Below are 55,866 nucleotides of genomic sequence, written 5' to 3' on the forward strand. Positions count from 1 at the left end.
CCGGCGCTGGTTTCGCCGCTGATGCTGGCGTTGACCACGCGCCAGTCCGGATGACCGTCCGCCATGCGCTCGGCCAGTAGCGCCACCCAGCCCTGTTCCGCGCGCAGGCCGTAGGCGGCCGACAGCGAATCGCCCATGACCAGCACGGTGCGTGGCGCAGCGTCCCCGGGTGCCACCTCGGACGATGGCTGCGCATGCGCGGCGGTGGCCAGGAACAGCAGGCACAAACCCATGGCACATTGCAGCCGGCGCCGCAGCCCCCAATATCCAGTCTTCATCCCGCGACTCCCGCTCCTGTCCGTCGTGCTGCCCGGTTACACCGTGGCGGCGAAGCGGACATCATGCCCCGATGAAGGACACCATGGCTGACTCCTCCCGAACCCCTGCCGCCACCACCCCGGCGCTCGTCGCCAGCGACCTCGGCAAGCGCGTGCAGCTGCCCGGTGGCGAGCTCGTGATCCTCGAGGGCGTCGGCTTCAGCATCCGTCCGGGCGAGAGCGTGGCGGTGGTTGGTCCCTCGGGCTCGGGCAAGAGCACGCTGCTGTCGCTGCTGGCCGGCCTGGACGCGCCGAGCTCCGGCGCGGTGACGATCGACGGCGCCCCGCTGTCCACGCTCGACGAGGACGGCCGCGCGCGGGTGCGTGCGCAGAAGGTCGGCTTCGTGTTCCAGAACTTCCAGCTGCTGCCCTCGCTGACCGCGCTCGAGAACGTGATGCTGCCGCTGGAGCTGCGCGGCGATGCGGACGCGGAAGGGCCGGCGCGCGCGATCCTTGGCCGGGTCGGCCTGGGTGAGCGCCTGGCCCACTATCCGCGCCAGCTGTCGGGCGGCGAACAGCAGCGGGTGGCCGTCGCGCGCGCCTTCGTTACCGGGCCGTCGCTGATGTTCGCCGACGAGCCCACCGGGAATCTCGACACCGCTACCGGCCAGGCGATCATCGAGCTGCTGTTCGCGCTCAACCAGGACGCTGGCACGACCCTGGTGCTGGTGACCCACGACGAGCACCTGGCCGAACGCTGCCGGCGCACGCTGCGCATCGAGGGCGGGCGACTGGTCGCCGACAGCGGGCAGGCGGCATGAAGATCGCCGGGCTTGCCTGGCGCCAGCTGCGGCGCGACCTGGCGTCGGGCGACGTGCGCATCCTGCTGGCGGCGCTGGTGCTCGCGGTGGTGGCCGTCACCGCGGTGGGCTTCGTGACCGATCGCGCCGCGCGTGCGTTGGCGATCGAGGCCAACCGCCTGCTTGGTGGCGACGCGGTGCTGCGCTCCGATGCCCCGATCGAAGGCCGGGCGCGCGATGCGGCGGAGAGCGCCGGCCTGCGCATCGCCGACACGGTGGAACTCGACACGATGGTGCGCGTCGGCCGCGGCGCCGACGTCCAGCTGAAGCTCGGCGAGCTGCGTGCGATCGGCGAGGGCTTTCCGCTGCGTGGCGAGTACCGCATCGCCGGCGCCGACGGCGTCGAGCGCGCGGCCCCGGGCGTGCCCGCGCCCGGCACCTTGTGGATGAGCCGCGGAGGCGCCGACACGTTGGGCGCCCGCATCGGCGACAGCGTCGGCATCGGCGAGCTCGAACTCCGGCTCGGCGCGCTCGTGGTGCAGGAGCCCGATGCCGCGCTCGACTACTTCAACGTCGCGCCCAAGGTGTTCATCCATCCCGACGACCTCGCCGCGACCGGCCTGGTGCAGGAGGGCAGCCGCATCCGCTATCGGCTGGTGGTTGCCGGGGACGATGCCGGCGCCGTCGAGCGCTTTACCACCGTCGCGCGCGACAACCTCGCGCGTGGACAGCGCCTGGAGACCGCGGCGGATGCGCGCCCCGAAGTGCGTTCCGCGCTTGATCGCGCCGGTCGTTTCCTGGGCCTGGCCGCGCTGGTGTCGGTGGTGCTGGCCGCGGTGGCGGTGGCGATGGCCGCGCGCCGGCACAGCGCGCGCCACCTGCAGGGCGCGGCGGTGATGCGCTGCCTGGGCGCGAGCCAGGGGACGCTTGCCGGCATCCACATCGGCGAACTGCTGATGCTCGGCCTGCTTGCCTGCACCGTGGGCGTGGCCATCGCGTGGGCGCTGCAGTGGGTGATCGGTGGCTGGCTGGCGGGCATGCTCGGCATTGCGATTCCGCCGGCCGGCGTGATGCCGGCGCTGGGCGGCTATGGCGTCGGCATGGTGGTGCTGCTTGCCTTCGCCGCGCCGCCGGTGCTGGCGCTGCGCCGCGTGCCGGCGCTGAGCGTGCTGCGCCGCGACCTCGATCCCACCGAGCCGGCGGCGCTGCTCGTGCTCGCTGCGGGCGTGGCCGGCATCGGCGCGCTGCTGTGGTGGCAGGCAGGGTCGGCGACGCTTGCGATCGCGATGCTCGTCGGCATCGCGGCCACGCTGGGCGTGCTCGCTCTGCTGGCCTGGTTGATGATCCTCGCGGTGCGCCGTCTGCGCACCCGGCTGCGCGGGAGCGCGCGCTACGGCCTGGCCAACGTCAGCCGCCGCGCCGGCACCAGCATCGCCCAGGTGTCGGCGCTGGGCCTGGGCCTGATGGCGCTGCTGCTGCTGACGTTCGTGCGCACCGACCTGGTCGCGCGCTGGCAGCTGGCGCTGTCAGAGGAGGCGCCGAACCGCTTCATCGTCAACGTGCAGCAGGACCAGGTCGCCGGCGTGGCCGAAGTCGCCGCCGCGCAGGGGCTGGCGGAGCCGGTGCTGTACCCGATGGTGCGCGGGCGCCTGGCCACGCACAACGGTGAGGTGGTAAGCGGTGCCGACTACGCGGATGAAGAAGGCGAGGACGCGCAGCGTGCGCAGCGGCGCGCCGACCGCGAGTTCAACCTGTCGACCGCCGACGCCCTGCGCGATGACAACCGGGTGACCGCAGGCGCGTTCTGGGGTCCGGAAGGCGGCAGTGGCGTGGAGCTGTCGGTCGAGACCGGGTTCGCCGAATCGCTGGGATGGGCGCTGGGCGACCGCGTGGCGTTCGACATCGCCGGGCGCCGCATCGAGGGCACGGTCACCAGCCTGCGCGAGGTCGATTGGGAAAGCTTCCGGCCCAACTTCTTCGTGCTGTTCTCGCCTGGCGCGCTGGAAGGCTATCCGGCAAGCTGGATCACCGCGGTCAGCGTGCCGCAGGGCGACACCGCGTTCACCCGCGCGCTGGTCGAGCGCTATCCGAACGTTTCGGTGATCGACGTCGACGCCGTGCTGGAGCAGGTGAGGAACACCGCCGACCAGGTCTCGACCGTGGTCGAAGTGGTGTTCTGGTTCGCGCTGGCCGCCGGCCTGCTGGTGCTGCTCGCGGCCATCAGCGCCAGCCAGGATGAGCGCCTGCTGGAAGGTGGGGTGATGCGCGTGCTCGGTGCCAGCCGGCGACAGCTGCGCCTGGCGCAGGCTTCGGAGTTCGCGGCCATCGGCCTGCTGTCGGGACTGGTGGCGGCAGTCGCGGCGTCAGTGCTCGCCGGCGTGGTGGCCACGCAGGTGTTCGACCTGCCGTGGGAGCCGGACATCGGGATGGCGGCCCTGGGCGGTCTGGCCGGCATGGCCGCGGCCCTGGTCGCGGGCCTCTGGGCCACACGGCGCGTACTCGACGCGCCGCCGGCAGTGACCCTGAGGGAACTGCAGGGCTGAGGACGCGGCGCGCTCAGGCCCGGGCCTGCTCCGGCTGGGCCTCGAAACGCCGCGCGTAGTCGCGCTCTTCCGCGATCGCGATCACTTCCTCGTCGGCACTGTCGGGCGCGCCGTAGACCGCGTAGACCACCGCCCCATCCTTGCGACCGACCTGGTGCAGGCGGTAGCGCGACTGCCCGCTGCCGGTATCGGGCGGGTAGTGCGTGGGCGGGGTGGTGGCATCGATGTCGAGTTCGCTGTTGTCGACGGGGCCGCCGACGAAAAGTGCGCGCATGGCGTTTCCTCTGCTTGCATAGGTTGGGGTCGATGCTGGCAAAAGCGGCATTCGCGCCCGATGAAGCGCGCGTTGTTGCCGCGTGCACGGCGGCCGCCGCACTACAATCCCCGGTCCTTCCGATGAACCCGAGCCCCTGATGTCCAGCCAAGGCGATCCCGCCCTCGACGCGCTGCTGCTTCCCTTCGCCGACGGCACGCTGGCGCGCGAGCCCGGTGCGCTGTTCATGCACGCCCGGGCCGGCGCGGCACTGGCTGCGCCCGACTGGCCGGACCTGGTGTGCGAAACCGCGTTCAAGCCCGATGCCGACGGGCTGCAGAGGCTTGGCTTCACTGTCGCCGGTGGTGAAGGCGATGCGGCCAAGGCCGGTGCCGACCATCGGGACGTTTCGGCAACGGGTCCGGATTCAGGGGCCCACGCAGCGGCCGGTGTAGACCCTGGTGGCGACGGCAGTGCCGCTGCCGCCTCCGGCCAGAGGCCGCTGGTCCTGCTCCTGCCACCGCGGCAGCGGGAGGAAGCGCGGGCGCTGTTCGCCGAGGCGCTGGCGCGCGCGGCGCCCGGTGCCTTCGTGGTCGCCAGCGTGGCCAACGATGCCGGCGCGAAGTCCGCCGAGGCCGATTTCGCCCGCATCGCCGGCCCGGTGACCAGCCGCAGCAAGCACAAGTGCCGCGTGTTCTGGGCGCGTGCCGGCCAGCCCGGCGGTGACCCCGCGCTGGCGGCGCAGTGGCGCGGGCTCGACGCACCTCGGCCGGTGGCTGGCGGGCGCTTCCTCAGCCGTCCGGGCGTGTTCGCATGGGACCGCATCGACTTCGCCTCGGCGCTCCTGGCGCGGCACCTGCCGGCGGATCTCGCGGGGCGCGCGGCCGACCTCGGCGCCGGCTATGGCTACCTCGCCGCCGAGCTGCTCGAACGCAGCCCGGGCATCACCGCGCTGGACGCCTTCGAGGCCGACGCCCGCGCGCTGGCGCTGGCCCGCCACAACCTCGCCGGCTTCGCGCTGCGCGTGGCGCTTGGCTTCCACTGGCACGACGTGGTGGCGGGCGTTCCGGGCACGTACGACGTGATCGTCACCAATCCGCCCTTCCACTCGCCCAACGGCCGCGAGCGCCCGGACATCGGCCGCGCCTTCATCGCAGCCGCGGCGCAGGCGCTTCGACCCGGCGGACGCCTGTGGCTGGTCGCCAACCGCCACCTGCCCTACGAGCAGGCGCTCGGCGCGGGCTTCGGCGAAGCGCGGCTCGTGGCGCAGGAAGGCGGCTTCAAGGTGGTGGAGGCGGTGAAGGCCGCGGCGGCGCGTCCGGTGCCGGTGCGTACACGGCGATGAAGCTGGTCAAGACGCTGGCCAACCTGGGTTTCGGCAGCCGCAAGCAGGTCGCGATGATGTTCCGCGAAGGCCGGGTCACCGACGCCGCGGGGGAGGTGCTGTACGCGGACGACGAGCCGGGCTGGGACGACGTGCGCGTGGACGGCGAGCCGCTGGATCCGCCGCCGGGCCTGCTGCTGATGCTGCACAAGCCCGCGGGCTACACCTGCTCGACCAAGGACCGCGGTCGCCTGGTGTACGACCTGCTGCCGCCGCGCTTCGCGCTCCGTTCGCCCACGCTGTCGACGGTGGGACGGCTGGACCGCGAGACCAGCGGCCTGCTGCTGTTCACCGATGACGGCCAGCTGCTGCACCGGATCATTTCGCCGAAGTCGAAGCTGCCCAAGGTGTACGAGGCGACGCTGGCCGAGCCGTTGCGGGGCGACGAGGCCGCGACCTTCGCCAGCGGGACGCTGATGCTGGAATCGGAGAAGACGCCGCTGCTGCCCGCGGAGCTGGAGATGGTGTCGTCGACGCAGGCGCGGCTGACGCTGCATGAGGGCCGTTACCACCAGGTGCGGCGGATGTTTGCGGCGGTGGGGAACCATGTCGAAACCCTGCACCGCAGCGCAGTCGGTGGGTTGTCCCTGGGCGGGCTTGCGGAAGGGCAGTGGCGGATGCTCGACGCGGTGGAGCGCGACGGGCTTTTTTTGGGTTCTTCTCCCAACTGAGGAGAGGCGCGCCATTGATGCTCTCGGGCGCCGGGTACCAAGGCCCTTGAGTGCTCATGTCCCCCGGCGATGGCCTGCGGCCAGCGCCTCCTCCTTTACTTCGCTCTCAAGGGCCTTGGCACCCGGTGCGCAACAGTACGCAGTGGCCCGAGAGCGAAGCCCGGACCTTGCGCATCTGCAGCCGAAGCCGAGCCTCGTCGCGGCCGGCAGGCCTTCGCGGGGAAGTAAAGGAGGAGGCATCCGCCGCCGGCGGATGCCGGGGGACATGAGCCGCGAAGGCCTGCCGGCCGCGGCGGGGGCCCTCCAGGTCACGCTCTCTCACGTAGCCTGGAAACAGGCTGGCTTCAATGCCTAGGAATCGTCCCGCAAAAGCTCCCGCCACCCCGCATGCCCCAGATTCTCCAGCGTCGCGATATTGCGCTCGACGATGCTGTCCGGATCCGGGAACGCCTCGACGGCGCGGCTGACGCTGTCCTCGCGCAACAGGTGCAGGGTTGGCCAGGGCGAGCGGTTGGTGCTGTTGGCGATGTCGTCCGGATGGCTGTCGGCGAACTGGTACTGCGGATGGAAGCTCGCGACCTGGAGCACGCCCTCGAGTTCGAGTTCCCCGACGAGGGCGTCGGCGGACTCGAGGAAATCGTTGTAGTCGAGGAAGTCGCCCAGCACCTGCGGGTGCACGATCAGCGTGGTGTCGATGACGTCGGCCGGGGTGTCGCGCAGGCGCAGCAGCTCTTCGCCCAGCTGTTCCAGCAGCGCCGCCTCGTCGCGGGCCTCGCTCAGCACCATGCGCAGCTGGCCCTTGGTGACCACGGCCTTGGCGAACGGGCACAGGTTGAGGCCGATGACCGCGCGCTGCAGCCAGCGTTCGGTGTCAACGATCGGATCGTGGGTCGCGTGCATCGCCGGGGTCAGTCGCGGAAGTTGTCGAACTGCAGCGGCAGCTCGAATTCCTTGCTGCGCAGCAGGGCCATCGCGGCCTGCAGGTCGTCGCGCTTCTTGCCGGTGACGCGCAGCTTGTCGCCATTGATCTGCGTGTCGACCTTCAGCTTGGCGGCCTTGATCTCGTTGCCGATCTTCTTCGCAAGCTCGCGCTCGATGCCCTGCTTGACGGTGACCTTCTGCCGCGCGCCGGCGAGGTTGCTTTCGACGTCGCCGAACTCCAGGCAGCGGGTGTCGATCTTCCGGGCTGCCAGGCGGGCACGCAGGATGTCGGTCATCTGCTGCAGCTGGAAGTCGCTGGGCGCGCGCTGGGTGATCACGGCGTCCTCGCGCTCGTAGGCGGCGTCGACGCCCTTGAAATCGAAGCGCGTGGCCAACTCGCGGTTGGCTTGGTCGACGGCATTGGTCAGCTCGTGGGTGTCGACTTCCGAGACGATGTCGAAGGACGGCATGGCGCGTTCCATCTTGAAAAAACGGGGCTTCAGGGTACCGCAACCCGTCCGCCACGGGCCTCGTGCATCATGGGCGTCCCACCGCCCCCACCGGCCGCCCCCGGAGCCCTTCGATGCACAAGACCGCCGCCTATGCCGCCACGTCCGCCACCGCGCCGCTGGCCCCCTGGAGTCTGGAACGCCGCGACCCGCGCGCAGGCGAAGTCCTGATCGACATCCGCTATTGCGGCATCTGCCACTCCGACCTGCACACCGTGCGCGGCGAGTGGGGTCCGGTCGCATACCCGCTGGTGCCGGGCCACGAGATCGTCGGTCACGTGGCCGCGGTCGGCGAGGGCGTGGACCGCTACAAGGTGGGCGATGCGGTCGGCGTCGGCTGCTTCGTCGATTCCTGCCGCAGCTGCGCGCAGTGCGCGGCCGGCGAGGAGCAGTACTGCGAGAAGGGCATGGTCGGCACCTACGCCAGCGTCGATCCGTCCACTGGCGAAACCACGCAGGGCGGCTACTCCACGCGCATCACCGTCCACCAGGACTACGTGCTGCGCATTCCCGAGGGCCTGCCGCTGGACCGCGCCGCGCCGCTGCTGTGCGCGGGCATCACCACCTTCTCGCCGCTGCGCCAGTTCGGGCTCAAGGCCGGCGACGAGCTCGGCGTGGTGGGGCTGGGCGGGCTGGGCCACATGGCGGTCAAGCTGGGCGTGGCGATGGGTGCGCGCGTGACCGTGCTCAGCACCTCGGAGCGCAAGCGCGAGGACGCGATGAAGCTGGGCGCGCACGCCTTCGAGGTTGCAGGCGATGACAAGACGGCCGTGCGGCGCCTGGCGAAGCGCTTCGACATGATCCTCGACACGGCGTCCGCCGCGCACGACTACAACCTCTACCTGGGCATGCTGAAGATCGACGGCACCATGGTGCTGCTCGGTATCCCGGAGCCGACGCCGGTGGCGGCATCGTCGCTGGTGATGGGCCGCCGCCGCCTGGCGGGGTCGCTGATCGGCGGCATCCGCGAGACCCAGGAAATGCTCGACTTCTGCGCCGCCAACGGCGTGGCCAGCGACATCGAGCTGATCGACGCGGCGAACATCAACGATGCCTACGAACGCATGCTGGCCGGCGACGTGCGCTACCGCTTCGTGATCGACGCCGCCACCTTCGGCGCCTGACGACAGCATGGATCCGGTTACCCCCGGTGTCGCCGGTGACGGCGCGGCGGACGCCGTCGCCGCGCGCGACCACAGCCGTGCGTTGCTGGCGATGCTGTTCGCGGTGGCGGTGCTGTGCGTGATGGACGCCTGCATGAAGCAGCTCGCCGGCCACTACCCGCCGATGCAGGTGGCCGCGCTGCGCGGCATGGTCGGGCTGCCGCTGGTGGTGGCCTGGGCGGCGGCGACCACGGGCCTCAGGCCGCTGTTCCGCGTGCATTGGCCGCTGCACCTGTTGCGCGGCGTGCTCGGCGTGCTGTTCCTGTCGTGTTTCGTCGCCGGGCTGCGCGACCTGCCGATGTCGACCGCCTACGCCATCACCTTCGTCGGCCCGCTGCTGGTGACCGCGATGGCGGTGCCGCTGCTGCGCGAGCACGTCGGCCCGCGGCGCTGGACCGCGATCGCGGTCGGCATCATCGGCGTGCTGGTGGTGCTGCGGCCCGGTGGCGAAGGCATGCTCACCAGCGCCGGACTGCTGGTGCTGTTCGCCACCGTCTGCTACGCGGCGTCCGTGGTCACGGTGCGCATGCTGGCGCAGCGCGACAGTGCGCAGGCGCTGGTGTTCTGGTTCCTGGGCATGGTCGCCGTCGGCGCGGGGCTGCTGGCCTGGCCGGGGTGGGTACCGCTGCGCGCAGCGGATGCCTGGCTGCTGGGCGGGATCGCGGTGTCGGGGACCCTGGGGCAGATCGCGCTCACGCACGCGTTCCGCCTGGGCGAGGCCTCGCTGATCGCGCCGCTGGAATACACCGCGCTGGTCTGGGTGGTGCTGCTCGACCTGGTGCTGTGGCAGGCCTTGCCCGACGGCATGACCTGGCTGGGCGCGGGAATCGTCGTGGTCAGTGGCCTGTACTTGATGCGACGCGAGCGCGTGGTGCGCGCACAGCCGGCGCCCGCTCCCGCGCAGGACACCTGAGTCAGCCCGTGAGCTGGAGGGCCCCGCCGCGGCCGGGAGGCCTTCGCGGCTCATGTCCCCCGGCATCCGCCTGGCGGCGGATGCCTCCTCCTTTACTTCCCCGCGAAGGCCTCCCGGCCACGACGGGGCTCGGCGTTGCTGCAGGTGCGCGGGATACCGGCTTTGCTCGAGGGGCCGCCCCGTACTGCTGCCCAGCGGGGGCCTTGGCCCCCGCCGCCCGTTGAATCACTGGCGCCCCATTCCCTCGAATTGGAAATGAGAGAGCCAAAAAAAACGGGCCCCGAAGGGCCCGTTTACTTGCGTGGTGTCGCGACAAGTTCGCGGCTGGATCAGAAGCGGGCGCCAACGCCCACGCCCAGCACGACCGGGTCGAGCTTGGCATCGCCGGCCTTCACGCCGTTGATCTCCACGTCCGAGTCCGCCTGGAAATAGCGTGCGTCGGCACGGGCGAACCAGGTCGGGGTGATGTTGACGTCCAAGCCGACCGTGGCCACCGCGCCCGTGGCGGTCTCCATGCCGAGGCGGTCGCCGCTCGCGAGGCTTTCGCTGTCGTAGTTGGTCTCGTGGTAGCCGAGGCCCACGAACGGACGCAGCGTGCTGTCGGGCGTGCCGAAGCGGTACTGGCCGCTCAGCGAGTAGGGCTGCGCCTTGGCGCTGCCGACCTTGCCGCCGCCAGCGTTGATGCGCTGGCCGTAGCTGTCGGCGGCCCAGGCTTCGACGCCCCAGTTGTCGGTGATGTGGTAGGTCACGCCAAGGGTCGGGGTGCCCTCGCCGTCGAATTCGGTGCGCGTGCCGGCGATCTCGGGATTGCGGGTCGGCTCGACCATCGAATAACCGGCGACCACGGACACGCGCTTGTCGGCGGCGCTGTCCTGGGCGAATGCCGACGGCGCGATGGCGATGGCCAGGGCCGCGGGAACCAGGATGCTGGCGATGGGGGAAATGCGGGACATGGGGGAGTCTCCTCGTTAAAAACCTGTAGGCCCCGGGGAGTGGGGCGCCGCCACCCTATCGATGCGTGCATGAATCGCGCTTGTCGCGGGCCGTTTCGCGATGGAACTTCTGCACGGCCGGTTCATCCGCCCCACGCCGCCTTGACGCGGGTGAACCGCTCGTGACCATGGTCATTGCCCCCAACGGCACGTCCATGGGTGCGGACGCGGCCCACATACTGGTGTCCGCATCCACCATCGAGGGAACCGCCATGCGCAAGTCCACGGGCACGCTGTTGCTTCCGCTGCTGCTGTTCGCCGCTGGTGACGCCGTGGCCCAGGTGCACGTCGATGACTGCAGCGTCGACAGTGACTACGACTTCCATCTCACCGGGCGCAGCGTGGTGCTGCTGGACCAGGACGGCTCCCCGCACACGGTGCTGATGCGCCAGGGGCAGCTGTTCATCGACGACCGCTGGGTCGCGGTGTCGCCGGCCGATGCCGGGCGCCTGGCCGACTATGAGCGCCAGGCGCGCGCGGCCATGCCGCTGGCGGCGGACATCGCGCGCGAAGCGACCGCGATCGCCTTCGACGCCCTGGCGGAAGTGGCCGCGGGCTTCGGCAGCGACCCCGAGGCCAGCCGCAAGCGGCTGGAAGAGGCACGCGTGGTGCTCGACGCCGAGCTGGCGAAGGCCGTGGGTCCCACCCGTTTCGACCGCGACAACCTGGGCGACGCCATCGGCGAGGCCGTTGCCAAGGTGGTCCCGCACCTGATCGGCGACATCGTCGGCGGCGCGATGCGGGCGGCCTTCAGCGGCGATGCCGCCCGGTTCCAGCGCCTCGAGAACCTCGACGCGCAGATCGAAGCCCTGGTCGAACCCCGCGCCCGCGCCCTGGAAGCCGACGCCCAGGCCCTGTGCCGCCGCATGGAGGCGCTGGACGCGATCGACGAGGCGCTGGAATTCCGCCTGCCCGATGGCAGCCGGCTGGATCTGCTCGAGGTCCGCGCCCCGAAGGGCACGCGCTAGTTCCCCCACGGCCCTGCGGCGACGTCGTGGCGTCGCGGGGCCTCCTTCCCCGGTCGAGGTTGGCGGGTGCATCCCGCAGGGCCACAATAGCGGTCCGATCAGATCGCCCGTGGAGACCCCGATGGCCAGCCCCCAGGAAGCACGCGTACCGGACATCGGTGGCTTCGACGACGTCCCGGTGATCGAGGTGCTGGTTGCGCCCGGCGATGTCGTGGAGAAGGACCAGAGCCTGATCACGCTGGAGTCCGACAAGGCGACGATGGAAGTCCCGGCACCGTTCGCGGGCACGGTGCGCGAGGTCAAGGTCAAGGTGGGCGACTCCCTGTCCGAAGGTGGCCTGGTCGCGCTGATCGAACCGGCCGGTGACGACGCGGGCGCCGAGGATACCGGCGCCGGCAAGGCCGCCGCCGCTGGCAGCGCGGACGCTCGCGGAGCATCGACGGACGCAGCTGCAACGCAGCGCGCCCAGCCCGAGGCGCCCTCGAAGGCCGCGCCCGCCGCCGAGACCGGCACGCAGGTCGAGCCCGTGGCCGTCCCGGCCGCCGCCGACAACATCGCCCAGGCATCGATCGACCGCCAGGCCTCCGTGACCCCGGCCGAAGACACGGCGCCACCGCGTCGTTTCGACGCCGACGCACTGCTGCCGGGCAAGGTCCCCTACGCCAGCCCGGCCGTCCGCCTGTTCGCGCGCGAGCTCGGCGTCGACCTGGCGCGGGTGAAGGGCAGCGCGCGCGGCGGGCGCATCACCCGCGAGGACGTGCAGCAGTTCGTCAAGGCGACGCTGGCCGGCGGCGCTGCCGCGGGTGGCGGCGCGGTGGCCGCGGGCGGCGGGCTCAACCTGCTGCCCTGGCCGAAGGTCGACTTCTCGAAGTTCGGCGAAATCGAAGAGCAGCCGCTGTCGCGGATCCGCAAGATCAGCGGTGCCAACCTGGCGCGCAACTGGGCGATGATCCCGCACGTCACCCAGCACGACGATGCCGATGTCACCGACCTCGAAGCGCTGCGCGTCGCGCTGAACAAGGAAAGCGCGGCCGACAGGAGCGGGGAGGGCATCAAGCTCACCATGCTCGCCTTCATCATGAAGGCGGTGGTGTCCGCGCTGCAGAAGTATCCGGAGTTCAATGCTTCGCTCGATGCTTCGGGCGAGACGCTGACGCTGAAGAAATATTTCCACGTCGGCTTCGCGGCCGACACGCCCAACGGGCTGGTGGTGCCGGTGGTGCGCGACTGCGACCGCAAGGGCGTGATGCAGATCGCGCAGGAGACCTCGGCGCTGGCGAAGAAGGCGCGCGACGGCAAGCTCGGGCCCGCCGACATGTCCGGCGGCTGCTTCTCGATCAGCTCGCTGGGCGGCATCGGCGGCACCAGTTTCACGCCGATCGTCAACGCGCCCGAGGTGGCGATCCTGGGCGTGTCCAAGACCGCGATGAAGCCGGTCTGGAATGGCGAGAAGTTCAAGCCGCGGCTCATCCTGCCGCTGTCGCTCAGTTACGACCACCGGGTGATCGACGGTGCCTCGGCGGCGCGCTTCACCGCCTATCTCGCACAGCTGCTCGGCGACATGCGCCGGGCGATGCTCTGAGGGCGCGGCGATGGCGAACACGATCGAAGTGAAGGTTCCCGACATTGGCGGCCTCGACGGCGTGCCGGTGATCGAAGTGCTGGTGGCGGTGGGCGACACCGTCGCCGTCGACCAGGGCCTGGCGACGCTGGAGTCGGACAAGGCCACGATGGAAGTGCCGTCCTCGGCCGCGGGCGTGGTCCGCGAGGTCAAGGTCAAGGTCGGCGACACGGTGGCCGAAGGCAGCGTGGTGGTGGTGCTTGAAGCGGAAGGCGACGACGCGGCGACCGCGGACAAAGCACCCGCGAACGACAAGGCTCCCGCCGCAGACAAGAAGCCCCCGGGCGACAAGGCGGAGGCTGCTGCCACGGGCGCGGCGCCTGCCGCGGCCGACGCCGGCCCGGGCAAGCCGCCGGTGGCGCGCTCGCACCGCGCACCTGCAGAGCCCGAAGCCCCCACGCCCGCCGCGGCCAGCGGACGCAAGGCCGACATCGAGTGCGCGCTGGTGGTGCTGGGCGCCGGGCCCGGTGGCTACACCGCCGCCTTCCGCGCCGCGGACCTCGGCATGGACGTGGTGCTGGTGGAACGCTACGAACAGCTCGGCGGCGTCTGCCTCAACGTCGGCTGCATCCCGTCGAAGGCCCTGCTGCATGCCGCCGGCGTGATCGAGGAAGCCGCGCACGCCGCCGACTACGGCATCAGCTTCGGCAAGCCGAAGATCGACATCGATGCCCTGCGCGGCCACAAGGATCGCGTGGTCGGCCAGTTCAACAAGGGCCTGGCCGGCATGGCCAAGCAGCGCAAGGTGCGCGTGGTGTCCGGCGGCGCGACCTTTGTCTCGGCCAACGAGCTTGAAGTCGCGGGCGCCGACGGCAAGACGCAGCTGCTGCGCTTCGGGCAGTGCATCATCGCCGCCGGCTCGCAGGCGCTGCAGTTGCCGGGCTTCCCCTGGGACGACCCGCGGGTGATGGACTCCACCGACGCGCTGGAGCTGGCCGGCGTGCCGAAGAAGCTCCTGGTGGTGGGCGGCGGCATCATCGGCCTGGAAATGGCCACCGTGTACCGCGCGCTGGGCAGCGAGATCACCGTGGTCGAGCTGGCCGACCAGCTGATGCCCGGCGCCGACAAGGACCTGGTGAAGCCGCTGGCCGACCGCCTGAAGAAGCAGGGCGTGGCCATCCACCTGAAGACGAAGGTGGTCGACGCCAAGGCGCAGAAGAACGGCATCAGCTGCAGCTTCGAGGGCGACAGCATTCCGGACGGCAAACTGTTTGATCGCGTGCTGGTGGCCGTGGGCCGCGTGCCCAACGGCGGCAAGCTGGATGCCGAGAAGGCCGGCGTGCGCGTGGGCGAGCGCGGCTTCATCGATGTCGACGCGCAGATGCGCAGCAACGTGCCGCACATCTTCGCCATCGGCGACATCGTCGGGCAGCCGATGCTGGCCCACAAGGCGACGCACGAAGGCAAGCTCGCGGCCGAAGTCGCCGCCGGCGAGAAGCGTGAATGGGTGGCAAGGGTGATCCCGTCGGTGGCCTATACCGATCCCGAGATCGCCTGGGTCGGCCTGACCGAAACCGAGGCCAAGGCCAAGGGCATCAAGCCCGGCGTGGCGAAGTTCCCATGGGCGGCAAGCGCGCGCGCGGTCGGCATCGGCCGCGGCGAGGGCTTCACCAAGCTGCTGTTCGACGAAGAGACGAAGCGGGTCATCGGCGGCGCCATCGTCGGTCCGCACGCAGGCGAGCTGATCGCCGAGGTCGCGCTGGCGGTCGAGATGGGTGCCGAGGCCGCCGACATCGGCCACACCATCCACCCGCATCCGACGCTGTCGGAATCGGTGGCAATGGCTGCCGAGATCTTCGAAGGCACCATCACCGACCTCTACATGCCCAAGCGCAAGAAGTAGGGCCGGACGCCCCCGGTGCGGGGCACGCGCCAGGCGGGGCCGGGATAAAGCGTGACCCGGTTCCGCCGCACCGCTGACGCCCGTCGCCGTTCCGTGCGCTCTAGGGCGCACCCTATCTGTCACCTGCATCGCAGCCGGCGCCAACTCCGGGGGCGGGTCCGTGCCCGCTCCAGGCGAGGGACCTGGATCACGCGCGCAAGCGCAACCAGGAGAGGTGACATGGAAGCTGCGAACAGGCAGTTCTTGGCAGTGGCCGCGCTGTGCGTCGGCGTGGCCGGCATGGGCGCGGCGAACGCAGCCGGGGTGGAGGTGGGGAACCGGCTGGATCCGGAAGCGATGGAGCTGAAGCTGCAGGAGCGCGCCATGGATGAGCGCCTGCGCCTGGAGGAGACCCGGCTGCGCATCGAGCGCGCCGCGTATCCCGCCTACTTCAAGCGCGCCTATGCCGCGTACCCGCAGATACCGCGCGGCACGCTCGAGGCCATCGCCTACGTGCAGAGCCGCTGGCACAACGTGCGCGCCGACCAGGCGGGCGACATGGGCGACCATCACCACATGCCCGCCGCCCACGGCGTGATGGGCCTGTACGCCGGCGACGGGTTCGCCGACCAGGTGGGCGAGGCCGCGGCCCTGCTCGGGGTGCCGGCCGAACGCGTGAAGCACGACGCCGCGACCAACATCATGGCCGCCGCCGCGCTGCTGGGCCGCCAGCTGCGCGGCAAGGACATGAAGGATCTCGAGGCGCTGGCGCCGGAGCTTGCGCGCTACGCCGGCTTCTCCGCCTCACCCGCCGAGGGCGCGATCGCCGACTACGCCCGCGCCAGCTTCGCCTTCGACGTGCTGCTGGCCCAGGACCGCGGCGTCGACGAGAAGGGCATGGTGGTGCCGCAGGTGGCGGTGGCGTGGGAACGCGCCTTCGATGCCGACACCCTGGTCAAGCTGCAGGCGCCGTTCGTGCGCCTCGACGTCGAGGGCGACCGCATCGAGGTCGACGGATTCGCCATCGACCCGGTGAGCGAGCAGCTGGTGCGCGCGGCTTCGAAGAAGGATGGCGACGGTGGCGTGCGCGCGCAGAGCACCGACTACGGCCCGGCGATCTGGAATCCCGCGCATTCGAGCAACTACAACGCATCCCGCAGCGCCGCGGTCAGCGCGGTCACCCTGCACACCGCGCAGGGCAGCTATGCCGGCACCATCAGCTGGTTCAAGAACTCGACGTCCAACGTCAGCGCGCACTATGTGATCCGCAGCTCGGACGGGCAGGTCACGCAGATGGTCCGCAACGCGCACACGGCCTGGCACGTGCGCAACCAGAACAGCTACACGCTTGGCATCGAGCACGAGGGCTACGTCAACAACAGCGCCTGGTACACCTCGGCGATGTACAACGCGTCGGCGGCGCTGGCGCGCAACTTCTGCTCGAAGTACAGCGCCATTCCCTGTTCCAGCGCCTACAAGGGCGCGCCGAGCAGCGGCATCAACGTCCTGCCGACTTCGGTCAAGATCAAGGGCCACCAGCACTTCAGCGGCCAGACCCATACCGACCCCGGCATCAACTGGAACTGGGCCAGCTACTACACCCTGCTCAACCCCGGCAGCGGCGGCAGCACGCAGTACCTGGACCGCTTCGAGAGCAACGTCGGCCACTTCAATACCGCGCCGGCGTATTCCGGAAGCACGGTCGGCATCTCCACCGCGTCCACCGCCACGCGCGACTGCGGCACGCGCCGCAACGGCAGCTGCTCGCTGCGGGTGCTGCTGAAGGACAACCCCAACACCACGGCAAGCTGGGCGGTACGCCTGCTGTCCGGTGGCGGCACGCCGGGCAGCAACGTCGCCCTCACTCGCGCCAACGGCAGCGTCGGCTTCTGGGTGTTTGCCGGCGGCAGCGGCATGAGCGTGGGCCTGGGCATCGATGACAGCGACGGCACCGAGCGCTCCGTATCGCGGTCGATCCCGGCCAACAGCTGGACCTACGTGTCCTGGTCGCTGACCGATGCCAACCAGTGGAACGCCTGGGTGGGCGGCAACGGCGCGATCACCGCCGGCACCGTGCGGCTGGACGCGATCTGGCTGTACCACGCCAACACCAGCTACGACGTCAACGTCTACATCGACGACGTGCAGGTCAGGAACTGAGCGCAGGCCGCGGGGCGGGGATGCTGTCCCCGCCCCGCGGCAAGCGTTCGTGCCGCGCGGCTCAGAAGCGGATGGTCAGGCCCGCCAGCGGACCGTGCACCTTGAGTTCGCTGCTCACGTCCGCCGCATAGTCGACCGGCCCGATGCCGGCTTCCGGCGGAAGCGTGAAATCGCCGGTGAAACGGTCGCGCAGCTCCAGGCGGAACCAGTCGTAGCCGACATGCACGCCGATGCGCTCGGTGACCAGGTATTCGACGACGACGCCGGCGCGTTCGAAGTGGCCATCCTCGTCGATGAAGTTGCCCCAGCCCGCGTCGAGGTACTGGCCCTCGAAGTCGACGCGCCAGCGATCCACCGGCCGCCAGGTCAGGCGTGTGTGCAGGGCCGGGCTCCAGCCGCTGATCTCTTCGCCGAACCGCGCAGTGCCGGCATCGATCTCGTCGGTCGCGCTCCAGGCGACGTCGGCCACGGTCTCGAGGTCGACGTGCGTCGCACCCAGGCCCACGCCCCACTCCAGCGCGGGCGTCGCGACCACGGCGTACTCGTAGTGCACGGACGCCATCGCGAACTTGATGCGACCCGTGGCATCGGCCGCGGGCAGCTGCACGGGGTCGCCGGGGATGCCCGGAACGTCCGGATCCAGCACGCCACCGCCGAAGCTCCAGCTGTCGTCGTTCTCGTAATCGTAGTAGCTGGCACCGACCGACTGCCGGTCGCTGATGCGGAAGTTCAGCGCGCCGCGCGGACGCCAGTCGTCGCCGGTGTCGAGGGTGGCGGCGTCGGAGAACAGGACGGTGTCGGTCCCGTCGGTGGCTTCGCCATCGACGCCCAGCCGCAGGTCCGCGCCGGGATTGAAGGCGCTCAGGCGCAGGGTGAAGCGGTCATCGCGGTCGTTGCCTTCCTGGGCCAGCGCCGGCTGTGCGGCAAGCAGCGCGGTGGTGGCAAGGGCCAGCGCAATGGGGCGCAGGGATGCTTGGTTACGGGTATCCATCATGGGGGACTCTCGTTGTGGGGTGCCCAAGTGTCGTGTGCACGCGGGTGGCCGATGCGTGAACACGATCGGCGTTGACCGTGCGAATGCGTCATTCCGCAGGCCATGTCATCGGCCTATGCTGTTCCGGCATCGGCCACGCAAGGGGAGTCCCGCCATGGTGTTCCGCATCTCGCTGCTGCTGGTCGTGCTGCTGGCCATCGTCGCCGGCCTGGCGCCGGTCCAGTTCGGGCAGGTGACGGGTGACGCGCTCGCGGCCGTCATCGCGCACGCAGGCTGGCTCTACCTGCTGATCGTGTTCCTGACCCTCGTCTTCCTCGGCTACCTCGCCTTCGGCCCGCTGGCCCGGCTGCGCATCGGAGGACGCGATGCCGAGCCCGAGTTCTCCGGGCCCACGTGGCTCGCGATGCTGTTCGCCGCCGGCATGGGCATCGGCCTGGTGTTCTGGGGCGCGGCCGAGCCGGTGTCGCACCTGCTCAACCCGCCCGAGGGCCTGGAGCCGGGCACGCCGGCTGCGGCGCGCGCGGCCATGCGCTACACCTTCTTCCACTGGGGCCTGCATCCATGGGCGATCTATGCGCTGATGGGCCTGGCCATCGCATGGTTCCAGTACAACCGCAACGGCCGCGGCCTGATCAGCGACCTGCTGCAGCCGCTGATCGGCGACCGCCACCTGGGCTGGATCGGCAAGCTCGTCAACATCGTCGCCGTGGTTGCCACCGCGATCGGCGTGGCCACCACGCTGGGCTTCGGCACCATCCAGATCAGCGCCGGCATGTCACGCGTGTTCGGGCTGCCCGGCGGCGCCACGATGCAGCTGTCGGTGATCGCCGTGTGCTTCGTGCTGTACATGGCGTCGAGCGCCAGCGGCGTGAACCGCGGCATCAAGTGGCTGTCGACCTTCAACCTCGTCCTTGCAGGCGTACTGCTGGTGGCCGTGGCGCTGCTTGGGCCCACCGGATTCATCTTCGAAACCTTCACCACCTCGTTGGGCAGCTACCTGTCGCACCTGGTCGAGATGAGCCTCGCCATGGCGCCGTTCTCGGGCAGCAGCTGGGTCGCGGACTGGACGATCTTCTACTGGGCCTGGTGGATCTCGTGGTCGCCGTTCGTGGGCGCCTTCATCGCGCGGGTGTCGTATGGCCGCAGCGTGCGCGAGTTCGTGCTGGGCGTGGTGGCAGTGCCCAGCCTGCTCGGCTTCGCCTGGTTCGCCACCTTCGGCGGCGCCGCGCTCTGGGGGCAGATCTTCGGCGGCGTGGACATGGCCGGTGCGCTTGCGGAGGGCTACGAGACGGTGCTGTTCGGGATGTACGACAGCCTGCCGCTGTCGCAGCTGCTGTCGGGGCTCAGCATTTTGCTGCTGGTGATCTTCTTCGTGACCTCCGCCGACTCCGCGGTGCTGGTGCTGGGCTCGATGTCGAGCGAGACCACCGGCGACCCGACGCTTGCGCGGAAGTTCGCCTGGGGCATCGCCATCGCCCTGATCGCGGCGGCCATGCTCCTTGCCGGCGGCCTGGAGGCGCTGCAGACGCTCATCACCGTGGCCGCGCTGCCCTTCGCGCTGCTGATGGTCGGGGTCATGGTGGGCCTGCAGCGGGTGCTCAGCATCGAAGCGCTGCGCGAAAAGGCCGCGGAGCGACGCGCCCGGCGCGCGATCGAGGATTGGATTGCCCGCGAGCAGGCAGGGCAGGATCCCTGAAAAGTCGAAGCCCCGGCGCAATGCCGGGGCTTCTGCAGGGCCTGCACGGATCGACGAGGGGAGAGCGGGCAGGCCAGGCACAGGGTCAGACCGTCGGATTCCAAAAGGGTTCCCCTTGACCCGCTTCTTTCCGCTGAATGCGCCGATCGCCCGCGTTCGGGCCCAAACCGGGACCGCGACCGCCGTTCAGGGAGTGTCTCCTTCCGGCATTGGCCGACCAGTGGATATGACTGCTATAATTCCGGGGCTAGACGGGGCCAGTTGATCCGGCTCCGGCACCACAGCCACAGGTACACCATGTGTTGAATCCCCTTGCCGCAGGTTCGCGGCTGGTGCGGCGCACGATCACCTGGCAGGTGGTCGCCGTCGCCGCGCTGGCGCTGGCACTGGCTGCGAAGGGGTCCGCATGGGCACTCGCGGCGGCGGTGGGGGGTGCGGCCATCATCGCGGGCGGGGCGCTTTACGGTGCGCTGGCCCTCGGTGGCGGCATCGCACCGGCGGCGGGCGCGCTTTCGCGCCTGGTGCTGGGGCTGCTGGCGAAGTGGTTCGTGGTGATCGCAACGCTCTTCGTCGCGATCGCCGTGGTGCGGCTGCCCGCCCTGGCGGTAATCGGGGGCGTGCTGGTCGCCTTGGTGGCACAAGTGCTGGCGATGGCCGGCGGACATCGAAACGGGAAGCATTGAAATGGCGGCTGCGGCGGATCTCACCCCCACCAGCTACATCCAGCACCACCTGCAGAACCTGACCGCGTCGGTCGGCGAGGGAAGTTTCATGACCCTCCACGTCGACACCCTGGTCAGCTCGCTGGCGATGGGGCTGTTGATCACCTTCCTGTTCTGGGCGGGCACGCGCCGCGCCACCGCGGGCGTGCCGGGCAAGTGGCAGGCCTTCGTCGAGATCATGCTCGAGTTCGTCGACCGCCAGGCGCGCGACACCTACCACGGGACCAGCAAGCTGGTGACGCCGATCGCGATCACCCTGTTCTTCTGGATCCTGCTGATGAACATGCTGAAGTTCATCCCGGCCGACTTCTTCGCCGTCCCGCTGTCCTGGGTCGGCGTCGAATACTGGAAGCCGGTGCCGACGGCGGACGTCAACGCCACCCTCGGCCTGTCGATCAGCGTGTTCTTCCTGATGCTGTTCTTCGGCCTGCGCGCGAAGGGGCTTGGTGGCTTCACCAAGGATTTCCTGACCACGCCCTTCGGCAAGTGGATGATGCCGGCCAACCTGATCCTCAACATCGTCGAGTGGGTGTCGAAGCCGATCTCGCTGGCGATGCGACTGTTCGGCAACATGTTCGGCGGCGAGATCGTGTTCCTGCTGATCTGGGTGCTTGGCGGTGCCAGCATCCTCGGCCTGCTCGGCGGTGCCGTGTTCGGCCTGGGCTGGATGATCTTCCACATCCTGGTGGTCCCGCTGCAGGCCTTCATCTTCATGATGCTGTCGATCGTCTACCTGAGCCTGTCGGAAGACAGTCACTAAGAGTTCCAGCTGTAAACCAACCCTTTCGTCCAACCCTCAAAGCACCACGCCCGGAGATCACCATGGAAACCATCCTCACCACGCTTGCCCAGGTCCAGGCCTTCACCGCCCTCGGTATCGGCATCATGGTCGGCCTCGCCGCGCTCGGCGCCGGCCTCGGCCTCGCCATCATGTCCGGCAAGTTCCTCGAGTCGGCCGCGCGCCAGCCCGAGCTGATCCCGGTGCTGCAGGTCCGCATGTTCATCACCGCCGGCCTGATCGACGCCGCGTTCATCATCACGGTCGCCGTCGGCCTGCTGTTCGCGTTCGCCAGCCCGTTCATCGGTCCGTGGACCGCGCAGCTGGCGCAGCTGGCCGGCTGATCGCCTCGCCGCGCACGGTGCGGGTGGCGCAGGCCGCCCGCGCCACGCAGCAAGGCCGGCATGCGCCCCGCATGCCCCGACCACCACGACAGGCACTGCCATGAACATCAATCTCACCCTGATCGCCCAGGCACTTTCGTTTGCCGCGCTGATCTGGCTGATCGCCACCTTCGTCTGGCCGCCGCTGCTCAAGGCCATCGAAGAGCGCCAGCAGAAGATCGCCGAGGGCCTCGCCGCCGCCGACAACAGCCAGCGCGCGCTTGCGCAGGCCCAGGACGCTGCGAACGAGGAGCTCAAGGCCGCGCGCACCAAGGCCAACGAGATCATCGACCAGGCGCACCAGCGCGCCAACCAGATCGTCGACGCCGCGCGCGTGGAAGCGCAGACCGAGTCGATCCGGCAGAAGGCCATGTTCGACGCGGAGATCGAGGCTTCGGCCAACCGTGCCCGCGAAGACCTGCGTCGCCAGGTGTCCGCGCTCGCCGTCACCGGCGCGGAGAAGCTGCTCAAGCGTGAGATCGACGCCAGCGCCCACAAGGCGCTGCTTGACGAACTCGCCGCGGAGATCTGAGTCCGATGAGCCAGGAGATCACCCTCGCCCGTCCCTACGCCCGCGCCGCCTTCGGCATCGCGCGCGACCGCGGCGATTTCGCGGGCTGGTCGCAGGCGCTGGCGTTCTCCGCCCGCGTCGCTGCCGATCCGCGCGTCGCGCCGCTGCTGGGCCATCCGTCGTTCACCGACGCCGAGGCCGTCGAGCTGCTGGCACCGGAGTCCGCGGCGGCCGAGCAGCGTGACTTCCTCGCGCTGCTGGCCAGCAACGGACGCCTGGCGCAGCTGCCCGAGATCGCCGGCCTGTACGAGGACCTGCGTTCGGAGGCCGAGAACATCGTGCGCGCCACGGTGACGTCGGCGGCCGAGCTTTCGGAATCCGAGATGGCCGGCATCCGCGCGGCGCTCGAGCGCCGCTTCGGCAGCAAGGTCGAAATCGATACCGCGGTCGACGCCGCACTGATCGGCGGCGCGGTGATCAGCGCCGGCGACGTCGTCATCGACGGTTCGCTGCGCGGCAAGCTCGCGCGCCTGCAGTCGGCACTGAGCCAGTAAGCAAGGACGTCGCGGCCCGGCACCCGCCGGCGGCGACGCCACCACAAGATCCACTTACCGCGCACCACCCGCTGGCGCGCACCGAGGAACCGGAAATGGCAAGCACCCAGCTCAACCCCTCTGAAATCAGCGAACTGATCAAGAGCCGCATCGAGAAGGTCAAGCTGGCCGCCGAGGCGCGCAACGAGGGCACGGTCACTTCCGTGTCCGACGGCATCGTGCGCATCTACGGCCTGGCCGACGTGATGCAGGGCGAAATGATCGAGCTGCCGAACGATACGTTCGCGCTGGCCCTGAACCTCGAGCGCGACTCGGTCGGCGCCGTGGTGCTGGGCAACTACCAGAACCTGCGCGAGGGCGACGTGGCCAAGACCACCGGCCGCATCCTCGAAGTGCCGGTGGGTCCGGAGCTGCTGGGCCGCGTGGTCAACGCGCTCGGCGAGCCGATCGACGGCAAGGGCCCGATCACCGCCGCGCTGAGCGCGCCGGTGGAGCGCGTGGCGCCGGGCGTGATCTGGCGCAAGTCGGTCGACCAGCCGGTGCAGACCGGCTACAAGTCGGTCGACGCCATGATCCCGATCGGCCGCGGCCAGCGCGAGTTGATCATCGGCGACCGCCAGACCGGCAAGACCGCGATGGCCATCGACGCCGTGATCAACCAGAAGGGCACGGGCATCAAGTGCGTGTACGTGGCGATCGGCCAGAAGGCCTCGACCGTCGCCAACATCGTGCGCAAGCTGGAAGAAAACGGCGCCCTGGCGCACACGATCGTGGTGGCCGCCACCGCGTCCGAGTCGGCTGCGATGCAGTACATCAGCGCCTACTCCGGCTGCACCATGGGCGAGTACTTCATGGACCGCGGCGAAGATGCGCTGATCGTCTACGACGACCTGTCCAAGCAGGCCGTGGCCTACCGCCAGATCTCGCTGCTGCTGCGCCGCCCGCCGGGCCGCGAAGCCTATCCGGGCGACGTGTTCTACCTGCACTCCCGCCTGCTCGAGCGCGCCGCGCGCGTGTCCGAGGACTACGTCGAGAAGTTCACCGAGGGCAAGGTCACGGGCCAGACCGGTTCGCTCACCGCGCTGCCGATCATCGAGACCCAGGCGGGCGACGTGTCCGCGTTCGTGCCGACCAACGTGATTTCGATCACCGACGGCCAGATCTTCCTGGAAACCGACCTGTTCAACGCCGGCATCCGCCCGGCCGTGAACGCCGGCATCTCGGTGTCGCGCGTGGGTGGTGCGGCCCAGACCAAGATCATCAAGAAGCTCTCGGGCGGCATCCGCATCTCGCTGGCGCAGTACCGCGAGCTCGCGGCGTTCGCGCAGTTCGCCTCCGACCTCGACGACGCCACGCGCAAGCAGCTCGAGCGCGGCCAGCGCGTCACCGAGTTGATGAAGCAGAAGCAGTACGCGCCGATGTCGATCGCCCACCAGGCGCTGTCGATCTACGCGGTCAACGAGGGCTACATCGACGACGTGCCGGTCGCCAAGATCGGCGTCTTCGAGGAAGGCCTGCACGCGCACTTCGACAACACCGCCGGCGAGCTGGTCTCGAAGATCAACGGCAGCGGCGCCTGGAACGACGAGATCGAAGCGGCGTTCCGGAAGGGCATCGAAGAGTTCAAGGCGACCGGGTCCTGGTGATGCAGGAGCCGGGTGCCGGGGTCCATCGACCCTGAGCCCCGGACCACGGATCCAGAACCCCCGAAGCGAGCAGAGCGAGCGAAGACATGGCCGGCGGCAGAGAAATCAAAACCAAGATCAAGAGCGTGCAGAACACCCGCAAGGTGACGCGCGCGCTCGAAATGGTCTCGGCCTCGAAGATCCGCAAGGCGCAGGAGCGGATGAAGGCCTCGCGCCCGTACGCCCGTGCGATGAAGCAGATGATCGGCCACCTCGCGCAGGCGAACACCGACTTCCAGCATCCGTTCCTGGTGGAGCGGCCGGAGGTCAAGCGCGTCGGCTACATCATCGTTTCGTCCGACCGCGGCCTGGCCGGCGGCCTCAACAACAACCTGTTCCGCAAGCTGCTCGGCGAGATCCGCCAGTGGCACGAGAAGGGCGTCGAGGTCGACGTGGTCACCATCGGCCAGAAGGCGACGGTGTTCTTCCGCCGCCTGAAGGTGGACATGCTGGCCAGCGTCACCCACCTGGGTGACACCCCGGAAGTCGAGCAGCTGATCGGCATCGTCAAGGTGATGATCGACGGCTTCGTCGAAGGCCGCCAGGACCGCGTGTTCGTGGTCTACAACGATTTCGTCAACACGATGACCCAGCGCGCGGCGTTCGACCAGCTGCTGCCGCTGCCGCCGTCGGACGAGAAGCTGGTGACCCACGACTGGGACTACCTGTACGAGCCCGATGCGCAGACCGTGCTCGAGCACGTGCTGACGCGCTACATCGAGTCGCTGGTGTACCAGGCGGTGATGGAGAACATCGCGTCCGAGCACGCCGCGCGCATGGTGGCGATGAAGGCCGCGAGCGACAACGCGAACAAGCTGATCGACACGCTCAACCTGGTCTACAACAAGGCCCGGCAGGCGGCGATCACGCAGGAAATCTCCGAGATCGTCGGCGGCGCGGCGGCGGTCTGATCCAGACAGCATGTGGGAGGGGCCTTGCGGCCCGGTCCCGACAATCGCGGCCATGGCCGCTCCCACAAACAAGAAAGACATCGGGTTTCAGAGGACTTAAGTGATGAGCAACCAGGGCAAGATCGTTCAGATCATCGGCGCCGTCGTCGACGTGGAATTCCCGCGCAACGAAGTGCCGAAGGTGTACGACGCACTGAAGGTCGACGGCACCGAGATCACGCTTGAAGTGCAGCAGCAGCTCGGCGACGGCATCGTGCGCGCGATCGCGCTCGGCTCGACCGACGGCCTGAAGCGCAACCTCGTGGCCACCAACACCGGCACCGCGATTTCGGTCCCGGTCGGCGCAGGCACGCTTGGCCGCATCATGGACGTGCTCGGGCGCCCGATTGACGAGGCCGGCCCGGTCGACGCCTCGGCGCACTGGGAAATCCACCGCGCCGCGCCGTCCTACGAGGACCAGTCGTCCTCCGCGGAGCTGCTGGAAACCGGCATCAAGGTCATCGACCTGATGTGCCCGTTCGCGAAGGGCGGCAAGGTCGGCCTGTTCGGCGGCGCCGGCGTCGGCAAGACCGTGAACATGATGGAACTCATCAACAACATCGCCAAGGCGCACGAAGGCCTGTCGGTGTTCGCTGGCGTCGGTGAGCGTACCCGCGAGGGCAACGACTTCTACCACGAGATGAAGGACTCCAACGTCCTCGACAAGGTGGCGATGGTGTACGGCCAGATGAACGAGCCGCCGGGCAACCGCCTGCGCGTCGCGCTGACCGGCCTGACCATGGCCGAGTACTTCCGCGACGAGAAGGACGCCTCGGGCAAGGGCAAGGACGTGCTGCTGTTCGTCGACAACATCTACCGCTACACCCTGGCCGGTACCGAAGTGTCGGCGCTGCTGGGCCGCATGCCGTCGGCGGTGGGTTACCAGCCGACCCTGGCCGAGGAAATGGGCGTGCTGCAGGAGCGCATCACCTCGACGAAGTCCGGCTCGATCACCTCCGTCCAGGCCGTGTACGTGCCCGCGGACGACCTGACCGACCCGTCGCCGGCCACCACCTTCGCCCACCTCGACGCCACCGTCGTGCTGAGCCGCAACATCGCTTCGCTGGGTATCTACCCGGCGGTCGATCCGCTGGACTCCACCAGCCGCCTGCTCGACCCGAACGTGATCGGCGCCGAGCACTACGACACCGCGCGCAAGGTCCAGGCGACGCTCCAGAAGTACAAGGAGCTCAAGGACATCATCGCGATCCTGGGCATGGACGAGCTGTCGGAAGAGGACAAGCAGGCCGTGTCGCGCGCGCGCAAGATCGAGCGCTTCTTCTCGCAGCCGTTCCACGTCGCCGAGGTGTTCACCGGCTCGCCGGGCAAGTACGTGCCGCTGAACGAAACCATCCGCGGCTTCAAGGGCATCGTGGACGGCGAGTACGACCACCTGCCCGAGCAGGCGTTCTACATGGTCGGCAGCATCGACGAGGCGGTCGAGAAGGCCGCGAAGATGGCCGCGAAGGCCTGAGGCAGGTAGGCAATCATGACCACCATCCGTTGCGACATCGTCAGCGCCGAGGCCGAGATCTTCCGCGGCGAGGCCACCATGGTGGTCGTCACCGGTGAAGTCGGCGAACTCGGCATCGCGCCGCGCCACGCGCCGCTGATCACCCGGCTCAAGCCCGGCAAGGTCGTCGTCACGCAGGCCAACGGCGAGAAGCTCGACTTCGCCATCAGCGGCGGCATCCTCGAGGTGCAGCCGCAGGTAGTGACGATCCTGGCCGACACCGCGATCCGCGCTGATGAAATCGACGAGGCCGCGGTGCGCAAGGTCAAGGAAGAGGCCGAGCGCGTGCTCGCCGGCCGCGGCGAGGCGATGGACATCGCCGAGGCGCAGCAGAAAATGGCCGAGGTCGCGGCGCAGCTGCAGGCGCTCGAACGCCTGCGCAAGAACCTGAAGCACTGATCCGCGAAGCCGTCATCACGCAGGTTTCCAGGACGCCGGCCAAGTGCCGGCGTCCTGCTATTTGCGGTACACCCAGTGTCGTGAGCCGATGAAGCCGAGCACGCCCAGGCAGGCTTCCACCAGCGGCTTTGCCAGCCATGCCCACTTGCGTCCCAGCACGTCGTCGATCAGCTCGATCGCCACCGTGCTCAGCAGGGTCAGCACCAGCCACATCACCACGAAGCGCAGCAGCTGCCGGCGCCCGATGACGTGCTTGTCGCCGACGAAGGTGACCTTGCCGTTGAGCCAGAAGCCGAGCATTGCGCCGGTGATGCGGCCCGCGATGTTGGCCAGGCCGATGCGCAGGCCGAAGTGGCTGAGCAGCACCATGACGCCCCAATCGAGCAGCCACTGGATGCCGCCCACCACCAGGTAGCGCGGACCCTGGTGTCGCAGCGTCATCGTGCCGGCTCCACGGAAGGCGTCGCCGGGGCGTCGACCGCATCGGGAGGCAGGCGCCACCATTCCACTTCGCCCACGGCGTCTTCCCGGCGGGCACCGGCCAGCGCCAGCCCGGCGGACTGCGCGGGCGTCAGGCGATCCACGCGCAGCACCAGCTCGGCGATGCCCTCTCGCTGCCACAGCGCGACCCAGGCCGCGCCCGTGGCGTCGGCATCCGCGTGCCGCGCCTCCGCTTCAAGCGACGGGTCGTACCAGGACAGCGTGCGCGCGGCGGCCCCGAGTTCCGCCAGCATCGGCACGTCCAGGGCGATCGCGAGGACCGCACCGCTGCGGGTGCCTTCGCGTTCCCAGCGTTCGCGCAGGGCCGCGGCAAGCAGGCGCTCGCGCCCGTACTCGGCAAGGACAGGTGCATCGCGTCCGGCCACCACCACGCTGTCCTTCACCACGCCGGTGCGGAGCATCCAGTGGCCGTTGGCCTGGAACAGCAGGTTGGCGACGCAGGTCGCTCCCAGCAGCACGTGGGCGCTGCGCGGCGCCGCTGCGCGGGTGGCCACCACCAGGGCCGGCAGCGCGAGCACCAGCGCCGGATATACATAGCGCAGGTACTGCGTGGCCAGTAGCGGGGCCACCAGCATGGCCAGCGCGAGCATGGCGAGCGCACGCGTCCGACGCTGCCAGAGCGCGGCCAGCCAGGCACCCGCGAGGGCGACCAGCACGAAGCCTCCGCCTCCCGGGAACGCTTCGAGGTAGCGGCCGGTATCGAAGGTGAGCCGCCACGGCAGCAGCGGCCCCGCGCCGGCGTGCCAGCGTGGATCCTTGAAGTCGCCGCCGAAGTAGGACGAGCCGAAGACATCGTTCATCAGCGGCAGGACCGGGTTGCCGGCGATCGCCCAGGCGTAGGCGTAGCTGCTGCCGCCCAGCGCGGTGACCAGGAACAGCGCGGCCACCGCGGTGCGCGCGTCGAGCACCGTGCGGTGTCGCCAGGCCAGCCACGGCAGCAGGAGCGCGGCGAAGGCGGCCGCTGCGAGCTTGGTGGCCAGCAGCAGTCCGATCAGCGCGCACGCCGCCAGCAGCGTACGTCGCGACGGAGCGGCATGGCCCAGGCAGGCCGCCCAGGCCAGCAGCGCCGCGGTCGGGAGTTCGGTCTGCATGCCCATGGCCAGCACGGCGGTCAGGGGCAGGCTCGCGTACAGCGCCACGGTCCAGGCGCGCGTGCGCAGGTCGCCGCCAAGCGCGGCACACAGGCGCCAGAGTGCGACGCTGGTGAGGACGAGCCATAGCGCGTTCACCGCCCCGCGGGCCTCGGCCCCGGCCAGCAGCTGCGGTACCGCCTGCACCACGTCGGCGGCCCAGGGAGCGAGCGCCCAGGCGTGCACGCCGGGATCCATTGCCAGGCGGCCGTCGAGCTGCAGCGACCACGGCAGAAGCAGGTGATAGCCGACGTCGTCATGCTGTGCGGTCGGCACCCAGCAGCCAGTGGATGCGAGGCCCAGCACCAGCACCATGAGCGCCATCGGTCGCGGGTCCGCGGCCACCGTATCCCGCCAGCCACCGGCCGCATCGCGCAGCGCGATCGCGACAGCGCGGTGCCTCCACGCGACCAGGACCAGCACCACGGCCAGGTAGCTCCAGCGCGTGTGCAGCGGCAGCGGCAGCAACCAGCCGAGCACGCCGGCGCCCAGGGCCAGGCCGGTCACGCAGCGGGTGGCCGCTGCGGCGTTGGGCAGCAGCAGGCCACCGAGGGCGATCGCCGCGGCCACGGCCAGCATCGTGGCCAGCAACGGCAGCGGGCCGCCAAGCCAGGCCAGCGCCAGCAGCCAGGCGAGCGCGAGTCCGTGTGCAAGGGCGAGCCCGGTGATGCGACGCAGGCCCCAGGCGAATCCCAGCGCCAGCAAGGCGATCACCAGCAGGGCGGTGGTGCGCGCCGGCACCCAATGTTCGAACATGCCGTGGCCGAGGATGCCGGCAAGGCAGGCGATACCGCCGCTCCATGCCAGCCACGCCGGGCCAGGCCGGCCTGCAGCGCGCGGTGGACCGGTGATGGTGGCAGGTTCCGGTGGCACGGCTCGCGACATCGCGCGCATGCTACCAGCACCCCCTTATAGAATGGCCGCGACGACACCAGGCCAGGACGCACCATGCCCGAACAGGACCGCACTGCAAACCCGCTCCACGTCGTGATCCTCGCCGCCGGCGAAGGCAAGCGCATGAAGTCGGCCCTGCCCAAGGTGCTGCAGAAGATCGCCGGGCGGCCGATGCTGTCGCACGTCATGGCGGCTGCACGGCAACTGTCGCCGGCCGCCATCCACGTGGTGCATGGCCACGGCGGCGACCACGTCCGCGAGGCCTACAGCCACCGCTCCGACCTGCACTGGGTCGAGCAGGCCCAGCAGCTCGGGACCGGCCATGCCGTGCGCGAGGCCATGCCCGGCGTGCCCGACGGTGCCCAGGTGCTGGTGCTCTATGGCGACGTGCCGCTGATCACCGCCGACACCCTGCGCCGCCTGCTGGCGGTGGACGGCCGGCTGTCGGTACTGGTGGCGCAGCTCGAGAACCCGCGCGGCTACGGCCGCATCGTGCGCGACTCCGAAGGCAACGTCGGTGCCATCGTCGAAGAGAAGGACGCCGACGCCGAGCAGCGCCGCATCGACATCGTCAACACCGGGGTGCTGGCGGCGGAGTCGACCGCACTCAAGAACTGGCTGCAGCGCCTGTCCAGCGACAACGCGCAGGGCGAGTACTACCTGACCGATGTCTTCGCGATGGCCGCCGCCGAGTACAGCGCCGCGGAAATGGTGTTCGTGGACGATCCGGTCGAAACCGAAGGCGCCAATGATCCCTGGCAGCTGGCGCAGCTGGAGCGCGCGATGCAGCGGCGCCTGGTGCGTGCGCTGTGCGCGGACGGTGCGCGTTTCGCCGATCCGGACCGGGTCGACATCCGTGGCGAGGTGATCGTCGGTCGTGACGTCGAGATCGATGCCAGCGTGGTGTTCGAAGGCCGCGTGGTGCTGGGCGACGGCGTCCGCATCGGCCCCTTCTGCCGCATCCGCGACGCCGAGCTGGGCGCCGGCACCGAGGTGCGCGCGCACTGCGACATCGAAGGCGCACGCACCGAGGGCGCGGTGCAGATCGGCCCGTTCGCGCGCCTGCGCCCGGGCACGGTGCTGGCCGACGGCGTGCACATCGGCAACTTCGTCGAAACAAAGAACGCGGCGCTGGGGGTGGGCAGCAAGGCCAACCACCTGAGCTACATCGGCGATGCCGACATCGGCGCGACCGTGAACATCGGCGCCGGCACCATCACCTGCAATTACGACGGCGCCAACAAGTCCACCACCACCATCGAGGACGGCGCCTTCATCGGTTCGAACTCCGCCCTGGTGGCGCCGGTGACCATCGGCCGCGACGCCACCATCGGCGCCGGTTCGGTGATCACCGGCAATGCGCCCGAGGGCAAGCTGACGATCGCGCGCGGACGGCAGCAGACCATCGAAGGCTGGCAGCGGCCGAAGAAGCAGCCGCGGTAGAAGAGTGCCTTTGTGGGAGCAGCTATAGCTGCGATCGGAATTGCCGTCACCGCCAAATTTGCGGCAGGTCGCAGTGATAGCCGCTCCTGCATCGGCCCGGATCGCGGCTGTAGCCGCCCCACATGGGGGAGCGTCAGGCGGGCAGGACGAGGCTCACGCAGAGCCCGCCACCTTCGCGGTTGGACAGGGCGATGCGGCCGCCGTGGGCCTCGGCGATCTCGCGCGTGAGCGCCAGGCCCAGCCCCGTGCCGTGGCGCTTGGTGGAATAGAACGGCAGCAGCGCGTTGGCCAGCACCGGCTCGTTCATGCCGCTGCCGCGGTCGAGCACGTCCACTCGCCATGCATCGGGAAGCCGGCGCAGCGCCAGGCGCACGTCGCCGGGTGCGGATCCGGACTCGTGGGCGTTCTTCAGCAGGTTGAGCATGGCCTGCCCGAGCTGCGGGGCATCCGCGCGCACGTGTCCGTCGACGTGGCCCTCGATGCCGAAGTCGACCTGGCTGCGCAGGCGCTCGAGGAAGACGCGCCATTCGATCGCTTCCAATCGCGGCGCGGGCAGCTTGGCGAAGCGCGCGTAGTCGCGGATGAAGCCTTCGAGGTGGCGCGCACGCTCCTCGATCGTCGCCAGCGCGGCCGGCAGGCGCTCGTGCTGGCCACGGCGCAGGAGTTCGGCGCCGGAGTGTGCGAGCGACGCGATCGGCGCCAGCGAATTGTTGAGTTCGTGGCTGATCACCCGGATCACCTTCTTCCACACCTGCACTTCCTGGCGGCGCAGCTCGGCGGTGAGCTGGCGCAGCAGCAGCAGTTCGTGGCGGCGGCCATTGAGGCGGAACAGGCGGCGGGAGAGGTGGAAGATGTCCTCGTCGTCATCGCTGCCGACGGTGAACATGCCGTCGCCGCCGCGGGAGAAGGCATCGCGCATGGCATCGGGCATCTGCGCCAGCAGCTCGTCGAAGGCGACGCCCTCGAGCTTGCGGCCGTCGCCGACCAGCTTGCGCGCGGCCAGGTTGCCAAGCACCACGCGGCCCGACGGATCCACCAGCAGCATCGCCACCGGCGTGTTCTGCACCATGGTGTCGAGCAGCAGTTCGCGCTGCACCAGGCGCAGGCGCTGGTCGCGCAGGGTGTCGCCCAGCGCGCGGTGGCTGGCGACCAGCGCGCCAAGCTCGCCGCCGCCTTCCCATGCCAGGCCGAAGCTGTAGTCGCCGTCGCGGTAGCTGGCGACGCTGCTGGCGAGTGCGCGGAACAGCGAGTGCGCGGGCGCGAGCAGGCGGCGTACGTGGTAGAGCAGCAGCGGCAGGGGCAGGACCACTGCAAGCAGCACCGCGAGCCAGCGCGAGGGCAGCCAGTGTTCGAGCAGCACAGCCAGCCCCGCCGCGATGGCCATGTAGGCCAGCGCGAGGGCGGTGAACGTCACGCTCAGCGGCAGTCGCAGCGGACGCCGCATCAGTCGCGCCGGATGCCCAGGCGGTCGAGGCGGCGATACAGCGCCTGTCGCGACAGCCCGAGGTCCGCGGCGGCCTGGGCGAGCACGCCGCCGCTGCGCGCCAGCGCTGCCTCGATCGCGGCGCGGTCGGGCTCCTCGTTGCCGGGGGGCGTGGGCCGTGCGTCGGATACCGGCAGGCCCAGCGCGTCGGCCTGGATCAGTTCGCCCATCGACAGCAGCGCCGCGCGCTGCACCACGTTGCGCAGCTCGCGTACATTGCCCGGCCACGGGTGGCGGAGCAGGGCGCGTTCGGCATCGGCACCCAGGCGCTTGCCGGCAGGCAGGAAGTGCCGTGCCAGCGGCAGGATGTCGTCGGGCCGCTCGGCCAGTGGCGGCAGTTTCAGCTCCACCGCGTTGAGCCGGTAGTACAGGTCTTCGCGGAAGCCGCCGTCGCGGATCATCGCTGGCAGGTCGGCATTGGTGGCACTGACCACGCGGACCTTGACCTGGCGTTCGCGGTTGCCGCCCAGGCGCGCGAAGCGGCCGGTTTCGAGCACGCGCAGCAGCTTCACCTGTCCCGCGGCCGGCAGGCTGCCGATCTCATCGAGGAACAGCGTGCCGCCGTCGGCGGCCTCGAACTTGCCCTCGCGCGCCTTGCCCGCGCCGGTGTAGGCGCCGGCCTCGGCGCCGAACAGTTCGGCTTCGATCAGCTCGCCGGGCAGCGCGCCGCAGTTGAGCGCCACGAACGGCCCGTCCTTCACCATCGAGTTCGCATGCACGATCTCGGCGATCTTCTCCTTGCCCGCGCCGTTGGGCCCGGTGACGAGCACCGGCAGTTCGGAACGTGCCACCTGGCAGGCCAGTGCCAGCAGGCGCTCGCTCGCGGGATCGGCATACACCACGCCGCGCAGGTCGTTGTCGCGCGACAGCGCGTCGCGCCGCCGCTGTTCGCCGCCGCGGTGCCGCGCCAGCTCGCGCCGCGCCTCGGACAGTTCCAGCAGGTTGTTGACCGTGGCCAGCAGCTTGCGGTCGTCCCAGGGCTTGCCGAGGTAGTCCGCGGCCCCGGCCTTGACCAGGTCGACCGCGGCCTCCAGGTGCGTCCAGGCAGTGAGCAGGATCACCGGCAGGTCGGGTTCCTGCACGCGGATGGCCTGGAACAGCGCCATGCCTTCTTCCCCCGACGTGGTGTCGGCGTGGAAGTTCATGTCCTGGATCACCAGGTCGATGTCGCCCCGCCGCAGCCGCGCCAGCCCCTCGTCCGGCGCCTGCGCGGCGACGGTGTCGATGTCATGCAGCGAGAACAGCACCTCCAGCGCGATGGCGACGGCGGGGTTGTCATCGATGATCAGGATCGTCGGCATCGGTCCGGGATCATACGCTCCGGGTGGCAACCGCCGGCGGCACCGAGGCCGCGCGCCGCGCCGGCCCCAGCACCGCCAGCTGCCCGAGCAGCCACAGCGCGATCGCGCCGACCGGCAGGTACACCAGCGGCAGGCGCGGCAGTTCGTAGCGCCCCATCAGCATCTGGTTGATGCCGAAGGCCAGCACCATGCCGATGGCGATGCCGACGGTGGCCAGCAGGAAATTCTCGATCTGGAAGTAGCGCAGGATCTGGCTCCGGGTGGCGCCCAGCGCGCGCCGGATGCCGATCTGCTTGCTGCGCTGCTGCACCCAGAAGCTCGCCAGGCCGATGATTCCGAGCGCGGTCACGATCAGCAGGGCAACGATCACGGCAACCAGCATCCACATCATCGAGCGGTCCTGGCGGTAGTACGTCGCGCGCATGTCGGTGAGCGTGTGCTCGTTGAGGATGATGCGGTTCGGATTGTTCGCAAGCAGCGTGTCCACGGTGAGTTTCAGCAGCTCCGTGCGGCGCTCCGGGTCCACGCGCAGCAGGTAGTTGCTGCCCAGCCCGTAGGAGATGTCGATCGGCAGCAACATCGCGTACTCGTAGGCCTCGGGCCCGCCCTGCTCGCTGGGGCGGATCAGGTGCTCGACGACGCCGACCACCCGCGTGGGGTTCGGGCCGCCCATGCTGTAGAAGGCCTTGCCCAGCGGATCCTCGCCGGGGAACAGCTTGTCCGCCATCTTGCGGGTGATGATGGCCGAGGGAATGCTGGCATCGTCGCCGCCGGTGGACAGCGTCTCCCAGTCCAGCAGCTCGTCGCGGTTGAAGCGTCGCCCGGCCACGAGGGTCAGCCCCATCGAATCGAGCAGCGTTTCGTCGCCCATGTAGTACGCCGCGCTCAGCGTGGACTGGGTCTGGTCCGTTGACAGCCGGATGCCGGTGTTCCACGACGAGTTGCCGAACGGGACCTGGTTGGTGACGCTGGCCGACGTCACCCCGGGCAGCCCGCGAAGGCTGGCGAGGTCGGTCTTCGTCATGGCCAGGGCGTTCTCGTCGCGCCCGATGCCGGTGAGCTGCACGCGGATGATTTCGGCCTCGGCCAGGCCGCTCACGCGGTCCATGCGTTCGATGCGGCCGTTGATCAGGAACAGCGCGTTGCAGATGATCGCGCAGGTCAGCGCGATCTCGAGCACGATCAGCGCGGCCGCGGTCTTGTGCCGGGACAGCGCGGACAGGATGGGACGGATTTCCATGGTGTTCTCCCGGCGCCCCGGTTACTGGGACTTGAGCTGGATGGCAGGCGCGACCTGGCACGCGCGCCAGGCCGGCAGCAGCCCGGCAAGCACGCTGGCGGTGACCGCGAGCAGGAAGGTGAGCAGCAGCATCGCCGGATCAAGGCGCGCGAGTTCGGCATAGGTCGCCGGCTGTTGCCGCACCGCCCACAGGCCGAGCAGCGCCAGCACCAGCCCGAGCACGCCGCCGGCGAGTCCGACCGCGGCGGCCTCGACCAGAGCCTGCGCGAAGATCGCCGCCTTCGACGCGCCCAGCGCGCGGCGCACGCCGATCTCGCCGCTGCGGCGCATGAACTTCGCCAGCAGCAGGCCGACGGTGTTCACCAGGCAGACCAGCAGGAAGCCCAGGGCCAGCCAGGCCTGCAGGCGCACGTCGCTGGGAACGACGCGCTTGTGGTCGAGATGCTCCATGACCGAGCGCAGGCGCGTGTTGACCGGGCGTTCGAAGCGACCCGCGGCGCGCTGCTGCGCCGAGTAGTTGTCGAGGTACTGGCGGTAGGTCGACACCTTCTCCCGCGAGTCCAGCTCGACCCAGTACTGGATCCAGGCGCAGGGGGCGTTGAGTGCGGTCTCCTCGCCGCCCGAGTCGCCCCAGCAGCTCATCGAGCCGTTACGGCCAAGCTGCAGGCCAACGGCCGTGGAGAAGGGCAGGAACACCTGCTCGACCTCGCCATAGCGGTCCAGGTTGAGGTCGTAGAAGCGGGGCGTGGGCATCCATTCCTCCAGCACGCCGACCACGCGGAAATCGTTCTGGTCGATGCGGACGGTCTGGCCGACGCTGTTGGCCCCATCGAACAGCTTGGCGTTGAGCGCGGAGGAAATGACGATCGAGCGCGCCGATCCCTCGTCGTCGGCGGCGGACCAGCCGCTGCCGAATGCGAACGGCACCTTGAACATCGGGAAGAAGTCGGTCGAGGTGTAGCGGGCGTCGACCACGAAGGGATTCAGGCCCTGCTTCGTCGGCTCGATGCTGACGCCGCCGCCGGTCATCATCGCCTGGCGGTCGCCCTTGCGCTCGCGCAGCAGCGCCTCGGCGTCGAAGCGGGTCAGCTGCTCGTCGGGCTCCTCTCCGGCGACGTAGCCGTCCATGCCGTCGGCATCCAGCTGGACGTAGAACAGCGTGTCGCTCTTGCCCGGGATCGGGTCCCCGGAGAGCACGTGGAACACCGTCAGCGTGGTCATCGACGCACCGATGCCGAGCGCGATGGCAAGCACCATCAGCGCGGTCAGCATCTTGTTGCGGCGGAAGCTGCGCAGCGCGAGCCTGGCGTAGTAACCGAACATGGGGGCGTTCCTCAGATTCCGGAGGCAGCGTCGGCCGCTTCGGCTTCGGCGGCGATGCGTTCGGCGCGCGCGGCGCGGGTCAGGCTCGGCTCCACCGACAGGTCGGTCGCCATGCCATCGACGATGTGCACGTTGCGCTGCGCGCGCGCGGCGAGTTCGGGGTCGTGGGTGACCATGATGATGGTCGTGCCCTGCTGGTTGATGTCTTCCAGCAGCTCCAGCACGCTGCGCGCCATCTGCGTGTCGAGGTTGCCGGTAGGCTCGTCGGCCAGCAGCAGGCGCGGACTGCCCGCCAGCGCGCGGGCGATCGCGGCGCGCTGCTGCTGGCCACCCGAGAGCTCCGCCGGGAAGTGCTTCATGCGCGAGCCCAGGCCGACCATGCCCAGCGAATCCTCGATGCGCAGCTTGCGCTCGTTGGCCGGCATGCCGCGGTAGCGCAGCGGCACGTCGACGTTGTCGAACAGGTTCAGGTCCGGGATCAGGTTGAAGCCTTGGAAGATGAAGCCGATCTTCTGGTTGCGCAGCTTGCTGCGCTGGTTGTCCGAGAGTCCGCGCACGTCCTCGCCGTCGAGCATGAACTCGCCGCCGGTGAAGGTCTCGAGCAGGCCGGCGATGTTGAGGAAGGTGGTCTTCCCCGAACCCGAGGGCCCGGTGACGGCGACGAATTCGCCCTCATCCACGCGCAGGTCGAGCGAGCGCAGCGCGTGCGTCTCGACCAGTTCGGTGCGGTAGACCTTGGTGACCTGGCGCATGTCCAGCATGGCGGTGGATCCTTGTTCGATGGGCGTGGTAGTGGGCATCAGTCGACGCGGAACATGTCGGGAAGGGCCGACGCCGGTACGTACTGGCGCGTGATCCGGCCGTGGTGGACGTCGCCGTTGGCGGAGGCCACGTCATCGGGGCCGTCGAACCTGGCGTCGAAGCGGTAGAGCTCGCTCAGCCTGCGCGGCACGGCGTCGGCCAGTTCGAACGAACTCCAGTTCAGGTGGTGGGGGAAGCCGGTCGTTGCGTACATGGTCACTCTCCGGAAATGCGGACGCGGTCCGCCTGCTGGAACTGGTCGCTGCCCGACACGACGATGCGTTCGCCTGCCTGCAGCCCTGAAACGATCTCGACCGCGGACAGGCTGGACGCGCCCGTCTGGATAGGGCGCCGCTGCGCGCTGCCGCCGTCGACGACGTAGGCGAAGCTGCCGCCGTCCTGCTCGAGGAAGGGTCCGCGCTCGACCATCAGCACGTCATCGCGCGTATCCATCACGATCCGCGCCGACAGGCGCTGGTTCTGGCGCAGCCCGGGCGGCTGCTGGCCGTCGGCGAAGCGCAGCCGCGCGTTGACCTCGCCGTTGACGACTTCCGGCGACACTGCCGAAATCTCCGCGGCCCAGGCCTTGCCGACGCTGGTCACCTGCGCCGGCATGCCGATGCCGAGGTCGCGGGCGAAGCTTTCGGGCACCTTGATCTCGACCTCGAACTGCGACAGGTCGACCACGCCCAGGATCGGCGCGTTGGCGGCCACGTTCGTGCCCTGCGCGATCTGCACCTGGCCGACCTGGCCGTCGAAGGGGGCGCGCAGCGTGAGCGCATCCACCTGGCGGCGCAGTTCGTCGACGACCGCCTGCTGGCGCTCGGCCATCAGGCGCTTGTTGCCGGCGTCGATGCCGGCGCCCTGGCCCTGCAGCGAAAAATCCTGGCGGGCCGAGGCGACGCCGATCTCGGCCTTCTTCAATCCGTCCAGCGCGCGGTCGTAGTCGTTGCGCGACACGGCGCCGCCCTCGAAAGCCCGTTTGTAGCGTTCGACGTCGCGCTGCGCGGCGACCTGGTCGATCAGCGCCTGGTCGAGCATCTTCTGCGCATCCGACCGGGTGAGCTGTGCGTCGAGCACGGCGCGGTTGGCTTCGCCCTGCAGGCTGGCGAGGGTGGACTCTTCCTGCACCAGCTTGCTGCGCAGTTCCGGGCTGTCGATCACCGCCAGCTCCTGGCCTTTTTCCACGGCATCGCCCGCGACGACCTTGAGCGCGACGGTGCCACCGGCGATCGCGTACAGCGTCGGGCTGTTGGCGGCGATCACGCGGCCGTCGGCGGAGAGGTCGCGCACCAGGTCGCCGCGCGTCACCTGGGCGATGCGCAGGCGCGCGGCGTCGTGCGAGCGGCCACCGCTGCTCCAGCCCACCGCCACCCAGGCCGCGAGCGCCAGAAGCAGCGCGCCGGCCACCGTGCCCACCACCCAGGGCTTGCGCAGCAGGCGGCGCGCGGCGGGCGCGGCGGCGGACGCGTGGTCCTGGCCGGAGGTGTCGCGGATGCGGGCGCGGATCGGGTCCATGGAGGCGGTGGTCTCTGCAAAGGGGGCTGTCTGCCCTGTAGTGACGCAAGCGCCGTGCCAACGCCAAGCCATTGATTTTGTTTGATTCGTCGCGGGTGTCCGGGTGTCCGCCCGGACACCCGCGCTGTCCGGCGGACGGTCCCGCCGCCTTTCGCCGTTAAACTCGTGAAGTTCCCAACCAAGGCGTCCATCACCTATGTGCGGCATCGTCGGCGCGATCGCGGATCGCGATGTGGTTCCTGTCCTGATCGAAGGGCTCAAGCGTCTCGAATACCGCGGCTACGATTCCGCCGGTATCGCCGTTGTCGAGGGCAGCGACATCCGCCGCGTGCGCCGCACCGGGCGCGTTTCGGAAATGGAAGGGGCCGCCGGCAGCGAGGGCTTCAGCGCCACGCTCGGCATCGGCCACACCCGCTGGGCCACGCACGGCGGCGTCACCGAATCCAACGCCCATCCGCACGTCAGCCACGGCGTCGCGCTGGTGCACAACGGCATCATCGAAAACCACGAGCAGCAGCGCGAGCGGCTGATGGCGCTGGGCTACGAGTTCGAGTCGCAGACCGATACCGAGGTCATCGCCCACCTGATCCACCATTACCTCAAGGGCGGCGACGACCTGCTCGCGGCGCTGCAGCGCGCGGTCAAGGAGCTGCATGGCGCCTACGCGCTGGCCGTGGTGAGCCGCAAGGAGCCCGGGCGCATGGTCTGCGCGCGCATGGGCTGCCCGCTGCTGGTCGGCCTGGGCGAAGGCGAGAACTTCATCGCCTCCGACGTGTCGGCCATCCTGCAGGCCACGCGTCGCGTGATCTTCCTCGAGGAAGGCGACACCGCCGAAGTCACCCGTGAAGGCGTGCAGGTGTTCGATGGCAACGACCAGCCGGTCGTGCGCGAAGAGCACCTGTCCGATGTCTCGCTGGCGTCGCTGGAGCTCGGTCCCTACCGGCACTTCATGCAGAAGGAGATCCACGAGCAGCCGCGCGCGCTGGGCGACACCATGGAGGCGATCATCGACGCCGGCGTGTTCGAGCCCACCCTGTTCGGCAAGGACGCCGAGGCCGTGCTGCGCGAGGTCGAGGGCGTGCAGATCCTCGCCTGCGGCACCAGCTTCTATTCGGGCTCGGTGGCGCGCTACTGGATCGAGGCGATCAGCGGCCTGCCGTGCAGCGTCGAGATCGCCAGCGAATACCGCTACCGCACCGCGGTGGCCAACCCGAAGCACCTGGTGGTCACGATCTCGCAGTCGGGCGAAACGCTCGACACCATGGAAGCGCTGAAGTACGCCAAGTCGCTGGGCCACGCGCACACGCTGTCGATCTGCAACGTGCCCGAGAGTGCGATCCCGCGCGCCAGCAAGCTGGTGTTCTACACCCGCGCCGGCGCCGAGATCGGCGTCGCCTCGACCAAGGCCTTCACCACCCAGCTGGTCGGCCTGTTCGCGCTGGCGGCCACGCTGGCCAAGCTCAACGGCCGGCTTTCGGACGAGAAGGAAGCGGAGTACATCGAAGCGCTGCGCCACCTGCCGGGCAGCGTGCAGCACGCGCTGAACCTGGAGCCGCAGATCGCACTGTGGTCGGAGAGCTTCACGCCCAAGCAGCACGCGCTGTTCCTGGGCCGTGGCGTGCACTACCCGATCGCGCTCGAGGGCGCGCTCAAGCTCAAGGAAATCTCCTACATCCACGCCGAGGCCTATCCCGCCGGCGAGCTCAAGCACGGACCGCTGGCGCTGGTGGACGATGCCATGCCGGTGGTGGTGATCGCGCCCAACGACAGCCTGCTGGAGAAGGTGAAGTCGAACATGCAGGAAGTGCGCGCGCGCGGCGGCGAGCTGTTCGTGTTCACCGACGCCGACAGCAACTTCAGCGAGAGCGAGGGCGTGCACGTGATCCGCACTCCGCGCCACGTCGGCGTTCTGAGCCCGATCGTGCATACGATCCCGGTGCAACTGCTGGCCTACCACACGGCGCTTGCGCGCGGGACCGACGTCGACAAGCCGCGGAACCTGGCGAAGAGCGTGACCGTCGAATAGCGCCCGCGGGCCATTCCCGGGCGCCGGGTCCCGGCCTGGCCCCCGGTGCGCGCTAAAATGGTCGTTTTTTGGCCATCGCATGCCGGACCTCCACTCCCCGGCGCCTGTCCCCGGCGCCTCCCTGGCCCGCCTCCTGGCGCGGTTGACGGGGCGGCATGCCGCCCCGCCGACGCACTCGGCCGCGGACAGGCTGGGTGCGTGGCTGGACTGGCAGCGGGCCGTGGCGCTGTCGCATGCCCTCGATGACGCCCCCGACGACGCCCCCGACGTCCCGGACGCCGACGCGGCCGGAGGCGACGCCGGCTCCCCGGACGACGGAGCCGATGGAGCCGACGCGGACGAGCGCATCGCCGACGACTGCCGCCGCCGGCGCGCCACGCTGGAGGCCGCGATCACCGACGACGCCCGCGACTGGACCCTGCCGCTGCGTCCGCGCCGGGGCCAGACCGGCACCGATGCCACGGCCGGGGCCGCCGAGGTGCTGCGCCATTGCCAGGGGCTGCAGCGCGACATGCAGGCCGCCACCGGGCGCCTGCGCGGCGAGTTGCGCGAGCGGCTGGCGCGGCGTCCAAACGGCCACGCGCGCCTGGCTGGCATCGATGCGGTGATGGAAGGCCTGCTGGCGCCGCGCGAACACGCGCTGCTGGCCCCCGTCATCCCGACGCTGGTGGCGCGCTTCGAACACCTGCACGCGCTGCACGGCGCGGGCGAGCCGCCGCCCGCCGCGGGCCCGGACGCATGGCGCGCGCGCTTCCGCACCGAGGCCCGGCAGGTGCTGCTGGCCGAACTCGACTTACGTTTCCAACCCATCGAAGCGCTGCTGGCGGCGCTCCGCACCCCACGACTGGACGCATGAACAAAACCTTCCTCAACGGATTCGTCTTCGCCGCCGGCCTGCTGGCCGTGTGCTGGATCGGTGCGGGCTATGTCGGCAGCCACGCACTCGCGCTGGCGGTCACCGCGCTGATCTGCGTGCTCTACCTCGTGGGCGGCCTCGAGCTGTACCGCTACCGGCAGGCGACCGCGACCCTGGTGGCCGCGCTCGATGCGCCGCCGGCGCCTGCGGACGCGCTTGCCGGATGGCTGGACCGCGTTGACGCCTCGCTCCGCACCGCGGTGCGCCTGCGCATCGAAGGCGGGCAGTCACCGCTGCCGGCCCCCGCGCTCACGCCCTATCTGGTCGGCATGCTGGTGCTGCTGGGCATGCTCGGCACCCTGCTGGGCATGTTGCTGACCCTGCAAGGCACCGGCTTGGCGCTGCAGTCGGCCAGTGACCTGCAGGCGGTGCGCGATTCGCTGGCAGCACCCGTCGAGGGCCTGGGCGTCGCCTTCGGCACGTCGATCGCGGGCGTGGCGGCTTCGGCGATGCTGGGCCTGCTGTCGGCGCTGTGCCGCCGCGAGCGCGCGGCCGCGGTGCGCGCGCTCGACGCGGCGGTCGCGACCAGCCTGCGCGTGCATTCGCGGGCGCACCAGCGCGACGAGTCGCTGCGCTTGATGCAGCTGCAGGCCGGGGCCATGCCGGCGCTGGTCGAGCGCCTGCAGGCGATGACCGACGCGCTGGAGCAGCAGGCCCGGGCGGCGCACGCGCAACAGGCCAGCCAGCAGGACGCCTTCCATGCCGGAACGGCGGCGGCCTACCAGCGGCTGGCCGACGCCATGGCGCAGTCGCTCGAACGCAGCGCCGCCGACAGCGCGCGGGCCGCGGCCGAGGCCGTGCAGCCGGCAGTGGCGGCCGCGATGGAGACGCTCACGCGCGAGGCGGCGCAGCTCAACGCGACCGTCGCCAGCGCCGTCGACCGGCAGCTGGCCGCGCTCGGCGCCGGCTTCGATGCCAACGCCAGCGCGGCCACCGCGCTGTGGCAGCGGGCGATGGACGAACAGGCGGCATCGCAGCAGTCGCTCGCGCAGGCGCTGCGCACCGGCCTGGACGCCGCCGGCGAGCGCTTCGTGGAGCGTTCGGGCGCGCTGCTCGACGACGTGTCCTCGCGCCTGGATGCCACTGCGCTGCAGGTCGGCGCCGCCTGGGACGAGGCGCTCTCGCGTCAGCAGGCCCAGCACAGGGGCCTGGCCGAGCACCACCGGCAGGCGCTGGATGCGGCCACCGCCGGCTTCGCGGCGCAGGCCACGGCGCTGCTGCACGAGGTCGACGGCTCGCACGCGCGGCTGCAGGCGACGCTGGCCGAAGCCGACGGACAGCGCCTGGACGCCTGGCGTGGGCAGGTGGCGGACATGGCGTCCGCACTGCGCGACGACTGGGAGCGCATCGGCGAGGACGCCGCGCGCCGGCAGCAGGCCGTCTGCGACGCGTTGGCGCGCGCGGCCGACGCCATCGGCACGCAGTCGCAGGCGCACGCCGCCGCGACCATCGCCGAGATCGCCACGCTTGTCGACGCGGCATCGGAAGCGCCGCGCGCGGCCGCCGAAGTGGTGGCCGAACTGCGGCAGAAGCTGTCGGACAGCATGGTGCGCGACACCGCGCTGCTCGCCGAGCGCACCCAGCTGATGGACACGTTGGGCACCCTGCTCGAAGCCGTGAACCACGCCTCCACCGAGCAGCGCGGTGCGATCGATGCGCTGGTCTCCACCACCTCGTCGCTCCTGGAGCAGGCCGGCGCCCGCTTCGGCGACCAGGTCGAGGCCGGCGCCGGCGTGCTCGATGCCGCCGCTGCGCGCGTGGATGCCGGGGTTGCCGGCGTGGCCAGCCTGGGCGAGTCGCTCGCCGGGGCCGTGCAGCAGTTCGGTGAAAGCAATGCCGCACTCACGGAGCGGCTGGAAGGCATTGCCGGCGCGCTGGAGGCAGCAGGCACGCGCAGCGACGAGCAGCTGGCCTATTACGTGGCCCAGGCGCGCGAGGTCGTGGACCTGAGCGTGCTCGCGCAGAAGCAGATCATCGGCGAGCTCCGCCAGCTGCCGGCCGTGCATGCCGGAGCCGATGCGGCATGAGCCTGGAGATCGACGGCGACGCCGATTCGGCGGTGCCGGTCTGGGCCGCCTTCGGTGACCTGATGTCGGTGCTGCTGGGCGTGTTCGTGCTGATCCTGGTCGGCGTGATCGGCGTGCAGCTGCACCTGGAGTCGCGGCTGCAGGAAGAGGTCGCGCAGCGGCAGGCCGAGCAGCAGCGCCGCGAGACGCTGGAGCAGGCGCTGGCCGCGCCGCTGGCGAGCGGCCGCATCACCCTGGTCGATGGCCGCATCGGCATCCGCGGCAGCGTGCTGTTCGCGCTCAATTCCGACCGCCTGCAGCCCGAGGGCGAGGAGCTGCTGGACAGCCTGGCCGCGCCGCTCGCCGAATTCCTCGCCTCGCGCGACGAGATCCTCATGGTCAGCGGTTTCACCGACGACCGCCAGGTCCGTGGCGGCAACCGCCAGTTCGCCGACAACTGGGAGCTGTCCGCACAGCGCGCGCTGACCGTCACCCGCGCGCTGATCGCGCAGGGCGTGCCGGCGTCGTCGGTGTTCGCGGCGGCCTTCGGCGCCGGGCATCCGGTCGATTCCAATGCCGACGAAGACGGCCGCGCGCGCAACCGCCGCGTGGAAATGGCGCCGGTGCCGCGCCAGGGACAGCAGGCGCAGGTGGCCGGTGAGCGGTAGCGTGCGCGACGGCGGCATGTCGCTCGCCGGGCTGCTGGACACGCTGGATGCGTGGCGCGACGAGCGCGAAGTGCTCGCCGCGGATGCAAGGCAGCCGGATCGCCCGGCCTGGCCGGAACTGCCGGCGCTGCAGGGATTCCGCGCCCTGTGGGCACGCATGCGGACCGAAGAGCAGCTGCGCCGTGCGCTGGCGCCCGCGCCCGCCGATGCGGGGCCGCTCAACTCCGTCACCCTGGTGCATCGCACCCTGGTGCTGATGCGCGAGGAGTCCCCGGGCTACCTGCGGCATTTCACCGCGTACGTGGATGCCTTGGCCTGCCTGCAGGACGTCCAGGCCCAGGCGATGCCATCGTCCGCCCCGCAGCCGCCGGCGGCCAGAAAGCAGCGGGCCCCGGGCCGCGCGCGCGCGACCCGGGGCCCGTCGAAGCCCGCTTAGGGCTGTTCCGGCTCTGGCGCGGCCGGAGCGTCCGCGGCGAGATCCGCCGCGTCACCCTGGAGGGCCGCGTCGGCAGGCATGTCGGACGGCAGGGCCGCCGTGCCGCCGACCGGGGTCACGCGCCAGACGATGTTCGCCAGATCGTCGGCGATGAGCACCGCGCCGCGCGGGTCCACGGTCACGCCCACGGGGCGGCCGCGGGTGGTGCCGTCGTCATCGCGGAAGCCGGTGGCGAAGTCGATCGGATCGCCGGCCGGCTGGCCGTTGCGGAACGGCACGAAGACGACCTTGTAGCCCACCGGCTCGGAGCGGTTCCAGCTGCCATGCATGCCGACGAAGGCGCCGTCGGCGAACTGCGGGCCCATCGTTGCGCTGGAGAAGTCGACGCCCAGCGAGGCGACGTGCGCGCCGAGGCTGTAGTCGGGCGTGATCGACGCCGCGACCTTCTCGGGGTTCTCCGGGCGCACGCGGTCATCCACGTTGTTGCCCCAGTAGGCCCACGGCCAGCCGTAGAAGCCGCCGTCGCGGACCGAGGTCAGGTAGTCGGGCACCAGGTCCGGGCCGATCTCGTCGCGCTCGTTGACCACGGCCCAGAGCTGTCCGCTGCCCGGCTGGATGGCCAGCGCGGTCGGGTTGCGCAGCCCGGTGGCGTAGGGGCGGTGCATGCCGGTTTCGGCATCGATCTCCCAGACCTGGGCACGGTTCGACTCGGCCAGCATGCCGCGCTCGGTGATGTTGCTGTTGGAGCCGATGCCGACATACAGGAGACGGCCGTCGGCGCTGGCGGCCATCGCCTTGGTCCAGTGGTGGTTGATCGCGGAGGGCAGCTCGGTGAGCGTTTCCGGCGTCGCGGCGCTGGCCTGGGTCTGGCCCGGCTGGTAGTCGAAGCGCACCACGGCGTCCTGGTTGGCGACGTAGAGCTTGTTGCCCACCAGTGCCATGCCATACGGGGCGTTGAGCTTGTCGGCGAACACTGTCTGCAGCTCGTAGTTGCCGTCGCCGTCGGCGTCGCGCAGCAGGGTCAGGCGGTTGCCGCCCTTCACCGGGGTGGTGCCGGCGGCCTTGATCGGGCCGGCGATGATGTCCTTGGGCTTCAGCGGTGGCGCGTTGCCGCCGCGGCCTTCGGCCACGAGGATGTCGCCATTGGGCAGCACCAGCGTCTGTCGCGGGATCAGGAGGTCGGTGGCGATGGCGCGGACCTCATAGCCGTCCGGCACGATCGGCAGCCTGTCGCCCCAGTCGGCGGGGTCGGCGATGACCATCTGCGGCAGCAGGCCGCGCTTGGGGTCGGGCAGATCCACCTCGGTGCCGTACTGCAGCGGGCCCGGGTCGGGATTGCAGGCGCCCAGGACCAGGGCGGTCGTGGCAACGGCCAGCAGGGAAAGACGGTTCACTTCACACCTCCGGTGCGCGTCGCGCAGACGGCGAAGCAGGTCGCCACGCAGGCGAGGACGAACGTGATCACCGACAGCACCAGGCCGCCGGGCATGCTGGCCCACGCGTCGCGGGCATGCATCAGCGCGTTGAAGAAACCGACGATCCACGTTGCCAGCCACAGCAGCGCATGCAGCACTGCGTTGCGGGTGCGGCGGGACGGTGCCAGGCCGATCAGGGCGCAGACCATGGCGATGCCGGCCACCACGAGGCCGCTGGCGATCAGCCAGGATGCGAAGTTGTTCCACTGGATTTCGAAGGTGCGTGCGTAGGCGATGTCGCTCAGCAATGCGCCCAGGAACAGGGTGACGGCGCCGCCCAGCAGCAGGGCGTGGAGCGGATGGAACGTGGGTGCGTACCGGCGTTCGACGGTTGCGACCATGGTCGGTCCTCCTGGAAGGACGCCATGGGCGTCCGGTAAGAATGGGTGGCACACCCCGTGCGGAGTGTGAGCCCGTTCATCTTACGGGCGAGGAGTTGACGGCCGCGTGCATGGTGCTGGGAAGCACCGTTCCCTTGACCTGGGAGCGCGGTTGCGCACCAGCCGGGCCTTATTCCGGCTGCCCGGACTCCGGAACCATGTCGCCCGCGGCCCAGCCCTGCGCATGCAGGCGGTCGAGCAGGTCGGTGATCATGGCACGGCTGCCGGCGGCGTGCACGGGCAGCACCAGGCTGTCGTCGGGGTGCGCACTGGCGAGGATCAGGCGCGTGGCCTCGGTCTCGTCCAGGCATTCGATGATGGCGTCGTCGGCGACACCGTGGCGGACCAGCGACTCGCGCAGCAGCCGGGCGACGGCGCCGCTTTCGCGCCCGCGCAGGTAGCCCTCCATGTCTTTGAGCACGACCCGGTCCGGGCGATTCGCCGCGGCCGTGGCCGCAAGGTCGGCGATGGCGTCATCGCTGCGGTTGCCAGCCTGGCCCAGCAGCAGGTGCAGGCGGCCGCCTTCGGGGTGCGCCTGGCGGACAAGCCCCAGCAGGTGCTGCAGGCCATCGGGGTTGTGCGCGTAATCGACGTAGACCTGCACGTTCCCGCCAAGCGTCCAGCGCTGCAGGCGACCGGGGTTGTCGCCATGGTCGCTGCCAAAGCGCGCGAGCACGTCGCGGATGGTGCCGGCTTCGATGCCCAGGCAGGCGGCCGCGAGCGCGGCGGCGGCGCAGTTTTGTACGTTGTGCGCGGCCAGGCCGCCCAGGGTCAGCGGCATGTCGGCGATCGCGCCGAGGTCGTGCGTGGTGGCGCCGTCGAACAGCCGCAGATGGCCTTCGTGTACGCCGCAGCTGCGGCGGCCCTCCGCCCGCGCCTGCTGCAGCAGCGGATGGGCGTCGTCGACGGAAAACCACGCCAGCGGGGCATCGACGGCAGTGACATGGCGGCGCAGGAGTGCGTTGTCGGCGTTGAGCGCGAGGGTGCCGCCGGCATCGATCGCGCGGGCGACGGTCAGCTTCACCTGCGCCAGGCCGTCGAGGTCGTGGATGCCGTATTCGCCGAAATGATCCGGACTGACGTTGGTGACCAGGGCCACGTCGGCACGTTCGACGCCGAGTCCGCGGCGCAGCAGGCCGCCGCGCGCGGTCTCCAGGATCGCGGCCTGCGCCTGGCGGTTGCGCAGCAGGCTGCGGGCGCCGCCGGGGCCGGAGTAGTCGCCGCCTTCGATCAGCGCGCCGTCGAGGTAGATGCCGTCGGTGCAGCTGTTCGCCGTGTGCCAGCCGTGGGCGATGGCGATGGCGGTGAGCAGGCGCACGGTGGTGGTCTTGCCGTTGGAGCCAGTGACCAGGGCCACCGGGATCGCGTGCAGCTGCTCCCACGGCACGTCGCCGGGCTGCGGCAGGGCGTGGTTGTCCCAGGTCAGGCTGCCGGTGCCGGTGCCGATCGACAGCTGCTCGTCATCGAGCAGGAAGGGCAGGTTGCGGTCCTTCGCGGCGTCGCGCAGTGCGGGCAGGCGCGGCAGGCCTTCACCCGCCGCGGCGGCGCGCAGCAGCCGCAGGGCGGCATCGTCATCGCCGATGGGTGCATGGCCGGGCTGCAGCACGGCTTCGCCGGTGTCGAGGCCGGCCTCGGCAAGCGCCGACAGCCAGGCCCACTCGTTGACCTCGGTGGCGGTGTACAGCAGGTCGGCAGGCGCGGTGAAGGCCAGGCTCGCGCCGCTGGCGTGCTCGCGGATGACGATCGTGCCGTCGGGCCAGCCCAGCGCATTGCGCGCGCGACCGATGCGCTGGCGCCAGGCGGTGATCAGCGCGGGCGCGACCGGCGCGCCGACCCCCGTCTCCAGCACCGCGCCGGGCGCGGCGAAATACAGGTTGGGACCGGTCAGGCGGCGGGAGTCGTCGAAGGGCGGCGTGGTGTCGGTCATCGTCGTGGCGTGCAGCCCGGTGTGCAGCGCGCGACCGGCATGGCCGGCAGCACGCTGCGCCGGGCGTCAGTCGCTGTCCTCTTCCGGCGCGAACACGAGGCCGCGCTCCTCGCGCACCAGTCCTTCCATGTCGTAGGCGGGCTCCTCGACATGGACGACGGGCAGCGGCGGCTGCACGGCCCGGGTGGGGTCGGCGGCCGAGCCTTCGGGCTTGAACTTGGTGACCTGCTTCCACGAGCGCGCCAGGGCATCGGCGAACACCAGCAGCAGGTCGCCCGACGCGCCCATGCGCAGCGCGGCGTCGATGGCCTGCTGTTCGTCGGGGATGACCGAGATCGCGTCATCACCGACGCCGGCATCGCGCAGTGCCTGGGCGATGATGTTCGGCACCTCGTCGCCATCGCGGCCGCGCAGGTTGTCGTCGCGGCGGCAGACGTAGTGGTCGAAACGGCCGGCCACCGCCTGCGCGATCGCGACCAGGTCGTCGTCGCGGCGGTCGCCCGGTCCGGCCACCACCACGATGCGCCGGCCTTCCACGTCCAGGCGCTGCGCGAGGTCGGCCATCACGCCGACGGCGTGCGCGTTGTGGGCGTAGTCGAACAGCACCTTGAACGGATGTTCGTTGAACACGTTCATCCGGCCGGGCGCCTGGAAGAAGGTGGTGTCGAAGGTGCGCAGCCCGTGGCGGATGTCGTCGAGCTTGAGCCCCATCGCGAAGGCCATGGAGGCCGCGAACATCGCGTTCTGCACGTTGTGCAGTGCGCGGCCTTCCAGCGTCGCCGGGATCAGGTGCGTCCACAGCAGCGGGATGTGGCTGCCCTTGTCGTAGAGCGTGATCATGTGGCCGTTGACGCCTTCCTCCAGCGCGCAGGCGCGGCCGCCGGCGCGCACGTGCTCGCGCACCAGGCCGTGGCCGGGATTCATGGTCACGTAGCAGATGGTGCGTGCCTTGGTGTAGCCGGACATGCGCAGCACATTGGGATCGTCGGCATTGAGCACCGCGCATTCCGTGGCCACTTCCACCACGATGCGCTTGATCTCGGCCAGCTGTTCCAGGGTGTCGATGCCCTTCATGCCGAGGTGGTCGGCCTGTACGTTGATCACCGCGCCGACGTCGACCGCGGTCACGCCCATGCCGGCGCGCAGCAGGCCGCCGCGCGCGGTTTCCAGCACCGCCAGGTCGATGGTCGGGTCGCGCAGCACCATGCGCGCGGACACCGGTCCGGTCATGTCGCCCTCGACCGTGCGCTGGCCGTCGATGTAGACGCCGTCGGTGGTGGTGAGGCCCGGCGTGTGCCCGGACATCTTTGCGATGTGCGCGAGCATGCGCGCGGTCGTGGTCTTGCCGTTGGTGCCGGTCACCGCGGCGATCGGCACGCGCGTGGGCGAACCCGGCGGGAACAGCATGTCGATCACCGGTCCGGCGGCGTCGCGCGGGGTGCCTTCGCTTGGCGCCACGTGCATGCGGAAGCCGGGCGCGGCGTTGACCTCGCAGATCGCGCCGCCGATGCGGCGGTGGCTTTCGGTGATGTCGGGGCTGATGAAATCCACGCCGCCCACGTCCAGGCCGATCGCGCGCACCGCGCGCACCGCCATCTCGCGGTTGTCGGGATGGATGACATCGGTGACGTCGGTGGCGGTGCCGCCGGTGGACAGGTTCGCCGTGGAGCGCAGGAACACGACCTCGTCGACCGCAGGCACCGAGTCCGCGGTGTGGCCGACGCGCTCCATCATCAGGCCCGCCTCGCGGTCGAGCTCGAGCCGGGTCAGCACCTTCTCGTGGCCGATGCCGCGGCGCGGATCCTGGTTCACGCGATCGACCAGCTCGGCGATCGTGCTGCGGCCGTCGCCGAGCACGTGGCCGGGGGTGCGCCGGGTGGCGGCGATCAGCTCGCCGTTGATCACCAGCAGGCGGTGGTCGTCGCCGGGCTGGAAGGTTTCCACGATCACCGAGCGCGAGTGCTCCTGCGCGGCGGCGAATGCGGCGCGGATCTCGTCGTCATCGGTGATGTTGATGGTGATGCCGCGGCCATGGTTGCCGTTGTAGGGCTTGAGCACGACCGGGCCGCCGAGCTTGCGCGCGGCCTTGAGCGCATCGGTCTGGCTGGTGACCAGCACCTGCCGCGGCACCGGCAGGCCGAGCGAGCCGAGGATCTTGTTGGTCTCCTCCTTGTCGCTGGCCAGCTCCACGGCGATGTGCGGCGTCAATCCGGTCACGGTGGCCTGGATGCGCTGCTGGTAGCGGCCGTGGCCGAACTGGATCAGTGACTGTTCGTTGAGGCGCAGCCACGGGATGCCACGCTCCTTGGCCGCGCGCACCAGCGAGGCGGTGGACGGGCCCAGCGCGCGCCGCTGGGCGTAGCGGATGAAGTCGTCGCGTGCGTCTTCCCACTGCCAGTCCCCGGGCACGCTGCCTTCGGGACGGATCGCGTCGGGCAGCAGCGAGCAGACCAGGCGCATCGCCAGCTCGCCGGCGGCGATGCCTTCCTCGCGCTGGGCGTATTCGTAGACCACCGTGTAGACGCCCGGGCGGTCGTCGACGCTGCGGGTCTTGCCGAAGGTGACGTCCTCGCCGGCGATGTTCTGCAGCTCGATCGCCACGTGCTCGAACACGTGCCCGAGCCAGGTGCCTTCGTCTTCCCGCATGCGGCGCAGGAAGCCGCCGGGCTCGCGGTAGGAGCAGCCGTGCTCGGCCAGGCCGGGCAGGGCGGCGAGCAGGCCGTCGATGAAGCCGGGGCCCAGGCGTGCGGTGGGCCACTGTTCGAGTTCGCCGAGGTCCAGCAGCAGCCGGATGACCGGGAAATGCGCATGCAGGGACGGGCCAACATAGATGGAGCGTTCAAGAATGCGCATGGAAGGAGTCCCCTGGGTCAGGTCTTGCGGGTGGCGAGGCGTCCGGCGGAAGCCCGCCGCGTATGCAGGTTGAACGTGGCCCCGGCGATCAATATATGCACGCCAAGGCCGAGCATGCACACGGGGTCGTCCTCGTCGGCGTGGGCCATCGAGGAGAACTGCAGGTCATGGGCGTCGACCACCGTGACCGCGCCGCTGCCTTCGACCTCGAGGATGTCGTCGGGCGAAATGAAGGCCGCGGTGTCCTCGTCCAGGCCGATGCCGATCGCGAACGGGTTGTAGGCGAGCGCGGCGGTCAGGCGGCCGAGGCGGTCGCGCTGGCGGAAGTGCTGGTCGATCACGAAGCGGTTGGTCAGTCCGAGCCCTGGTGCGAGGCGCACGCTGCTCGCACGCGGGGATGATCCTTCCTTGCCGAACGCGATCATGTGCTCGCTCAGGAAGCCGGCGCCGGCGCTGGTGCCGGCCACGGTCACGCCCTGGGCGTTGCGCTGTCGCACCGTGCGCGCCACGTCGGTGCCACCGAGGATGGTCGACAGGCGCAGCTGGTTGCCGCCGGTGAAGAAGATGCCGCTGGCCTCGGCCAGCCGGGCCAACCGGCCGGGTTCCTGGCAGTCGCGCCGGGTGTCGAAGTCGAGCACGGTGACGCGGGCCGCGCCCATGTCGCCGAACAGTGTCTCGTAGCGCAGGCCGGTTTCATTGAGGCGGCTGGCGGTCGGAATGACCACGATGTCCGCTTCGCTGCCGCCGCTCAGATCGATGAAGCGCTCGAGGATGCGCGGGTTCGTGTCCTTGTCCTCGGCACCGCCGATCGGAATGATCCAGCCGCGGTGTTCCCCGTCGGGGGGCTTGCTCGGCATCAACTGCTCCTGTTGTCCTGGGGATCCATTTTTTCGAACGTACCATGCCGCAAAACCGCGCCGTCCCGCACGTGGAGATGGCCGCCGGCGAACACATGCGCCACCGCGCCGTCTTCGTCGAGCACCACCAGGTCGGCGTCGGCACCGGCCGCGATCCGCCCCTTCGAGGGCAGGCGCAGCAGGTCGGCGACGTTGCTGGTGAACGCTGGCAGCGCGTCTTCCAGGGCAATACCGCGGGCGAGCAGTTCGGCCAGCGTTTCAAGCAGTGCACCGGAGTGGCCGACGTCCATGCTGCATACGCGCCCTTCGGCGTCGAAGCAGGGCAGGCAGCCGCCGGCATCGGAGCTGATGGTGACCCGCCCGCGCGGCGCGCCGCTGTCGAGGTAGCGCACGAGCGCGTCGGCGGCGCTCCAGGCGTCCTCGCCTTTCGCCACCGGGAAGGCGGTGATGTCGATGCTGCAGCCGCGTCGCGCAAGCGCGATCGCCTCCTCGAACAGCGCCTTGCGGCGGTTGACGTGGGTGGGGTTGAACACGCGCGGCGGCAGTTCGCTTTCGTCGAGCGCGCGGCGCACGAGGTCGAGCCCGCGCGGGCCGTCGCCCAGGTGCAGGTGGACGATGCCGGCCTTGCCGGTCATGAGTCCCGCCACGTGCGCTTCCGACGCGATGCGCAGCAGTTCCTCAAGCGTCGGCTGGCTCGAGCGGTGGTCGCTGATCGCCAGTTCGCCCACGCCGATGAGGCAGTCGATGAAGGCCAGGTCGGCGCGTACGCTGCCGGTCAGCGTCGCCGGGGGCAGGTGGTAGCCGCCGGCAAGTCCGTAGGCGGACAGGCCCTCTTCGCGCAGCGCGTGGATCTGCGCCACGAGCTCACGGGTGCCGCGCGCGACGTCGTCCGTGCCCAGCAGGCCCACCACCGTGGTCACGCCGCTGCGGGTGTAGCGCGACAGCATCGGCGCCGGCACGCGGCTGGCGAACCCGGCTTCGCCGCCGCCGCCGGTGACGTGCACGTGGCTGTCGACCAGGCCGGGCAGCAGGCGGCGGCCACCCAGGTCGAGTGTCTGCGCGCCAAACGCCGCGGGCAGGTCGGGCGCATCGGTCCCGATCCACAGCACCTTGCCGCCACCCAGCAGGAGGTCCCGGCGTCCCAGCGCCTCGGGCGCGTACACGTCCGCGTTGCGGACCAGCGTTGTATTCATCAAGGAAGGTTGGAATGCGCCGGCCATGGCGTCAAGCGCGATACACGCCTGCGTGCGGGACCGTTGTGAAGCGCATGCAATGGGAAAGCCGGGGGCAGGGGCGTAGGTTCGGGGCACTGCCGCATGCGAGGGCCATCATGACCACGCCGACAAGCAACGTCCGCCCCGACCCCGACCAGGCGATGGTCGACATCATCGACTACGTCATCGGCTACGCGATCGACTCGCCGCTGGCCTGGACGATCGCGCGCAACTGCCTGATCGACACCCTGGGCTGCGGCCTGGAGGCGCTGGACTACCCCGCCTGCACGCGACTGCTGGGGCCGGTCGTGCCGGATACGGTGGTGCCGCATGGCGCCCGGGTGCCCGGTACCCGTTTCCAGCTCGATCCGGTGAAGGCGGCCTTCGACATCGGGACGATGATCCGCTGGCTGGACTTCAACGACACCTGGCTTGCGGCCGAATGGGGGCATCCGTCGGACAACCTTGGCGGCATCCTGGCCGTGGCCGACTGGTTGAGCCGCCGCGCCGTCGCCGCCGGCAAGTCGCCGCTGCTGATGAAGGACGTGCTGGCCGCGATGATCAAGGCGCACGAGATCCAGGGCTGCCTGGCGCTCGAGAACAGCTTCAACAAGGTCGGTCTGGACCACGTGGTGCTGGTCAAGGTGGCGTCGACCGCGGTGGTGGCCTGGCTGCTGGGCCTGTCGCGCGGGCAGATCCTCAACGCGGTGTCGCTCGCCTGGGTGGACGGGCAGAGCCTGCGCACCTACCGCCACGCGCCCAACACCGGCAGCCGCAAGTCCTGGGCCGCGGGCGACGCCACCAGCCGCGCGGTGCGCCTGGCGCTGATCGCCGCCACGGGTGAAATGGGCTATCCGGGCGCGCTGACCGCGCCGACCTGGGGGTTCTACGACGTGTCGTTCAAGGGCCGGCCCTTCCGCTTCCAGCGGCCCTACGGCAGCTACGTGATGGAGAACGTGCTGTTCAAGATCAGCTTCCCCGCCGAGTTCCACGGCCAGACCGCGGTCGAGGCGGCGCTGTTGCTGCACGAACGGATGCAGCAGGCCGGCGGGAGCGCCGAGGACATCGCCGCGATCACCATCCGCACGCAGGCCGCCTGCATCCGCATCATCGACAAGCGGGGTCCGCTGGACAATCCGGCCGACCGCGACCACTGCATCCAGTACATGGTCGCGGTGGCGCTGGTGTTCGGTCGATTGACCGCCGCCGACTACGAAGACGATGTTGCTGCCGATCCCCGCATCGACGCGCTGCGCGCGAAGATCACCTGCGTCGAGGACCCGCAGTACACCGCCGACTACCACGATCCGGACAAGCGCAGCATCGCGAATGCACTGGCGGTGGAATTGAACGACGGCACGGCGCTGGACGAAGTCGAGGTGGAATATCCGGTTGGACACCGACGGCGGCGCGAGGAGGGCATACCGCTGCTGGAAGCCAAGTTCCGCCGCAACCTGGGGCGGCGCTTCCCGGAGCCGCGGCGGGAGGCGATCCTCGCTGCGAGCCTGGACCAGGCGGCACTGGAGGCCATGCCGGTCCACGATTACGTCGATCTCTACGTTACCTGAACCCGGGCGCCCGGAGACGGCGGACACGGCGTGCCAGCCGTGCCCGGGTACATCGCGCAGGCGCTTGTATGATCGGCGGGCGCGCGGGCGCCGCGGCAAACGGGCCGCTGGCCGCCTTGCGCAAGGAGCCCCGGATGCACACTGCCCCCCGCGACGTCGCACTTTCCATCCTCGAACTCGGCCGCGTGGGCCAGGGCTCCGACCGGCGTGCGGCGCTGGATGGTGCGCGCGACCTGGCGCGCCATGCCGAAGGCCTCGGCTACACGCGGTTCTGGATCGCCGAGCACCACAACATGCCGGCGGTCACGACCGCCGCCACCTCGCTGGTCATCGCGCATGTCGCGGCCGGCACCAGCACCATCCGCGTGGGTGCCGGCGGCATCATGCTGCCCAACCACGCGCCGTACATCATCGCCGAGCAGTTCGGCACGCTGGCGACGCTGTTCCCGGACCGCATCGATCTCGGCCTCGGCCGCGCGCCCGGCACCGACCAGATGACGCTGCGCGCGCTGCGCCGCGATCCGGCCAGCAGCGAGCATTTCCCGCAGGACGTGCAGGAGCTGCAGGCCTGGCTGGCACCGGTGCGCGAAGGCCAGCGGATCGAGGCGGTGCCGGGCTCGGGCACCGAGGTGCCGCTGTGGATCCTGGGCTCCAGCCTGTTCGGTGCGCAGCTGGGAGCGGAGCTGGGCCTGCCCTACGGCTTCGCATCGCACTTCGCGCCGCAGGCGCTGGACCAGGCGCTGC

Annotated in this window: 49 protein-coding genes (2 of these 49 running past the window's edge); 28 read left to right on the plus strand and 21 right to left on the minus strand. The window is 70.2% G+C overall.

Annotated features, from left to right (window positions below; translation table 11 throughout):
• A protein-coding gene (locus ACW5E8_RS00290; protein WP_456963512.1) for an arylesterase crosses the window boundary here: on the minus strand, nucleotides 1–278 show its beginning. Its footprint begins 394 nt before the window's first position; only the first 278 of its 672 coding nucleotides appear in the window; it begins with the start codon at nucleotides 276–278; its stop codon lies off the left edge, out of view.
• Between the two features lie 83 nt (nucleotides 279–361).
• On the opposite strand from ACW5E8_RS00290, the gene ACW5E8_RS00295 reads away from it, so the two are divergent.
• Complete coding sequence (locus ACW5E8_RS00295; protein ID WP_456963513.1) at nucleotides 362–1,078, plus strand: ABC transporter ATP-binding protein; 717 nt, start codon at nucleotides 362–364, stop codon at nucleotides 1,076–1,078.
• Nucleotides 1,075–3,600, plus strand: a complete 2,526-nt coding sequence (locus ACW5E8_RS00300) for an ABC transporter permease (RefSeq protein WP_456963514.1) — start codon at nucleotides 1,075–1,077, stop codon at nucleotides 3,598–3,600. The genes ACW5E8_RS00295 and ACW5E8_RS00300 overlap by 4 nt, the downstream gene beginning before the upstream one ends.
• 13 nt (nucleotides 3,601–3,613) lie before the next feature.
• On the opposite strand, the gene ACW5E8_RS00305 is transcribed toward ACW5E8_RS00300, so the two are convergent.
• On the minus strand, nucleotides 3,614–3,874 hold the full coding sequence (locus ACW5E8_RS00305; protein ID WP_456963515.1) for a hypothetical protein: 261 nt from the start codon (nucleotides 3,872–3,874) through the stop codon (nucleotides 3,614–3,616).
• 139 nt (nucleotides 3,875–4,013) lie between these two features.
• On the opposite strand from ACW5E8_RS00305, the gene ACW5E8_RS00310 reads away from it, so the two are divergent.
• Together ACW5E8_RS00310 and ACW5E8_RS00315 are read left to right on the plus strand one after the other, a co-directional pair.
• Nucleotides 4,014–5,198: a class I SAM-dependent methyltransferase gene (locus ACW5E8_RS00310; protein ID WP_456963516.1), complete on the plus strand. Its 1,185-nt coding sequence runs from the start codon at nucleotides 4,014–4,016 to the stop codon at nucleotides 5,196–5,198.
• A complete protein-coding gene (locus tag ACW5E8_RS00315; protein WP_456963517.1) occupies nucleotides 5,195–5,908 on the plus strand; it encodes a pseudouridine synthase in 714 nt (237 codons plus the stop codon). Before ACW5E8_RS00310 ends, ACW5E8_RS00315 begins: the two co-directional genes overlap by 4 nt.
• A 351-nt stretch (nucleotides 5,909–6,259) precedes the next feature.
• Here the strand turns inward: ACW5E8_RS00315 and ACW5E8_RS00320 are convergent, their stop codons facing one another.
• The gene (locus ACW5E8_RS00320) at nucleotides 6,260–6,808 is read right to left on the minus strand and encodes a DUF1415 domain-containing protein (RefSeq protein WP_456963518.1); all 549 of its coding nucleotides are present in this window, start codon (nucleotides 6,806–6,808) and stop codon (nucleotides 6,260–6,262) included.
• A gap of 8 nt (nucleotides 6,809–6,816) precedes the next feature.
• Nucleotides 6,817–7,299, minus strand: coding sequence for a YajQ family cyclic di-GMP-binding protein (locus ACW5E8_RS00325; protein WP_456963519.1), 483 nt, complete (start codon nucleotides 7,297–7,299; stop codon nucleotides 6,817–6,819).
• 113 nt (nucleotides 7,300–7,412) lie between these two features.
• Between ACW5E8_RS00325 and ACW5E8_RS00330 the strand changes: the two genes are divergently transcribed.
• Nucleotides 7,413–8,462 (plus strand): NAD(P)-dependent alcohol dehydrogenase, encoded by a 1,050-nt coding sequence (locus tag ACW5E8_RS00330; protein ID WP_456963520.1) that lies wholly within the window; start codon nucleotides 7,413–7,415, stop codon nucleotides 8,460–8,462.
• Between the two features lie 91 nt (nucleotides 8,463–8,553).
• Complete coding sequence (locus ACW5E8_RS00335; protein WP_456965196.1) at nucleotides 8,554–9,414, plus strand: DMT family transporter; 861 nt, start codon at nucleotides 8,554–8,556, stop codon at nucleotides 9,412–9,414.
• A gap of 329 nt (nucleotides 9,415–9,743) precedes the next feature.
• Here the strand turns inward: ACW5E8_RS00335 and ACW5E8_RS00340 are convergent, their stop codons facing one another.
• Nucleotides 9,744–10,367 (minus strand): OmpW/AlkL family protein, encoded by a 624-nt coding sequence (locus ACW5E8_RS00340; protein ID WP_456963521.1) that lies wholly within the window; start codon nucleotides 10,365–10,367, stop codon nucleotides 9,744–9,746.
• 251 nt (nucleotides 10,368–10,618) lie between these two features.
• Here ACW5E8_RS00340 and ACW5E8_RS00345 point away from each other — a divergent pair, with 251 nt between their 5' ends.
• The 4 genes from ACW5E8_RS00345 (at nucleotide 10,619) to ACW5E8_RS00360 (ending at nucleotide 16,977) form a co-directional block, all read left to right on the plus strand.
• A complete protein-coding gene (locus tag ACW5E8_RS00345; protein ID WP_456963522.1) occupies nucleotides 10,619–11,374 on the plus strand; it encodes a DUF2884 family protein in 756 nt (251 codons plus the stop codon).
• Nucleotides 11,322–12,956 (plus strand): dihydrolipoyllysine-residue acetyltransferase, encoded by a 1,635-nt coding sequence (locus ACW5E8_RS00350; RefSeq protein WP_456963523.1) that lies wholly within the window; start codon nucleotides 11,322–11,324, stop codon nucleotides 12,954–12,956. Before ACW5E8_RS00345 ends, ACW5E8_RS00350 begins: the two co-directional genes overlap by 53 nt.
• A gap of 10 nt (nucleotides 12,957–12,966) precedes the next feature.
• On the plus strand, nucleotides 12,967–14,838 hold the full coding sequence (gene lpdA, locus ACW5E8_RS00355) for a dihydrolipoyl dehydrogenase (RefSeq protein ID WP_456963524.1): 1,872 nt from the start codon (nucleotides 12,967–12,969) through the stop codon (nucleotides 14,836–14,838).
• Nucleotides 14,839–15,057: 219 nt separating this feature from the next.
• A complete protein-coding gene (locus ACW5E8_RS00360; protein WP_456963525.1) occupies nucleotides 15,058–16,977 on the plus strand; it encodes an N-acetylmuramoyl-L-alanine amidase in 1,920 nt (639 codons plus the stop codon).
• Nucleotides 16,978–17,038: 61 nt separating this feature from the next.
• Here ACW5E8_RS00360 and ACW5E8_RS00365 read toward each other — a convergent pair whose 3' ends face one another.
• On the minus strand, nucleotides 17,039–17,971 hold the full coding sequence (locus tag ACW5E8_RS00365; protein ID WP_456963526.1) for a hypothetical protein: 933 nt from the start codon (nucleotides 17,969–17,971) through the stop codon (nucleotides 17,039–17,041).
• Nucleotides 17,972–18,125: 154 nt separating this feature from the next.
• Here ACW5E8_RS00365 and ACW5E8_RS00370 point away from each other — a divergent pair, with 154 nt between their 5' ends.
• The 10 genes from ACW5E8_RS00370 to ACW5E8_RS00415 all read left to right on the plus strand — a co-directional run bounded on the left by ACW5E8_RS00370 (nucleotide 18,126) and on the right by ACW5E8_RS00415 (nucleotide 27,162).
• Nucleotides 18,126–19,667, plus strand: coding sequence for a BCCT family transporter (locus ACW5E8_RS00370; protein ID WP_456963527.1), 1,542 nt, complete (start codon nucleotides 18,126–18,128; stop codon nucleotides 19,665–19,667).
• Between the two features lie 302 nt (nucleotides 19,668–19,969).
• Nucleotides 19,970–20,350, plus strand: a complete 381-nt coding sequence (locus ACW5E8_RS00375; protein ID WP_456963528.1) for a hypothetical protein — start codon at nucleotides 19,970–19,972, stop codon at nucleotides 20,348–20,350.
• 1 nt (nucleotide 20,351) lies between these two features.
• Complete coding sequence (atpB, locus tag ACW5E8_RS00380) at nucleotides 20,352–21,149, plus strand: F0F1 ATP synthase subunit A (protein WP_456963529.1); 798 nt, start codon at nucleotides 20,352–20,354, stop codon at nucleotides 21,147–21,149.
• 62 nt (nucleotides 21,150–21,211) lie between these two features.
• Nucleotides 21,212–21,511, plus strand: coding sequence for a F0F1 ATP synthase subunit C (gene atpE / locus ACW5E8_RS00385; RefSeq protein ID WP_456963530.1), 300 nt, complete (start codon nucleotides 21,212–21,214; stop codon nucleotides 21,509–21,511).
• A gap of 100 nt (nucleotides 21,512–21,611) precedes the next feature.
• The gene (locus ACW5E8_RS00390) at nucleotides 21,612–22,082 is read left to right on the plus strand and encodes a F0F1 ATP synthase subunit B (RefSeq protein ID WP_456963531.1); all 471 of its coding nucleotides are present in this window, start codon (nucleotides 21,612–21,614) and stop codon (nucleotides 22,080–22,082) included.
• 5 nt (nucleotides 22,083–22,087) lie between these two features.
• Nucleotides 22,088–22,615, plus strand: coding sequence for a F0F1 ATP synthase subunit delta (locus ACW5E8_RS00395; RefSeq protein ID WP_456963532.1), 528 nt, complete (start codon nucleotides 22,088–22,090; stop codon nucleotides 22,613–22,615).
• Between the two features lie 95 nt (nucleotides 22,616–22,710).
• Nucleotides 22,711–24,261: a F0F1 ATP synthase subunit alpha gene (atpA, locus tag ACW5E8_RS00400; protein ID WP_456963533.1), complete on the plus strand. Its 1,551-nt coding sequence runs from the start codon at nucleotides 22,711–22,713 to the stop codon at nucleotides 24,259–24,261.
• A gap of 86 nt (nucleotides 24,262–24,347) precedes the next feature.
• Nucleotides 24,348–25,211 (plus strand): F0F1 ATP synthase subunit gamma, encoded by an 864-nt coding sequence (gene atpG, locus ACW5E8_RS00405; protein WP_456963534.1) that lies wholly within the window; start codon nucleotides 24,348–24,350, stop codon nucleotides 25,209–25,211.
• 103 nt (nucleotides 25,212–25,314) lie between these two features.
• Nucleotides 25,315–26,724, plus strand: a complete 1,410-nt coding sequence (gene atpD / locus ACW5E8_RS00410) for a F0F1 ATP synthase subunit beta (protein ID WP_456963535.1) — start codon at nucleotides 25,315–25,317, stop codon at nucleotides 26,722–26,724.
• 15 nt (nucleotides 26,725–26,739) lie between these two features.
• Complete coding sequence (locus tag ACW5E8_RS00415) at nucleotides 26,740–27,162, plus strand: F0F1 ATP synthase subunit epsilon (protein ID WP_343277287.1); 423 nt, start codon at nucleotides 26,740–26,742, stop codon at nucleotides 27,160–27,162.
• A 57-nt stretch (nucleotides 27,163–27,219) separates the two neighbouring features.
• On the opposite strand, the gene ACW5E8_RS00420 is transcribed toward ACW5E8_RS00415, so the two are convergent.
• Both ACW5E8_RS00420 and ACW5E8_RS00425 read right to left on the minus strand, forming a co-directional pair.
• Nucleotides 27,220–27,603: a GtrA family protein gene (locus ACW5E8_RS00420; RefSeq protein WP_456963536.1), complete on the minus strand. Its 384-nt coding sequence runs from the start codon at nucleotides 27,601–27,603 to the stop codon at nucleotides 27,220–27,222.
• Nucleotides 27,600–29,678 (minus strand): hypothetical protein, encoded by a 2,079-nt coding sequence (locus ACW5E8_RS00425; RefSeq protein ID WP_456963537.1) that lies wholly within the window; start codon nucleotides 29,676–29,678, stop codon nucleotides 27,600–27,602. Before ACW5E8_RS00425 ends, ACW5E8_RS00420 begins: the two co-directional genes overlap by 4 nt.
• Before the next feature lie 63 nt (nucleotides 29,679–29,741).
• Here ACW5E8_RS00425 and glmU point away from each other — a divergent pair, with 63 nt between their 5' ends.
• Entirely contained in the window at nucleotides 29,742–31,130 is a 1,389-nt protein-coding gene (gene glmU, locus ACW5E8_RS00430) for a bifunctional UDP-N-acetylglucosamine diphosphorylase/glucosamine-1-phosphate N-acetyltransferase GlmU (RefSeq protein ID WP_456963538.1), read from the plus strand.
• A 133-nt stretch (nucleotides 31,131–31,263) separates the two neighbouring features.
• Here the strand turns inward: glmU and ACW5E8_RS00435 are convergent, their stop codons facing one another.
• Genes ACW5E8_RS00435 through ACW5E8_RS00465 form a run of 7 tightly spaced genes read right to left on the minus strand, consistent with a single transcriptional unit; the run spans nucleotide 31,264 to nucleotide 38,796 of the window.
• Complete coding sequence (locus tag ACW5E8_RS00435) at nucleotides 31,264–32,574, minus strand: sensor histidine kinase (protein ID WP_456963539.1); 1,311 nt, start codon at nucleotides 32,572–32,574, stop codon at nucleotides 31,264–31,266.
• The gene (locus ACW5E8_RS00440) at nucleotides 32,574–33,914 is read right to left on the minus strand and encodes a sigma-54-dependent transcriptional regulator (RefSeq protein WP_456963540.1); all 1,341 of its coding nucleotides are present in this window, start codon (nucleotides 33,912–33,914) and stop codon (nucleotides 32,574–32,576) included. Before ACW5E8_RS00440 ends, ACW5E8_RS00435 begins: the two co-directional genes overlap by 1 nt.
• A gap of 10 nt (nucleotides 33,915–33,924) precedes the next feature.
• Nucleotides 33,925–35,154, minus strand: a complete 1,230-nt coding sequence (locus ACW5E8_RS00445; protein WP_456963541.1) for an ABC transporter permease — start codon at nucleotides 35,152–35,154, stop codon at nucleotides 33,925–33,927.
• Between the two features lie 21 nt (nucleotides 35,155–35,175).
• Nucleotides 35,176–36,477: an ABC transporter permease gene (locus tag ACW5E8_RS00450; RefSeq protein WP_456963542.1), complete on the minus strand. Its 1,302-nt coding sequence runs from the start codon at nucleotides 36,475–36,477 to the stop codon at nucleotides 35,176–35,178.
• Nucleotides 36,478–36,488: 11 nt separating this feature from the next.
• Nucleotides 36,489–37,238 carry an ABC transporter ATP-binding protein gene (locus ACW5E8_RS00455; RefSeq protein ID WP_456963543.1) on the minus strand — a complete coding sequence of 250 codons (750 nt, stop codon included), beginning with the start codon at nucleotides 37,236–37,238 and terminating at the stop codon, nucleotides 36,489–36,491.
• 38 nt (nucleotides 37,239–37,276) lie between these two features.
• Nucleotides 37,277–37,492 (minus strand): hypothetical protein, encoded by a 216-nt coding sequence (locus tag ACW5E8_RS00460; protein ID WP_456963544.1) that lies wholly within the window; start codon nucleotides 37,490–37,492, stop codon nucleotides 37,277–37,279.
• A 2-nt stretch (nucleotides 37,493–37,494) separates the two neighbouring features.
• Nucleotides 37,495–38,796, minus strand: coding sequence for an efflux RND transporter periplasmic adaptor subunit (locus ACW5E8_RS00465; protein ID WP_456963545.1), 1,302 nt, complete (start codon nucleotides 38,794–38,796; stop codon nucleotides 37,495–37,497).
• 196 nt (nucleotides 38,797–38,992) lie between these two features.
• On the opposite strand from ACW5E8_RS00465, the gene glmS reads away from it, so the two are divergent.
• The 5 genes from glmS (at nucleotide 38,993) to ACW5E8_RS00490 (ending at nucleotide 44,848) form a co-directional block, all read left to right on the plus strand.
• Complete coding sequence (glmS, locus tag ACW5E8_RS00470; protein ID WP_456963546.1) at nucleotides 38,993–40,822, plus strand: glutamine--fructose-6-phosphate transaminase (isomerizing); 1,830 nt, start codon at nucleotides 38,993–38,995, stop codon at nucleotides 40,820–40,822.
• 79 nt (nucleotides 40,823–40,901) lie between these two features.
• Complete coding sequence (locus ACW5E8_RS00475; protein WP_456963547.1) at nucleotides 40,902–41,678, plus strand: DUF3348 family protein; 777 nt, start codon at nucleotides 40,902–40,904, stop codon at nucleotides 41,676–41,678.
• Nucleotides 41,675–43,765 carry a DUF802 domain-containing protein gene (locus tag ACW5E8_RS00480; protein ID WP_456963548.1) on the plus strand — a complete coding sequence of 697 codons (2,091 nt, stop codon included), beginning with the start codon at nucleotides 41,675–41,677 and terminating at the stop codon, nucleotides 43,763–43,765. Before ACW5E8_RS00475 ends, ACW5E8_RS00480 begins: the two co-directional genes overlap by 4 nt.
• A complete protein-coding gene (locus ACW5E8_RS00485; protein ID WP_456963549.1) occupies nucleotides 43,762–44,412 on the plus strand; it encodes an OmpA family protein in 651 nt (216 codons plus the stop codon). Before ACW5E8_RS00480 ends, ACW5E8_RS00485 begins: the two co-directional genes overlap by 4 nt.
• Nucleotides 44,402–44,848 (plus strand): DUF2894 domain-containing protein, encoded by a 447-nt coding sequence (locus tag ACW5E8_RS00490; RefSeq protein ID WP_456963550.1) that lies wholly within the window; start codon nucleotides 44,402–44,404, stop codon nucleotides 44,846–44,848. The genes ACW5E8_RS00485 and ACW5E8_RS00490 overlap by 11 nt, the downstream gene beginning before the upstream one ends.
• Here ACW5E8_RS00490 and ACW5E8_RS00495 read toward each other — a convergent pair.
• The 6 genes from ACW5E8_RS00495 to iadA form a co-directional block, all read right to left on the minus strand.
• A complete protein-coding gene (locus ACW5E8_RS00495) occupies nucleotides 44,845–46,242 on the minus strand; it encodes a PQQ-dependent sugar dehydrogenase (RefSeq protein ID WP_456963551.1) in 1,398 nt (465 codons plus the stop codon). The two genes, ACW5E8_RS00490 and ACW5E8_RS00495, sit on opposite strands and share 4 nt — an antisense overlap.
• On the minus strand, nucleotides 46,239–46,664 hold the full coding sequence (locus ACW5E8_RS00500) for a DUF2231 domain-containing protein (RefSeq protein WP_456963552.1): 426 nt from the start codon (nucleotides 46,662–46,664) through the stop codon (nucleotides 46,239–46,241). Before ACW5E8_RS00500 ends, ACW5E8_RS00495 begins: the two co-directional genes overlap by 4 nt.
• A 169-nt stretch (nucleotides 46,665–46,833) precedes the next feature.
• Nucleotides 46,834–48,630, minus strand: a complete 1,797-nt coding sequence (locus tag ACW5E8_RS00505) for a Mur ligase family protein (RefSeq protein ID WP_456963553.1) — start codon at nucleotides 48,628–48,630, stop codon at nucleotides 46,834–46,836.
• 66 nt (nucleotides 48,631–48,696) lie between these two features.
• On the minus strand, nucleotides 48,697–51,483 hold the full coding sequence (gene cphA / locus ACW5E8_RS00510; RefSeq protein ID WP_456963554.1) for a cyanophycin synthetase: 2,787 nt from the start codon (nucleotides 51,481–51,483) through the stop codon (nucleotides 48,697–48,699).
• 17 nt (nucleotides 51,484–51,500) lie between these two features.
• The gene (locus tag ACW5E8_RS00515) at nucleotides 51,501–52,340 is read right to left on the minus strand and encodes a cyanophycinase (RefSeq protein WP_456963555.1); all 840 of its coding nucleotides are present in this window, start codon (nucleotides 52,338–52,340) and stop codon (nucleotides 51,501–51,503) included.
• The gene (gene iadA, locus ACW5E8_RS00520) at nucleotides 52,340–53,533 is read right to left on the minus strand and encodes a beta-aspartyl-peptidase (RefSeq protein ID WP_456963556.1); all 1,194 of its coding nucleotides are present in this window, start codon (nucleotides 53,531–53,533) and stop codon (nucleotides 52,340–52,342) included. The genes ACW5E8_RS00515 and iadA overlap by 1 nt, the downstream gene beginning before the upstream one ends.
• A gap of 137 nt (nucleotides 53,534–53,670) precedes the next feature.
• Here iadA and ACW5E8_RS00525 point away from each other — a divergent pair, with 137 nt between their 5' ends.
• Nucleotides 53,671–55,122: a bifunctional 2-methylcitrate dehydratase/aconitate hydratase gene (locus tag ACW5E8_RS00525; RefSeq protein WP_456963557.1), complete on the plus strand. Its 1,452-nt coding sequence runs from the start codon at nucleotides 53,671–53,673 to the stop codon at nucleotides 55,120–55,122.
• Nucleotides 55,123–55,256: 134 nt separating this feature from the next.
• Nucleotides 55,257–55,866, plus strand: partial view of an LLM class flavin-dependent oxidoreductase gene (locus ACW5E8_RS00530; RefSeq protein ID WP_456963558.1) — the 5' portion only. The gene runs 389 nt beyond the window's last position; only the first 610 of its 999 coding nucleotides appear in the window; its start codon is at nucleotides 55,257–55,259; its stop codon lies off the right edge, out of view.

This window comes from Luteimonas sp. A649, from assembly GCF_054072735.1.

Coding starts and splice junctions, on each gene's coding strand:
- ACW5E8_RS00300 (WP_456963514.1), top strand. CDS start 1,075: ATGAAGATCGCCGGGCTTGCCTGGCGCCAGCTGCGGCGCGACCTGGCG.
- ACW5E8_RS00500 (WP_456963552.1), bottom strand. CDS start 46,664: ATGGTCGCAACCGTCGAACGCCGGTACGCACCCACGTTCCATCCGCTC.
- ACW5E8_RS00395 (WP_456963532.1), top strand. CDS start 22,088: ATGAGCCAGGAGATCACCCTCGCCCGTCCCTACGCCCGCGCCGCCTTC.
- glmU (WP_456963538.1), top strand. CDS start 29,742: ATGCCCGAACAGGACCGCACTGCAAACCCGCTCCACGTCGTGATCCTC.
- ACW5E8_RS00480 (WP_456963548.1), top strand. CDS start 41,675: ATGAACAAAACCTTCCTCAACGGATTCGTCTTCGCCGCCGGCCTGCTG.
- ACW5E8_RS00440 (WP_456963540.1), bottom strand. CDS start 33,914: ATGCCGACGATCCTGATCATCGATGACAACCCCGCCGTCGCCATCGCG.
- ACW5E8_RS00295 (WP_456963513.1), top strand. CDS start 362: ATGGCTGACTCCTCCCGAACCCCTGCCGCCACCACCCCGGCGCTCGTC.
- ACW5E8_RS00465 (WP_456963545.1), bottom strand. CDS start 38,796: ATGGACCCGATCCGCGCCCGCATCCGCGACACCTCCGGCCAGGACCAC.
- ACW5E8_RS00340 (WP_456963521.1), bottom strand. CDS start 10,367: ATGTCCCGCATTTCCCCCATCGCCAGCATCCTGGTTCCCGCGGCCCTG.
- lpdA (WP_456963524.1), top strand. CDS start 12,967: ATGGCGAACACGATCGAAGTGAAGGTTCCCGACATTGGCGGCCTCGAC.
- ACW5E8_RS00345 (WP_456963522.1), top strand. CDS start 10,619: ATGCGCAAGTCCACGGGCACGCTGTTGCTTCCGCTGCTGCTGTTCGCC.
- atpE (WP_456963530.1), top strand. CDS start 21,212: ATGGAAACCATCCTCACCACGCTTGCCCAGGTCCAGGCCTTCACCGCC.
- ACW5E8_RS00305 (WP_456963515.1), bottom strand. CDS start 3,874: ATGCGCGCACTTTTCGTCGGCGGCCCCGTCGACAACAGCGAACTCGAC.
- iadA (WP_456963556.1), bottom strand. CDS start 53,533: ATGAATACAACGCTGGTCCGCAACGCGGACGTGTACGCGCCCGAGGCG.
- ACW5E8_RS00525 (WP_456963557.1), top strand. CDS start 53,671: ATGACCACGCCGACAAGCAACGTCCGCCCCGACCCCGACCAGGCGATG.
- atpD (WP_456963535.1), top strand. CDS start 25,315: ATGAGCAACCAGGGCAAGATCGTTCAGATCATCGGCGCCGTCGTCGAC.
- atpA (WP_456963533.1), top strand. CDS start 22,711: ATGGCAAGCACCCAGCTCAACCCCTCTGAAATCAGCGAACTGATCAAG.
- ACW5E8_RS00335 (WP_456965196.1), top strand. CDS start 8,554: ATGCTGTTCGCGGTGGCGGTGCTGTGCGTGATGGACGCCTGCATGAAG.
- ACW5E8_RS00435 (WP_456963539.1), bottom strand. CDS start 32,574: ATGCGGCGTCCGCTGCGACTGCCGCTGAGCGTGACGTTCACCGCCCTC.
- atpG (WP_456963534.1), top strand. CDS start 24,348: ATGGCCGGCGGCAGAGAAATCAAAACCAAGATCAAGAGCGTGCAGAAC.
- ACW5E8_RS00515 (WP_456963555.1), bottom strand. CDS start 52,340: ATGCCGAGCAAGCCCCCCGACGGGGAACACCGCGGCTGGATCATTCCG.
- cphA (WP_456963554.1), bottom strand. CDS start 51,483: ATGCGCATTCTTGAACGCTCCATCTATGTTGGCCCGTCCCTGCATGCG.
- ACW5E8_RS00425 (WP_456963537.1), bottom strand. CDS start 29,678: ATGTCGCGAGCCGTGCCACCGGAACCTGCCACCATCACCGGTCCACCG.
- ACW5E8_RS00390 (WP_456963531.1), top strand. CDS start 21,612: ATGAACATCAATCTCACCCTGATCGCCCAGGCACTTTCGTTTGCCGCG.
- ACW5E8_RS00330 (WP_456963520.1), top strand. CDS start 7,413: ATGCACAAGACCGCCGCCTATGCCGCCACGTCCGCCACCGCGCCGCTG.
- ACW5E8_RS00360 (WP_456963525.1), top strand. CDS start 15,058: ATGGAAGCTGCGAACAGGCAGTTCTTGGCAGTGGCCGCGCTGTGCGTC.
- ACW5E8_RS00415 (WP_343277287.1), top strand. CDS start 26,740: ATGACCACCATCCGTTGCGACATCGTCAGCGCCGAGGCCGAGATCTTC.
- ACW5E8_RS00445 (WP_456963541.1), bottom strand. CDS start 35,154: ATGGAAATCCGTCCCATCCTGTCCGCGCTGTCCCGGCACAAGACCGCG.
- ACW5E8_RS00310 (WP_456963516.1), top strand. CDS start 4,014: ATGTCCAGCCAAGGCGATCCCGCCCTCGACGCGCTGCTGCTTCCCTTC.
- ACW5E8_RS00325 (WP_456963519.1), bottom strand. CDS start 7,299: ATGCCGTCCTTCGACATCGTCTCGGAAGTCGACACCCACGAGCTGACC.
- ACW5E8_RS00485 (WP_456963549.1), top strand. CDS start 43,762: ATGAGCCTGGAGATCGACGGCGACGCCGATTCGGCGGTGCCGGTCTGG.
- ACW5E8_RS00455 (WP_456963543.1), bottom strand. CDS start 37,238: ATGCTGGACATGCGCCAGGTCACCAAGGTCTACCGCACCGAACTGGTC.
- ACW5E8_RS00320 (WP_456963518.1), bottom strand. CDS start 6,808: ATGCACGCGACCCACGATCCGATCGTTGACACCGAACGCTGGCTGCAG.
- ACW5E8_RS00365 (WP_456963526.1), bottom strand. CDS start 17,971: ATGATGGATACCCGTAACCAAGCATCCCTGCGCCCCATTGCGCTGGCC.
- glmS (WP_456963546.1), top strand. CDS start 38,993: ATGTGCGGCATCGTCGGCGCGATCGCGGATCGCGATGTGGTTCCTGTC.
- ACW5E8_RS00460 (WP_456963544.1), bottom strand. CDS start 37,492: ATGTACGCAACGACCGGCTTCCCCCACCACCTGAACTGGAGTTCGTTC.
- atpB (WP_456963529.1), top strand. CDS start 20,352: ATGGCGGCTGCGGCGGATCTCACCCCCACCAGCTACATCCAGCACCAC.
- ACW5E8_RS00350 (WP_456963523.1), top strand. CDS start 11,322: ATGGCAGCCGGCTGGATCTGCTCGAGGTCCGCGCCCCGAAGGGCACGC.
- ACW5E8_RS00420 (WP_456963536.1), bottom strand. CDS start 27,603: ATGACGCTGCGACACCAGGGTCCGCGCTACCTGGTGGTGGGCGGCATC.
- ACW5E8_RS00505 (WP_456963553.1), bottom strand. CDS start 48,630: ATGACCGACACCACGCCGCCCTTCGACGACTCCCGCCGCCTGACCGGT.
- ACW5E8_RS00315 (WP_456963517.1), top strand. CDS start 5,195: ATGAAGCTGGTCAAGACGCTGGCCAACCTGGGTTTCGGCAGCCGCAAG.
- ACW5E8_RS00370 (WP_456963527.1), top strand. CDS start 18,126: ATGGTGTTCCGCATCTCGCTGCTGCTGGTCGTGCTGCTGGCCATCGTC.
- ACW5E8_RS00450 (WP_456963542.1), bottom strand. CDS start 36,477: ATGTTCGGTTACTACGCCAGGCTCGCGCTGCGCAGCTTCCGCCGCAAC.
- ACW5E8_RS00475 (WP_456963547.1), top strand. CDS start 40,902: ATGCCGGACCTCCACTCCCCGGCGCCTGTCCCCGGCGCCTCCCTGGCC.